The organism is Rhodococcus sp. IC4_135 (assembly GCF_011602025.1).
GTDB classification, from domain to species: domain Bacteria; phylum Actinomycetota; class Actinomycetes; order Mycobacteriales; family Mycobacteriaceae; genus Rhodococcus_F; species Rhodococcus_F baikonurensis.
Genome location: NZ_JAAOLG010000023.1, coordinates 1 through 57,671, shown reverse-complemented (window position 1 = coordinate 57,671; position 57,671 = coordinate 1). Strand labels below are relative to the sequence as shown.

Below are 57,671 nucleotides of genomic sequence, written 5' to 3'. Positions count from 1 at the left end.
GGCTCGACGTTCGGCATCCCCTTCAATGCGGTGTCAGGATCCTTGAGGCCGTTACCGGTCACCGTGCACACGACGGTCAGGCCAGGCTCGAGCCAGCCCTCTGCACGTGCGGCGAGCAGGCCCGCGACGCTGGCGGCCGATGCCGGTTCGACGAAGACGCCCTCGGTAGCGGCGATCAGTCGGTACGCCTCGAGGATCTTCTCGTCGGTGGCGGCACGGAATGCACCGTTGGACTCTTCCTTCGCCGCGACTGCGCCGTTCCAGGAAGCGGGGGAACCGATTCGGATTGCGGTGGCGATGGTTTCGGGATCCTTGACGGGTGCGCCATTGACCAACGGCGCCGCTCCGGCAGCCTGGACTCCGAGCATGCGGGGCTTGACCGTGGTCAGGCCGTCTGCGTAGTACTCGGAGTACCCGCGCCAGTACGCGGTGATGTTTCCGGCATTTCCGACCGGGAGAGCGTGTACGTCGGGAGCCTTGCCGAGGACGTCCATGATCTCGAATGCCGCGGTCTTCTGACCTTCGATGCGCACCGGGTTGACCGAGTTGACCAGACCGATGGTGGGGAATTCGGCCGTGGTCTTACGTGCCAGCTCCAGGCAGTCGTCGAAGTTGCCCTGCACCTGAATGATCTTGGCGCCGTGCATGACTGCCTGCGCGAGCTTGCCCATGGCGATCTTGCCCTGCGGGATGAGCACGGCGCAGGTCATGCCGGCCTTGGCTGCATACGCAGCGGCCGAGGCGGAGGTGTTGCCGGTGGACGCGCACAGAACTGCGCGCTGGCCGCGAGCCAAGGCGTCGGTGACGGCCATCGTCATGCCGCGGTCCTTGAAGGAACCAGTGGGGTTGAGGCCCTCGACCTTGAGGTAGACGTCGCAACCGGTGATCTCGGAGAGGTGGCCGGCCGGCAGGAGCGGGGTGCCGCCCTCGCGCAGGGTGACGGTCTTCCAGTTGTCACCGATCGCGAGACGGTCCCGGTATGCCTCGATGAGACCCGGCCATGCCTTGTGGACGGGGTTGACGATGCCGGTCATTGTTCAGTGCCTTCCAGTCGCAGCACGCTGGTCACAGCGGTGACGAATTCGAGTTCGTTGAGGGCCGCCACGGTCTCGGACAGAGCCGCGTCGGTTGCTACATGAGTGACGACCACCAGACGCGCGCCGGCGCCGGCGCCCTCCTGGCGGACGACGGAGATGCTCACGCCGTGCTTGGCGAACTCGGCGGCGACTGCGGACAGCACGCCTTCCTTGTCCGCGACCTCCATGTTCACGTAGTAGCGCGTGAGGATGTCGCCCATCGGAGCGACCTTGAGCTTGGCGTACTTGGACTCGCGGGGGCCGCGACCGCCGTGAACCTTGTTACGCGCCGCCATCACCAGGTCACCCATGACCGCGGACGCGGTGGGGGCGCCGCCTGCGCCCTGGCCGTAGAACATGAGCCGGCCGGCGTTCTCTGCTTCCACGACAACGGCGTTGAATGCGCCGTTGACCGAAGCGAGCGGGTGGCTGAGCGGAACCAGCGCCGGGTACACGCGAGCGGAAATCCGCTCCTTGCCCTTGGGCGTGACGATGCGCTCGCAGATCGAGAGCAACTTGATGGTGCAGTCGAGTGCCTTCGCCGACGCCAGGTCGGCGGAGGTGATCGTGGAGATTCCTTCGCGGTACACGTCCGCGGCAGTGACGCGGGTGTGGAACGCGATCGACGCGAGGATCGCAGCCTTTGCCGCGGCGTCGTAGCCTTCGACGTCGGCGGTCGGATCTGCTTCCGCGTATCCGAGGCGTCCGGCCTCGGCGAGGGTCTCCTCGTAGTCGGCCCCGGTCTCGTCCATCGCGGAGAGGATGAAGTTGGTGGTGCCGTTCACGATTCCGGCGACCTTGTTGACGCGGTCTCCGGCCAGGGACTGCGTGAGCGGGCGGATCACGGGGATCGCACCGGCAACAGCGGCCTCGAAGTACAGGTCGACAGAATTGGCCTCTGCAGCCTCCGCCAACTCACCGGTGTGGTCCGCGAGCAGCGCCTTGTTGGCGGTCACGACCGACTTGCCGGAGTTGAGGGAGGAGAGAATCAGCTTGCGAGGGAGTTCGATTCCGCCGATCACCTCGACCACGATGTCGACGTCGTCACGACCGACCAGGGACTCGGCGTCCGTCGTCTGCAGTTCCTCGGGAATTCCGCGGTCCGAGCCGATACGGCGAACGGCAACTCCCCGCAGTTCCAACGGGGCACCGACGCGAGCTTCGAGTTCCTCGGCCTGCTCACGAATGATCCGGACGACCTCGCTCCCGACGTTGCCGAGGCCGAGAACGGCCACACCGATAGCGCGATGCGCCGATTCGCTCGTCACTGCGATACCTCCAAGCTGAGCAGATCTTCCACTGTTTCCCTCCGCAGAATCACGCGTGAGACTCCGTCACGCACCGCCACCACGGCTGGGCGGGTGAGCAGGTTGTACCTGCTCGACATCGAATAGCAGTATGCACCGGTCGCTGCTACCGCTAGTAAATCACCGGGCCCGACGTCCTCGGGCATCCAGGTGTCCCGAATGACCACGTCACCGGACTCGCAGTGCTTACCGACGATACGTGCAACGACGGGATCAGCCTCGGAAGTTCGCGAAACCAACTTGGCTTCGTACTCCGCACCGTAGAGGGACGTGCGGATGTTGTCGCTCATCCCGCCGTCGACGCTGATGTAGCGGCGTGTCAGCGCGCTACCCACCGTGACGTCCTTGATGGTGCCGACCTCGTAGAGCGTCACCGTGCCAGGTCCGGCGATGGCGCGGCCGGGTTCGACGGCAAGCGTCGGCTCCGGCAATCCGGCCAGGGCGGACTCGTTGCGCACGATGTGACCGAGCTTTGCTGCCAGTTCGTCGACGGGCGGCGGGTCGTCGGACGGGATGTACGAGATCCCCATGCCGCCGCCGAGGTCGATGATCGAAATCTGCTTGGTCTTCTCGACTCCGAACTCGGTGACGACGTCGCGGAGCAAACCGATCACGCGGTGCGCTGCCACCTCGAAACCGTCGACGTCGAAGATCTGCGAACCGATGTGGCTGTGCAGGCCGACCAGTCGCAAGTTGTCGGCAGCGAAGACGCGGCGGACCGCGTCGATTGCCGCTCCGCCGGCCAGCGAGAAACCGAACTTCTGGTCCTCGTGTGCGGTGGAGATGAATTCGTGGGTATGCGCTTCGACGCCGACGGTCAGGCGGATCAACACGTCCTGAACGACACCGGCCTCACCGGCGACACGATCGAGTCGGTCGATCTCGATCGCCGAGTCGAGCACGACGTGCCCGACACCCGCGGCGACACCGGCGGCCAGTTCGGCGACCGACTTGTTGTTGCCGTGCATCGCAATTCGCTCAGCCGGGAAATCGGCATGCAACGCAATCGCAAGTTCGCCGCCGGAGCAGACGTCGAGCGAAAGACCTTCGTCGGCGACCCAACGTGCGATCTCGCCGCAGAGGAACGCCTTGGATGCGTAGTGCACCTTGGCATCCGGACCGAAGGCACGGGCCATGTCACGGCAGCGCGAGCGGAAGTCGTCCTCGTCGATGACGAACAGCGGGGTGCCGTACTTCTCGGCAAGTTCACTGACCTTGACACCGGCAAGGGTCACTTCACCGTCGTCGCCGCGAGAAGCGTTGCGCGGCCACACCTGCGGCGAGAGTTCACCGAAGGCTTCGGGGCTGGTCGGACGGTCGGGCAAGCCGGGGGCCTGCAACTGCTCGGCATGCTTGGGGCCGGCGGGGTGCGCGTTCACATTTGCTCCGGTGCGGTGACGCCGAGCAGTTCGAGGCCGTTGGCCAGGACCTGTCGGGTGGCGGCGCAGAGAGCCAGACGCGCGCGGTGCACGTCGGTGGCGTCTTCGTCGCCTTGCGGAAGGATGCGGCACGCGCCGTAGAAGCGGTGGTACGCACCCGCGAGCTCTTCGAGATAGCGGGCAATACGGTGCGGCTCACGCAGATTCGCTGCGCTCGACACGACGCGTGGGTACTCGCCGATCGTGCGGATGAGGTCACCCTCCTGCTCGACAGTGAGCAGGGCGAGGTTGCTCGCGTCGGCGGACAGGCCGAGGTCTGCGGCGTTGCGAGCGATCGCCGAGAGACGTGCGTGCGCGTACTGGACGTAGTAGACGGGGTTCTCGCTGCTGGTCTTGGTCCACAGGTCGAGGTCGATGTCGATGCTCGAGTCGACCGACGAGCGGATCATCACGTAGCGCGAGGCGTCGACGCCGATTGCCTCGACCAGGTCGTCGAGGGTGATGACGGTGCCTGCGCGCTTGCTCATCTTGACGGCAGTGCCGTCCTTGACGAGGTTGACCATCTGGCCGATCAGCACCTCGACGGTGTCCGGATCGTCGCCGAACGCGGCAGCGGCAGCCTTGAGACGGCCGATGTATCCGTGATGGTCGGCGCCGAGCATGTAGATACAGAGGTCGAACCCGCGGGCACGCTTGTTCTGGAAGTAGGCGATGTCACCGGCGATGTAGGCGGCGTTGCCGTCGCTCTTGATGACGACGCGGTCCTTGTCGTCGCCGTAGTCGGTGCTCTTGAGCCACCACGCACCGTCTTCGTGGAAGAGGTTGCCCGAACCCTTGAGGGATTCGACGGCCTTCTCGACCGCACCGGATTCGAAGAGCGAGTTCTCGTGGAAGTAGACGTCGAAGTCGACGCCGAAGTCGTGGAGTGTCTGCTTGATGTGCGTGAACATCAATTCGACGCCGATGGCGCGGAAGGTTTCCTGCTGCTCGTCGGCGGGCAGGTCCATGACGTCGGGACGCTGCTTCAGAACCGAGGCGGCGATGTCGGCGATGTACGCACCGGCGTAGCCGTCTTCGGGAGCGGGTTCACCCTTCGCCGCAGCGATCAGCGAACGCGAGAAGCGGTCGATCTGGGCACCGTGGTCGTTGAAGTAGTACTCACGGGTGACCAGTCCGCCCTGCGCGGACAGAATGCGTCCGAGCGCGTCTCCGACTGCGGCCCAACGGGTTCCACCGAGGTGAATGGGGCCGGTCGGGTTGGCCGAGACGAATTCGAGGTTGATCTTCTTGCCGGCGAGGGAATCACCCGAGCCGTACGACGCACCGGCTTCGAGTACCGACACGACGATCGCGCCCTGGGCGTCCTTGTCCAAGCGGATGTTGAGGAAGCCGGGTCCGGCGATCTCGGCGGATTCGATTCCGTCGGCAGCGGTGAGGGCTTCGGCGATCCAGCCCGCCAGCTCGCGGGGATTCGTGCCGACCTTCTTGGCTACCTGCATGGCAATGTTGGTGGCGTAATCGCCGTGCTCGGGGTTGCGTGGTCGCTCGACGGTGAGGGTTTCGGGTAGCACGGATACGTCGAGGCCACGATCGGCAAGGACGCTCGCTGCGGTTCCGCGGAGCAGTTCGGCAAGGTCAGCTGGAGTCACAGGTATTCATCCTATTGCCTGCACACCGGAAGTGGAGACTCGCCTCACGCCTCACTCTCCGTGAACCTGTCCGAGGCCGCTGTGGCGTGTCGCACGCCACTCTCAAAGTTTGCCCTCAGACTCGGAAAGTACAGTGGTAATGCCCGAGCTACCACCGCGTACCTTCATGCGCGGGCGCGCTACACCTCAAGCCCACACACCGAAAGAGCCCAATCGATGCCAAGCGGTTCCGATAGTCGCGGTCCCAACAAGAACTCCGGGGCCAAATCAGCCAAGGCCATCAAGGCCGCCAACAAGAACAGTCGGCCGGCCAAGAAGGGCAAGGGTGGCGTCCCCGCTCCCCGCCAGATCCCCTGGCTGTCGATCGGTGCCGGTGTGGCTGTGCTCGCACTCATCGCCGTGCTCGGTATCAATCTGTGGCCCAAGGTCGAGGAGCGGCAGGCGCTCGAGCCGTACAAGTACAGCTCGGAGAACAAGGATCCGTCGGACAAGATCGACGGCGTCCTCAAGATCGAGTACCCGGCCGGCCAGCACGTCGATTCCACTCAGCGCGTGGCGTACGACCAGACTCCGCCGTTCGGTGGCCCGCACGACGCCACCTGGGCTAACTGCACCGGAACGGTGTACGCCGACCCGATCCGCACCGAGAACGCCGTTCACTCGCTCGAGCACGGCGCCATCTGGATCACGTACAACCCCGATCTCGTCGACCAGGACCAGATCGACAGCCTCGCCGGACGCGTCAACGGCAAGTCCTACATGCTGATGTCGCCGTTCCCCGGCCAGAGCAGCCCCATTTCTCTGCAGTCGTGGGGCCATCGCCTCGAGATCGACAAGGCCGACGACGATCGCATCGATCAGTTCATCACCGCGCTGAACCAGAATCCGAACGTCTACCCCGAGGTCGGCGCGAGCTGCACCAACCCGCTGTTCACTCCGTCGACCTCGCCGTTCGACCCGACTCCTCCGGGTCCCGACGCCATCCAGATGGACGGCACGGGCGCTACCCCGGCCACCGACGAACAGATTCCCGCCGGTGGATAGTCCGGTGAACAGTTCAGAGACCACCGATCAGTCTTCGAAGCCGAGTCAGCGCACCGCACTGCTGATCATCGGTCTGATCGGCGCGATCGCCGTCGGTTTTGCGCTCGGCGCACTGACCAATCTTCTGGGACCCGACGCGAAGTCGTCCCTGACGGTTCCGGCATCGGATTCGGTGGACGTCGGCTTCGCGCAGGACATGAGCGTGCATCACAGCCAGGCTGTGGACATGGCGTCCATCGCCCTGACGAAGTCCACCGACAACGACGTACGCACGCTGGCGTTCGACATCTTGACCACGCAGCAGAACCAGCTCGGTCAGATGCAGGCGTGGCTGACCATGTGGGATCAGCCGCTGTCCAAGGTGGGTCCGTACATGGAGTGGATGTCGTCCGATTCGGGTTCCGGTCACGGATCGCACGGGACTTCGGCCACGATGGACATGGCTCATTCCGGTCCGGTCGACACCATGCCCGGCATGGCATCCCCCGAGGACCTTGCGGCTCTCCGCGCGGCGGAAGGCCTGCAACTCGACACCTTGTTCCTGCAGCTGATGCTTCGTCACCACGAAGGTGGGCTTCCGATGATGGAGTACGCAGCAGCCGACGCCACCGAGGGTCCGGTGCGCAGCCTGGCACAGACCATGGTCAACACGCAGCAGAGCGAGTCCAAGCTGATGACCGACATGTTGGCAGCTCGCGGCGCAGCGCCGCTGCCCATGAATTGAACTGAGAACTCGGACCCGACTGGGCCTGGTCCTGATTTCAGGACCAGGTCCAGTTTTCTACCTCCGGCATGTCTTCGAGGTGCTCGACGATGTAACGCGAGTGCTTTTCGAGCTGTGTGCGGCAGAACTCCGCCAACTCGGACGCCCCGGCCGGCCGGCGCTTGGAGCGTCGTAGCGCCTCGATCACGAGGTGGTAGCGGCTCATCTTGTTGAGGACAACCATGTCGAACGGTGTTGTGGTTGTTCCCTGTTCACTGAATCCGCGGACGTGGAAGCGCTCGGGACTCGGACGCCCGTGAATCAGTTCGTGCACCGCACGCGAGTATCCGTGGAATGCGAACACGACGTCGGTCTGCGCGGTGAACAAATCGAGGAAGACCCGCTCCCCGAATCCGTGGGGATGCTCGGTGGGGGTCAGCAGGGCCATCAGGTCGACGACGTTGACGACACGGGTGATCAACTCCGGCGTGTGATCGCGCAGCAACTGTGCAGCAGCCAGGATCTCCTGTGTCGGTACGTCTCCGGCCGCGGCCAGGACCACGTCCGGTTCCTGTCCGCGAGCTTCGGTTCCGGCCCATTCCCAGACCGAAGCGCCCGCCGCACAGTGCTCGTGCGCTTGCTCGAGCGTGAGGTATTGCAGGTGCGGTTGCTTGTCCACGACTATCAGATTGACGTGGTCGGTACTACGCAGGCAGTGATCCGAGATCGAGAGCAAGGTGTTGGAGTCCGGCGGTAGCCACACGCGGATCACACTGGGGGCCAAGGGAATAACGGCGTCGATCATGCCGGGTCCCTGATGACTGAATCCGTTGTGATCGTTGCGCCAGCATGTACTGGTCAACAGCACGTTGAGCGAAGCAACGGATGCCCGCCACGGCAGGTCGACAGAATGTTGGAGCCACTTGGCGTGCTGGATGAGCATCGAGACACTCACCATGGCAAACGCTTCGTAACTCGCGAACATCCCGTGTCTGCCGGACAACAGATAACCCTCGAGCCAACCCTCGCAGAGGTGCTCACTGAGGACCTCCATGACACGACCGTCCGCGGACAGTCCGTCGTCGTAGTCGGTGATCGGCAATTGCCAGCAGCGATCGGTTGTCTCGAACACGGCCCCGAGTCGATTGCTCGACGTCTCGTCCGGACAGAAGAGTCGGAAGATCCCGCCGCTGTCCTCGGTTTCGGTGGCGGCGTAGATGTCGCGCAGAAGCTCGCCGAGCACTCGCGTCGTCTCGTTGAAGGTCGAGCCCGGGGATTGAATGGGAAGCGCGTACTTTTCGAGCGGCGGCATCGGGAGATCGACGCGAAGTCGTCCACCGTTCGCGTAGGGAGTGCTCCCCATGCGCTTGTCCCCCGCCGGCGAGAGCGCCGCGAGTTCCGCGACCAGTGATCCGTTTGCGTCGAACAACTCGTCCGGACGGTACGACCGCATCCACTCCTCGAGTTGCCGCAGATGTGATTCGTTGGTTCGCACGCCGGACAACGGCACCTGGTGCGCACGATGTGTGCCCTCGACCAGGATTCCGTCGACGGTGTGTGGACCGGTCCATCCCTTCGGCGTTCGCAAGACGATTGCCGGCCACGAACCCGACCACTCCTCGCCACGGCGTGCGGCACCCTGTCTCTCGCGGATCTTCTCGTGCGCCTGCGAGATCGCTTGATACAACTGAGGAAACACCGCGTCGGGATCATCACCGGAGACGACGATCGGCGCCCACCCCTGGCCGCCGAGGTAGGCCTGGATGTCTTCGTCGCTGCTGCGTCCGTACACGGTCGGGCCAGCGATCTTGGCGCCGTTCACGTGCAGGATCGGCAGCACCGCGCCGTCGCGTCGTGGATTCAAGAATGCCGGTAGCTTCCACGAGCCGGACAACGGCCCGGTCTCCGCTTCGCCGTCGCCGATCACACAGGCCACCACGAGATTCGGATGATCGAAGGCAGCACCGGCCGCATGGGCAAGGGCGTAGCCGAGTTCGCCGCCTTCGTGGATGCTTCCGGGTGTCTGCACGCTCACGTGGCTGGGCACCCCGCCGGGAGCCGAGAATCGCCGACACATCCGATGGATGCCCTCGGCGTCGTCCGACACTTCCGGATAGATCTCCGAATACGTTCCCTCGAGATACGTCGACGCGACCAGCGCCGGTCCCCCGTGACCCGGACCCGTGACGTACAGCCAATCAGCATCAGTGGCGACGATGTGCCGATTGAGGAGCGTGTAGATCATCGACAGGCCAGGGCTGGTCCCCCAGTGCCCGAGCAGTCGAGGCTTGATGTGCTCGGCTCGCAACGGTTCCCGCAGAAGCGTGTTGTCTTTCAGATAGATCTGCGCAACGGTCAGGTAGTTGGCCGCTGCCCACCACTTCAGGTCGAGCGCGAGCTGGTCTTCGGAATAGTGGTGATCGGTCATCAACGACTCCCGTACCTCACGAGGGTGCCCGAGCAGTCCGCCCGAGCCTGTGCTCAGAGCCGAGCCTAGGCGTAAAAAGCATCCGAGTCAGTCGGTACAGATGATTCGACGACCATGGTCCCCGGTCGCATCCTCGACTGCCTCCCGCGACGACGCCATGCCGAGACGGGGACCGGTTTGGTCTTGTCCCCCCGTGATGCGCTACGCTAACGCAGCCCAATCGGCACACCGAGTATTCGGTGCGCCCCCGTAGCTCAGGGGATAGAGCGTTCGCCTCCGGAGCGAAAGGTCGCAGGTTCGAATCCTGCCGGGGGCACCACGAAAACGCAGGTCGGCGACAGATTTTCGACCTCGTTACGGTGCCATGCCAACAGATCCAGAGTCTTTTCCCCGACTACTGTCGATCTCATGCCTCGCGTCGATCCCGCTCCCACGTACACGATGCGTCAGCTGGCTGCGTTTGTCGCGGTGGCCGAGACCGGAACGATCAGTGCCGCAGCCGAGCGCCTGCACCTCTCTCCTTCCGCCCTGTCCTCGGCGCTCACCGAACTCGAACGCGCGCTCAAAGTTCAACTGTGCGTTCGCCGTCGCTCATTCGGCATTCAACTGACCCGCACCGGCGAATCCGTTCTGGTGCGCGCCCGCGCGCTACTTCAGCAAGCCGGGGAACTCGAGTCCGACGCACTCGGAACCGGCGGAAGCGTGTCAGGGCCCATTGCGATCGGCTGTTATCCCGCTCTGGGGCCGACGGTATTGCCGTCGATGATCGCCGGTTTCACCCGTGAGAATCCCGACGCGCAGGTGGAGTTCCGCGAGGACACTCAGAATCGACTCCAGACACATCTCGAGAACGGCGAGTTGGACCTCGCGATCGCGTACGACCTGGATCTCTCGCCACAATTGCGCACGGTTCCGTTGGCCGTCCGCGAACCCTTGATCGTCCTGGGTGCCGAACATCCGCTCGCGCGGTCCGAGCGACCGATCCATCTTCCGGACCTCGCGGAACACCCGATGGTTCTCCTCGACGCTCCGCCGAGCACCAAACACGCGCTCGATGTCTGTCGCGCAGGCGGATTCATCCCGAAGGTTGCATACAGAACCGCGAACTTCGAGACGGCGCGGGCATTTGTCGGGCGCGGACTCGGCTGGACGCTGTTACTCCAGCGCCCCAAGATGGACGTCACGTACGAGGGGCTCGAGGTGGTCGTCAAGACCATCGCTTCCCCTGTCGTGCCGTCGGTGCACGTAGTTCTCGCGTGGCACCAGAACACTCGTCTCAGCCGCGTCGCACGCGCTTTCATAGAATTCGTTTCACCCTCGGAACCTGCCTAATAGTCCCACTACCAGGCAGCGGAGCTGGTTCCACGCATTTTCCGTGCAAGAACCTCCAATTCTTTCGCTTTTCAATTGTTGTGGCGCACGTCATTGTTTCTTCAAGCCACATTCATCTCGAAAGGCACTTCATGACCTCCATCGCCTCACCGACCGCTACGCGCACCGCCGCGACGGTCAAGGCGCGCAAAGCCGCCCTCGGCAGCTTTGTCGGCACCGCCATCGAGTGGTACGACTTCTTCATCTACGGCACCGCCGCCGCGCTCGTGCTCGGCAAGCAGTTCTTCCCCGGCACGTCCGATCTGGCCGGCACCCTGGCCGCCTTTGCCACCCTCGCCGTCGGATTCGTCGCGCGACCCATCGGCGGAATCGTGATGGGCCACTTCGGCGACCGCATCGGACGCAAATCCATGTTGGTCACCTCGTTGATGCTGATGGGCTGCGCCACCGTTGCCATCGGCCTGCTACCCAACCACGCCGCGATCGGCGTCTTTGCCCCCATACTCCTGGTGGCTTTGCGATTCGTTCAGGGACTCGGCGTCGGCGGCGAGTGGGGCGGCGCAGTTCTGGTCGCCACCGAAAACGCACCGGAAGGCAAGAAGGGGCTGTACGGCAGCGCACCACAAATCGGTGTTCCCGCAGGCGTACTGGTGGCCAATCTCGTCTATCTCCCCCTCGCTGCCTTCATGGACGACGATGCATTCAACTCCTGGGGATGGCGAATCCCGTTCCTGCTCAGCGCAGTTCTTGTGGGCGTCGCGATGTGGATCCGTCTCGGCCTCGAGGAAAGTGACGAGTTCACCGCTTCGAAGTCCGAAGCACCGGCGGAGTCCATGCCGATTCTCGAGGTTCTCACCAGACACTGGAAGACAGTGCTCCTCGCCGGCGGAACCTTCATCGCCACCAACGGAATTGCGTACGCGTACATGGTGTACGTCCTCAAGTACGGCGAGACCGAACTCGGCTTCGGCAAAACCACGATGCTCTTCCTCCTCATCGCATCCTGCCCGTTCTGGATGGCGGGAATGGCTTTCAGCGCTCACAAGTCGGACACTCTCGGACGCCGAACCGTCTACATCCGCAGTTCGATCGCGCTGGTAGTGGCGGCAGCGGTGTTCTTTCCGCTGATCGACACGGCGATCGTCCCGGCGATGCTCGTATCGATGATCGCCCTCGGCTTCACGCTCGGCTGCTGCGCCGGGCCACAAGCGGCACTGTTCGCCGAGTTGTTCCCCGCACATATCCGCTACAGCGGAGCGTCACTCGGATACCAGATCGGCGCAATCCTCGGCGGCGGTCTGGCCCCGATGATCGCCACTGCGCTCTACGCCGCCTTCGACACCTCGTTCGCCATCACCGTCTACTTCGTGATCATTGCCGTGATCAGCCTGGTTTCCATCCTGCTACTCCCGGAACCTCAACTGATCCCGAAAACCACTGCCGCACAGAAAGCCTCGTGACCATGTCGACCTACTTTCATCCGAAGAAGTACGCACCCGAGGATTTCGCTTCCACAGCGCCTTCGGCCGACGCACTTCCCGTCGTGATCGTCGGAGCCGGCCCCGTCGGCATGGGCGTAGCCATGGGCTTGGCACAGCGCGGCATTGCCGTCACGATTCTCGAAGCGGCCGATCAGGTCTCGTTCGGCAGTCGCGCGATCTGCGTGTCACGGCACAGCCTCGAAGTTGCCGAGCGTCTCGGCTTCGGCGCCGAACTCGAAGACATCGTTCTGCCGTGGGTGGGTGGCCGGAGCTACTACCGTGATCAGGAAGTGCTGCACTTCCGCATGGCGTCCGCCGATCACGACGCACGCGGTCCGATGGTCAACGTGTCGCAGTCCGAGTTCGAGCAGATCATGACGGACAAGTTGCTCGCTCACCCTCTGGTGAACTTCCACTGGTCGTCGTCGATCGCGGGCATCGTGGCCGGCGATGACGAGGTGACGCTGACCGTCGACACCGCGTTCGGAACTCGCGAACTGCGTGCGGCCTGGGTCGTTGCCGCCGACGGTGGCCGTAGCAAGATGCGCGAACTCAGCGGAATCCGCTTGCAGGGCAACAGCTACGAGGGCAACTACGTCATCGCGGACATTCATTGGGAATCGGAACTACCGGCCGAGCGTCTGGTGTGGTTCGACGCGCCCAGCAACCCGGGGTCCACGATCATCATGCACCGCCAACCGCGGGACATCTGGCGCATCGACTACCAGCTCGACGCGTCGGACGATCCCGAGGCAGAGACGCAAGAAGATCGCATCCGCGACCGCATCACCCGCCACCTCGAATGGCTGCAGAGCGATATCCCCTGGACCCTGGAATGGTTCGGTTTCTACCGCGCCCATGCACTCGCCCTGGAAGATTTCACTCACGGCCGTGTGCTCTTTGCCGGCGACGCCGCGCATCTTGTTCCGATCTTCGGTGTTCGCGGCCTCAACTCGGGTATGGAAGACGCCGAGACCTTGGTGTGGCAACTGGCCGCCGTCATCAACGGAGCTGCCGATACCGCCATCCTCGACGCGTATTCGAAGGAACGTCGCAGCGCGTGGCAGCAGAACGTCGACAACGCAGGCAAATCGACGCTCATCATGTCGCCCGGCAGTCACGGCTACCGAACCGCCCGCGACGCCGTACTCGAACTCGCCACCAAGCGAAGCGAATTCGCGCACCTCATCAACCCGCGCCAGTCGAGTGCAACGCATGCCCGTCTCTCGCCGCTGACGTGGCCCACAGCTGCGGGCACCGAGGGCGTCCTACCCGGGGATCCGTTGGAAGACAGAGTCGTCCAGGTCTCGGTCGACGGTTCGAAAACCTCCTTGAACAGTCTGCGCGGTACTGGATTCGGCCTGCTGGCTTTCGGCCTGTCAGCTGAGCTGGTATCCGAACTCGACACGCAAGCCGAAATCCTTGGTCAGGCGATTGCTCCGGAACCCGTACGGGTGATCACCGCGGGAACTACCGACTCCACGATTCCCGATGCCGAAGGCAATCTCGCATCTGCCCTCGGTGCTCGTGTCGGCGAGATCTTCGTGATTCGGCCCGACGGATTGGCGCTCTGCCGCATCAGCGATCCCACGCAATTGAACGACGTGGCCAAGCACCTGACGGCCGGTACTGCGCCCACGCACTTCGATGCAGCACCGTCGGCGACTACTGCGGTGATCGACGACGAGGGCCGCCGCGAACACGTCTGGTTGGCACTGTCGAACGCACTCGATCAGGTTGATCCGGCCGACCGCGAAGCCATGTTGGTGCGGCTGGCGCTGATTCTCTGTTCGCAAGCTACGTCGACAAGCTTCGATGCGGCCTTGAAAGACGCAGCCCCGAAAGACGCAGCCCCGAAATCTGCTGCTCGCTAGTTCAGACACAGCAACTCGGCCGCGCAGGATTGTCTCCTACGCGGCCGAGCGCATTCGCGGATGAAGCGAGTATTCAGTTGACCTCGGCCAATTCCTTTTCTTCCTCAGCGCGCCTGTCACTCGCCGAGTTTCCCCTCAGCGACCTTCCACGTACCAGCGGCGAGACGGTGATCGCCAAGCCCACCAGCGCGACTCCGGTAACCAGGATCAGTCCGGGATGGAACTGTTCGAATCCGGCGGTACCGGCACCGGATGCGGTGTGCGATCCGGCGGTCACGAGGGCGGTAGTCAGAGCGAGTACGAGCGCCGCACCGACCTGAGCGGACGTGTTCACCAGCCCGGACGCCAAACCCTGCTCCGAGTCGTCGACGCCGGAGGTGGCCTGGGCCATGATCGAGGTGTACCCCAAGGCGAATCCGAGTCCGAGCAGGATGACGCTCGGCAGAATCGCCACGACGTACGACGGTGAATCGCTGCCCGCGAAGAGGAACCAGAGGTACCCGACGCTGAGCGACGTCAGTGCCGCGATGATGAGCTTGGCACTGCCGTACAGGTCGACCAGCCGTCCGACGAACGGCGATCCGAATGCGACGATGATGCCCGCGGGGAGCAATGCCATCGCCATCTTCAGGGGCGACCAGCCGAGGGCCGACTGCAGGAAGATCGTCATCATGAACTGGAAGCTCAGGTAGGAACCGAAGAGAGCGATGATGGCCAGATTCGCACGAACGATGGTGCCGACGCGCAGAAGCCCAAGTCGCACAAGTGGATGAGCCACCTTCTTCTCCACGAAGAAGAACGTCGCAAGAAGCACGGCTGCGACGGCGAACGAACCCAGCGTCATCGGGTGTGCCCACCCACGGGTCGGAGCCGAGACCATCGTGTAGACCGTGAGAAGCATTCCCGTCACCAGGGTTACGGCGCCGACGAGGTCGTGTCCCCCGGTATCTGCGGGACGGTCCCGCGGAATGAGGAAGTACCCACCGATCAGTGCGATGACGGCGAACGGAACCGGCATCAGGAACGTGAATCGCCAACCGGCACTGGTCAACAGCCCGCCAAGGATCAGGCCCGACGAGTAACCACTGGCACCGAACACGGAGAACACCGACAGCGCACGGTTACGGGCCGGGCCCTCTTTGAACGTCGTGGTGAGAATGGACATTGCGGTCGGAGCGGTGAAGGCCGCAGCCAACCCCTTCACGAATCGTGATGCGATCAGCAGTGTTCCGTTGTCGACAAGGCCACCTACCAGCGAGGCGATGGCGAACACGGTCAGTGCGATCAGGAAGACCTTCCTGCGTCCGAGAAGATCGGCGGTACGTCCACCGAGTAGCAACAAGCCGCCGAACCCGAGGACGTAGCCGTTGATGATCCACTGCAGCGAAGTAGTGGACAGGCCCAGTTCATTGCCGATGGACGGTAGAGCGACGCCCACCATCGACACATCGAGACCGTCGAGGAACAACACGAGGCAGAGCACCGCGAGGATGCCCCACAGCTTGAGGGACCAGCCCTCCCCTGTGGCCGGGTCCGTGGATTCCGTAGAACCCGGGGTTTCCGGCGAATCGAATGGTTTGAGTGTCGAGTCTGTGCAAGTCACGTCAGCGAGAATAGATGCACATGCACATAATGCACAAGCATTTAATGCAATTGCACGTAATCGAGTCTTCAACTAGAATGCGGTCGTGACGTCGGAATCCGAATTGCGCAACACCTGGCGCTCGCTGTCGACCAGCTACAACGACATCGCGTGCGAACTCGATCGCCAGATGCAGTCGGCGCATGGGCTGAGCATGAGCGACTTCGAGGCTCTCGACCGGCTCATGGACGCCACGTGCGAACGTCCACGCATGCAGGAGCTTGCCTCGGAGATGTACCTGAGTCCCAGCGCGCTCTCCCGTAGCGTGGCCCGTCTCGAGAAGGCCGGACTGGTTCAGCGAGCACTGTGCGAAGCCGACCGGCGCGGGGTGTTCGTCGACGTCACCGACAAAGGACGTCAGGTACACGCGGACGCCAGCAAAATCCAACTGGCCGTATTGGATTCACGCCTGCGCGAGCAATAGCCGTACGGCGGAGGAGCACCGCACCGCGCCCGGCCACCGGGCCCGGACCGTTCCGGACTAGACTGAGCACATACCGACGCGCCTTTCTGTTGCCGTCGGCGATCGACAGCAGCGCAGCCGGCACGCTTTCACGCGATCCTGGCCGAGGCAATCTGCCAGCGTTCCTGCGGCTTCTGCTAGTCCCTCAGGCGCCTGCCTGACATCTCTACCTGCTCCTATCGAGAGATACACAATTGAACAACGCACGCACCCTTGGAGTCATCGGACAGTCGAGCAAACCGGCAGAACGCCGGTTGCCGATCCATCCTGCGCATTTCGATCGCATCGATGCCGAACTACGTTCTCGGATCTACCTCGAAGAAGGCTACGGCCACCCCTTCGGTTACTCCGACGACTACCTCTCGCGCCTGGTGGCCGGAATCCGCACGCGCAAGCAGATTTTGGCGGAAACCGATGTGGTTCTGCTACCGAAGCCGTTGGTGCGTGACCTCGCCGAACTCCGATCGGGTCAAGTGCTCTGGGGCTGGCCCCACTGTGTCCAGGACACCGAGCTGACACAGATCGCGATCGACAAGAAACTGACCCTTATCGCCTTCGAAGCCATGAACTTCTGGCACAGCGACGGATCGTTCAATCTGCATGTGTTCCACAAGAACAACGAGTTGGCCGGCTATTGCTCGGTACTGCACGCCCTGCAGTTGATCGGTTCCACCGGAGACTACGGCCGCCGTCTCACTGCTGCCGTGATCGGTTTCGGTGCCACTGCACGCGGCGCCGTCACTGCACTCAAGGCGCACGGTATCCATGAAGTCGACGTACTGACTCAGCGCGGCGTCACCGCCGTCAGCTCCCCTATCCACTCGGCGCGAATGGTTTCTTTCGACAACGACAACGGTGACGTCCGCGGCAGCCACGTCATGCTCGACAATCACAGCGTGCCGGTGCCGGGTTTCCTGGCCGAGCACGACATCGTCGTCAACTGCGTCCTGCAGAACACGGATGCCCCGCTGACGTTCCTGACCGAGGAAGACCTCATGGACTTCCAACCGGGAAGCCTCATCGTGGACGTCTCGTGCGACGAAGGCATGGGGTTCAGCTGGGCTCGTCCCACCTCGTTCGCGGATCCGACCTTCATCGTCGGCGACAACATCACTTACTACGGCGTCGACCACAGCCCGTCGTACCTGTGGAACTCGGCGTCATGGGAGATCAGCGAATCACTTCTTCCCTACTTGCCCACTGTGATGGCAGGAGAGACGGCTTGGAAGGCAGACGAGACCGTCGACCGCGCCATCGAAATCCGTGACGGCGTCATCGTGAATCCCGCCATTACGCGTTTCCAGCACCGCTCGGCGGACTACCCGCACGCTGTCATCGCGGAATAGGCGCCTCGATCAGGCCTGGCCGGCTGCCGCGTTGATCGGCGCCATGTCGAAATAGTCGCGCCAGGCACTGATCTTTCCGTCCTCGACTTCGAATACCCCCATGACCGGGAGTGCTACCTCGGCACCGTTGATGGTGAAGACGTCGACGCGCTCGTTCATGACGGTGTTGCCGTCCGCAACCTGACGCTTGATCTGAAAGTCGATGTTGCCGAAGGCACCGACAAATTGCTCGATGAACGCCCGGACGGCCTCGCGACCGACCACTGGCTCCATCGGGATGTTGTGATAAACGACGTCATCGGTGAAGTGCTCGACGATCTTCGCGACGTCGGCGTTCGCCCAGAGTGCACAGAATTCGGTGATCAGCTTGTCCGGTGTCATTGTGTGCCAGCCTCTTTCGAATCGTTTTCGTGGGGTTCGATGATTGCCAGGATGCTTTCGATCTCGCCTGCCGGTATCCCGAAGTACTCGGTGACGAAAACTGTACTGGCCGGGGCTTGGCCAGGTTTTCCGAGGTCGAGCAGGTACCGCGCCACGACGCTCTCGCCCCACTCACGCAGCGCGAGCTCACGTATCGCCACGATTCCGCGATATTGCTGCCCCTGTTCGAGTTCGTTGCTGATGAAAGCGCCGGTATCACCCGTTCGCTGACCGTTCTCGACCCGCCAGGCGTCGGCGGCGAATCGGACCTTCGTTGCGTCGTGAGTGAGCAATGCGTTCACGTATTCACGCGCCATGGCGACGCGTCCGCTGACCGCAGACTCCGTGGAGTGCTTGGCAATTGCGCCCAGGATCGACTCTGACAACTCCGGTCGGCAGATCACGAGATCCGGTAGGTAGGGATGTGATTCGTTGTAGAGCAGCGGCGAACCGTCGATGCGGCTGCAATGCAGTCCCGCCGCCTGCGCAACTCCGACCGGTGCCGCCGAATCCCATTCCCACTGCCCACCGGCGTGCAGGTACGCGTCGACCTCTCCGCGCACCACCGCCATCGCCTTGGCGCCGGCCGATCCCATGTGCACGACCTCTGCGCCGAGTTCGGCCGCCACGGCTTCGGTGAATGCGGGCGGTCGCGAGCCACTGACGACTACTCGGAGCGGCGAGTTGGCAGCAACCGAGACTGCCTCGTCGCCACTGGAGTACACCGCTCCGAGCGCCGGCTGCGACACCGCCGCTGCGGTAATTCCACGACCGCGTTCCCAAAGCGCCACGTGCACTGCCCAATCCGCATGATCCGGCAAGCCGTATTCCTTGGAGCCGTCCAGCGGATCGATGATCCAGACCCGGGATGCCTCCAGACGATTGCGATCATCGGCCGACTCTTCCGAGAGCACGGAATCTTCCGGCCGCTCGGCGGCCAACCTGTCGAGGATGTAGGAATCGGCTGCCTTGTCGCCTCGTCGGCCCAGCTCACGACCGTCGTCGACACCCAGGCCCTCGGCTCGGATCCCCAGGAGGATCGCACCAGCGGCCTGCGCCAATTCCGCCGCGAGTGCCTCGTCGGCGATTCTGCTGTGTGTGGATTCGCTCACCGGTCCAACACTTCCATAATTCGCAGCGCAAGTTCGGTAGGCGTTCCGTCTTCGGGTCTGATCACGAGCTCGGGGCTGGCTGGAGCCTCGTAAGGATCGTCGACCCCGGTGAAACCCTTGATTTCCCCGGCCCTGGCCTTGGCGTACATACCCTTGGGGTCTCGGGCTTCACATTGCTCGATCGGGGTGTCGACATAGACCTCGACGAACTTCAGTCCAGCAGCCTCGTGGGCCGCCCGAACTCGATCGCGGTCCTCGCGGTACGGACTGATCAGGCAAGCCACTGCCACTGCACCTGAATCAGCGAACAACTGCGCCACGGCGCCGACTCTGCGAACGTTTTCCGCTCGGTCCTCCGCACTGAACCCGAGATCCGCATTCAGGCCGTGCCGGAGGTTGTCGCCGTCGAGGCGGTACGCCGGGATACCCGCGGCCACCAACCGGCGCTCGAGTTCCACCGCGATCGTCGACTTACCCGAGGCCGAGAGTCCGGTGAGCCACACAGTCCCACCGGTGGTCGCACGCTCCTCGCGAGAGACCTCCGAACTGTGCCAGACGACGCGCGACTCCTTGAGCGTCGGACCGTTGATCATTCCAGCAGCAACGGTATTGCCCGTGGTCTCGTCCACGAGAATGAAGCTGCCCGTCACCCGGTTGCGGCGGTAAGGATCGAACATCAACGGTTGTTGCGTCTTGATCGAGATGCGTCCGATCTCGTTGAGGGACAGAAATTCTGCCTTCTCGTCGCGGTGCAGAGAATTGACGTCCAGGCGATAGTCGAGCTTGACGATCTGCGCTTTCGTGGAGCGCGTGGTGTGCAGCAACGAGTAGCGGTTGTTCTCCGACAGGGTGGTCTGCTCGGTCAACCAACAGACCATCGCATCGATTTCCTGCCCGACCTGCGGCCGGTTGTTGAGCCGACACAATTGGTCCCCGCGGCTGACGTCGAGATCGTCGGTCAGCTCGATGCATACGGCCGACGGCGCAAACGCCTCGTCGATCACGTCACCGCCCGGCCCGTGGACTGCCTTCACCGTCGAGGTGAATCCTGAAGGTAACGCCACGATTTCGTCACCAGGCTTGAAGACACCACTGGCAACCGTTCCGGCGTATCCACGGAAATCGTGGAGGTCGGCATCCGTTTGCTTCTGCGGACGGATCACGTACTGCACCGGAAACCGAGCGTCGATCAAGTTGCGATCCGAAGCGATGTGCACCTGCTCGAGATGGTGCAGCAGAGAAGGCCCGTCGTACCAGGACATGTTCTCGGTCCGGGCAACGATGTTGTCTCCCAACAGCGCCGACACCGGAATGAACGTCAGATCGTGGACGTCCAACTTGATCGCGAACTGTCGAAACTCTTCCTTGATCTCCTCGAACCGTTCCTGAGACCAGCCCACCAGATCCATCTTGTTCACACACAGCACGAGGTGCGGAATCCCCAGGAGCGTGGAGAGGAATGCGTGCCGCCGCGTCTGTTCGAGCACGCCCTTCCGTGCGTCCACCAGGATCAGGGCAAGATCGGCCGTCGACGCGCCGGTCACCATGTTGCGGGTGTACTGCTCGTGCCCGGGAGTGTCGGCGATGATGAACTTCCGGTGAGGGGTCGCGAAATACCGGTGGGCCACGTCGATCGTGATGCCCTGTTCACGCTCAGCGCGCAATCCGTCGGTCAGTAGCGCGAGGTTGGCGTACTCGTCTCCGCGCTCTCGACTGCTCCGCTCCACGGCTTCGAGTTGGTCCTCGAAGATCGACTTGGAGTCGTAGAGCAACCGGCCGATGAGTGTCGATTTTCCGTCGTCGACGCTGCCCGCCGTGGCGACTCTCAGCAGTTGCGGCATCAGAAGTACCCCTCTTTCTTACGATCTTCCATGCCGGCTTCGGAAATTCGGTCATCAGCTCTGGTTGCGCCACGCTCCGTAATACGGCTCGCTGCAACTTCTTCCACGACAGCAGCCGGCGTTTCGGCCGACGATTCGACGCATCCGGTACACGTTGCGTCGCCGACCGTACGGAAGCGCACCAACGCCTCGTAGGACTCTTCGCCGTCGCGAAGTTCGAGGAAGCGGGTGCGTGCCAACAACATTCCGTCGCGCGGAACCACGTCGCGACGATGGGCGTAGTAGATGCCGGGAAGGTCGATCTGTTCGCTCTCGATGTACTGCCAGATGTCGAGCTCTGTCCAGTTGGAGAGCGGGAAGATCCGAATATGTTCGCCCTTACGGTGTTTGCCGTTGTACAGGTTCCACAGTTCGGGTCGCTGCACCTTGGGATCCCACTGCCCGAACTCGTCCCGGAAGCTGAACACCCGCTCCTTGGCGCGTGCCTTCTCCTCGTCTCGGCGAGCACCACCGAACACGGCGTCGAACTTGTTGTCGCGAATTCCGCGCAGCAACGCGTGTGTCTGCAGGCGATTGCGACTGGAACCGACTCCGGTGTCCTCGATGACGCGACCGGCGTCGATGTCGTCCTGCACGGTGGAGACGACAAGACGCAGGTTGAAGCGATCGACCGTGCGGTCGCGAAATTCGATCACCTCGTCGAAATTGTGACCGGTGTCGACGTGCATCACGGCGAACGGCAATGGGGCAGGCCAGAATGCCTTGGCCGCTACGTGCAGCATCACGACGGAATCCTTACCTCCGGAGAACAGGAGGACCGGCTTTTCGAAAGTCGCTGCGACTTCGCGGAATATATGGACCGCCTCCGCTTCGAGTGCTCGCAGATGCGACAACTCGTAGGCGGGCGGGGTCTGGAGTGTTGCCATGTCTTTCGCTCCTGAGCATCACGTACTCCGTGCGGAACACCATTTCCGCATCGGTACATTTATGTACCGGACTGGTTCTAATTTGAACGCAATCACAGAATAGAACTCGTTCTACCCAAAGGTCAATGACCGGCAATCAGACGTCACAGACCGCGAACCGGACTCCGGCCACCAACTTCCGCCGTCACCGCATCCGCTGCCGCAACCAGCGCCGCGGCCCTTCGCTCGATCTCGGCGCCCGTAATCGCCCCACCCACATACAGCGTCAACACAAGCGCCTGATGCCCCTCGGCGTCGTAGGTCGGGGCAGCGATGAGACTGACGGGATGCTCGTCGTCGGAACTGATGTCGCGTCCGAGGTACACCCTCTCGCCCAGGCTCGACACCATCTCACCGAGCAGTTCACGCACCTCGGGCGGGAGATCATGCGTCGCAACACCCGCCATCAGCGTGTGAAGTCGCTGCCCGACGGGGTCCAGACTCTCGACCAGGTACCCCGCGGCGCGGCACTCGCGGACCACGTTCCACAGACGCTCGCGATCCAAGCGCACCGGCAGACTCGGCTCCTTGCTCAGCCAACTGTCCATGTCGTGATCCGAACCCCAGAGGACGTACATCAGTCCGACCGGCGGAGCGAACGGATACACCTGCCCGACCTTGGCAGCGCGACGTGCTCCGACCGGTCCGGTCACCTCGAGAACACTGATCTGGTCACCGATCACGCCGGACGCCGTGCACGTCGTCCCGAACTCCGCACTCACCTTCGCCAGATGGGTGCGGGCAATAGGGCCGACGGCAAATCCGCGCTGAGCTGCACGTCCGGCCGCAATCAAGGCCGGACCGAGCCCGTAGGTCTTCGACACCTCGTCCCGAGTCAGGTATCCACGATCAGCCAGTGCCGTGAGGATTCCCAGGCAGGTGGGCTTGCTGATCTCGAGCGCGCGGGCCAGTTCCGACAGCCCGAACCGCTGATCAGGGCGGCCGACGAGGTAATCGAGTACCTGAACCACCCGCTCGGTGGGAGGCGATTGCCTCCCCCTCGGGCGACCATCTTCAGGCGCCTTCTCCGGTCCACCCATTGACCACTCCCTAGAACGCGTTCTATTGTCGGAATACCCAACATCTACCAAATAGGTACATATTTGTACCACGACGCTCTGGACCGGCGACATAGTCGGAACTGTGAGGAGCCAGCGTGCTGACGGACCCGTTTGCCGAGGCGATCGCCGAAGCCGAGAAATTGATCGAGACTGCGCCGCACATCAGATCCGAACAGGATCTACTGGAGGGATACCAATATCTGGCCGGCGGAATCATCGCGACGACGCATGCCGCCTGGGCCAGCGAAAAGACTCATCCGAGTTTCATCCAGGGCACCGGGCCGTTCACCAAGATGGGTCTCGACAACCCGGACACCCTCTACTTCGGCGCCCGTATCAACGACGACAAAGAATACAAGGTCACCGGAAAGCGCGGCACCACAGCCGATCTCAGCTTCCAGGTGTTGAGCGGGAACTACACCAACTCGAATGTCCCCGGAAGCGAGATCGCCTTCGACGACCGCGAACTGGAGATAGACGACGACGGCAACTTCGTCGCTTGGTTCGGCCCCGGCCCTGCCGACGGCCGAGCCAACTACTACACCCTGGCGCCCGGTTCCTCGCAGTTGGTCGTTCGCGAGGTCTACAGCGACTGGAGTCAGCAGCGCGGCGTGATCCGAATCGAGCGCACCGATTCGATCGGGATCGCACCGCCACCGCTGACCGCCGAAGAGACCGAGAAGCGGTACGCACGGGCCGGAAAGGCACTGGTCACGCGGGTCAAGACGTGGCTGCAGTTTCCGGAGTGGTTCTACCTCAAGCTCACGGTCAACACCATGACCGAACCACGTCTGACGCCGGGCGGACTGGCGACACAGTACTCGTCGGTGGGACATTACGAACTGACCGACGAGCAGGCGATGATCATCACGGTTCCGGCGTCGGACGCACCGTATCTCGGCTTCCAACTCGGTAGCCTCTGGTACATCTCACTCGACTACGTCAATCATCAGACCTCCCTCAACAACGGCCAGGCACAGGTGGATCCGGACGGGATGGTCCGGATGGTGGTCAGCGAGAAGAACCCCGGTGTCACCAACTGGATCGAAACCGTCGGGCACCCGCGCGGCATTCTTCAGTTCCGGTGGCAGCGGGTCTCGCGCGAGCTGACGCCCGAGGACGGCCCCACCGTCGAGATCGTTCCAGTGGAAGACATTGCGAAGCACCTGCCGCATTTCGACACCAACGCCATCAGCGCCGAGGACTGGGCAGCGCGAATTGCCCAGCGCCAGGCCGCCATCGACAACCGAATGCTGGGGTAAACATGACCGCCTTGCTCGAAGACCGTGTAGTAGTCATCTCCGGGGTCGGCCCCGCTCTCGGCCGCGCTCTGGCGCTTCGCTGTGCGTCAGCCGGCGCGAGTCTTGTTCTCGCAGCGCGCACGCAATCGCGGCTCGACGACGTCGCGAAGGAAATAGTCGATGCCGGTGGGCGCGCCGTCACCGTTGCCACCGACATCACCGACCAGGCTTCCGCCGAGAATCTGGTGGCCGAGTCCATTGCCGCCTACGGCAAAGTCGACACTCTGATCAACAATGCCTTCTCGATTCCGTCGATGAAGCCATTGGCTCGCACCGATTACCAGCACATCCGCGACAGCATCGAACTGACCGTACTGGGTGCGCTGCGCCTGACTCAGCTGTTCACGCCGGCACTTGCCGAGTCGGACGGCTCCGTGGTGAACATCAATTCGATGGTGTTGCGGCATTCGCAAGAGCGTTACGGCAGCTACAAGATGGCGAAGTCGGCCCTGCTCGCCATGTCGCAGTCCCTGGCCACCGAACTCGGCCCGCAGGGAATTCGTGTCAATTCGATTGCACCCGGCTATATCTGGGGCGACACCCTCAAGGGTTACTTCGCGCACCAGGCGGAGAAGTTCGGCATGACCGTCGAGCAGATCTACGAGCACACCGCGTCGAACACCGACCTCAAGCGCCTGCCGACGACGGATGAAGTATCCGATGCGGCGATCTTCCTGGCGTCCCCGATGGCCAGCGCGATCACCGGCCAATGTATCGACGTCAACTGCGGCGAATTCCATCACTAGGAGCACCATGACTGAACGCACTCACGTCGGCACCGTCGAGGATCTCCATGCCTCGGCGACGCGGATGACCGGCCTGACGGACTTCGGCGTCGACGATTACACCGAAGCTCTGTCGGTCCTGCTCGAGTCGTACGACCGCGACGAGGATCTGACACCCTTCGGCAGCAAGATCTCTCGGGTATTCCTACGCGGCGCCCTGGTGGCACGTCTGCTCAGCGAATCCGCATGGAAGGAACATCCGGAACACGCCGACGTCAAGATCGAGCGGCCGATCTTCGTCACCGGATTGCCACGCACCGGCACCACAGCGCTACACCGCCTCCTCACGGTCGACCCGGCTCACCAGGGTCTCGAGATGTGGCTGACCGAGTTCCCCCAGCCGCGTCCACCTCGCGATACCTGGGAATCGAACCCGGTCTTCGCCAAGATCGAGGAGACGTTCGGCCAACACCACGTCGAGCATCCCGAATTCATGGGCGTGCACTACATGTCCGCCAGTGAAGTCGAAGAATGTTGGCAACTCTTGCGTCAGACGTTCAAGTCCGTGTCGTACGAGTGCCTGGCAAATCTACCCACGTACTCCGCATGGCTGAAGGACCAGGAGTGGTCGAACGCCTATGCACGACACAAGAAGAACCTGCAGCTGATCGGTCTGCCCGATCAGGATCGACGGTGGGTCCTCAAGAACCCGAGCCACCTGTTTGCGCTCGACGAATTGATGGAGGCGTACCCCGACGCTCTCGTCATCCAGACTCACCGCTCCCCCACGACAATCATTCCGTCGGTATGCAGCCTGGCCGCCCAGGCGACAGAGGGTTGGTCGAACACGTTCACCGACAAGGTGATCGGCGAAAGTCAGCTCGAATTGTGGGCCAGGGGACTCGAGCAGTTCGACAGTGCACGCGCACACCACAATCCGGCTCAGTTCATCGACGTCGACTATCAGGACTTCGTCACCGATCCGCTGGGAACCGTCGAGAACATCTACGCGCACTTCGACATCCCGTTGACCTCTACAGCGCAGCAGTCGATGGAGGCCATGCACGAGGAAAGCCGCTCGGGTGCTCGCAAACCTTCGCACAAGTACACGCTCGAGGAGTTCGGTCTGACGAAGGAGCAGGTGGAAGAGCGATTCGGAACTCGTTGAGAACCGCTGGCCGACGACCTTGCTGACAACTGAAGCCCCGCCGATCGGCGGGGCTTCAGTGATCGAAACGCGGTCAGCTGCCGAGATGCTCGCCCAGCAGTCGGTCCAACTCGTCCGGCGCCTCGTCCGGAATCCAGTGGCTCACGCCGCTGAGAACCTCGAACCGGTACGGACCGTCGACAAACGCGGGGGTGAGCGCAGAACCCTTGGGCCCGATGGCAGCATCGCCATCACTCCAGACGTGCATGGTCGGCACGGTGACCCGGGCAGTTGCGGGGTTCGGCTTGGTCATCCACATCGCGCGATACCAGTTCAGACCACCCCGCAGGCGGCCGGGAGCCAGCATGGCATTCAGATCGCGTCGTGCGTTCTCCGGCGTCTGCCCGCTCGAGATCAGGAACTTCTCACCCGCCGACGTGGAGGACAGAACCTTCTCGGGAACGAAGGGCAATTGGAACGCCCCCATGTACCACGATTTCAGTCCCTGCGTGCTGGTCACCATCGCCTTGACGAACGCCAGTGGATGCGGAACCGACACCGCGGTAACGGTGTTGAGCAAATCCGGCCGCTCGGCAGCGACCTGCCATGCGACTGCGGCACCCCAGTCGTGGCCGACCAGGTGCACCTTGCCCACCGCGAGCGCGTCGATCAGTGCGACAGTGTCAGCGGCGAGTTCGGACCCGCGGTACGCCCAGCGCGCTTTCGGCCTGGCGCCGGGTGAGTACCCTCGCTGATCCGGCGCCACCGTGCGGAAGCCGCGGGTGTGCAGCAGCGGTGCGAGCTGATCCCACGAGCTCGAATCCTGCGGAAAACCATGCAGGAGGATCACCACCGGACCGTCTGCCGGACCTTCGTCGCGTACGTCGAAGGTCAGCCCGGACCGGGAGTACGAGGTGAGGCGATCCGCCGGTGTAGTCATAGCGCCACGCTAGCCTTCGTGACCCCTGTGATCGGAGCCTTTTCACCAGCGCGCAGGAACTGGCCTGTCTTTTCGATTCCGAATCCCGGGGCGAATTCGCCGTCCCGGTAGACGAGTCGGCCGTTGATCACCGTCGCGACGGCTGCGTCGTCGCTGCGGTTGACCATTCGGCTGATCCCGCCGTACTCGGGGACCTTTGCCTCGAACAGGCCGTCCACCGACTCGTCGAGCCCGGCTGGATCGATGACAACGAAGTCCGCGCGGTCACCCTGGCGTAGATGCCCGGCATCGATGCCGTACCAATCCGCCAGTTCGCCGGTCAGGCGATGAATTGCCCTTTCGACGGTGAGGAACGGTTTGCGGTCACTCTGGGCGTCCTTGACACGCTTGAGGAGTCGCACCGGATAGTTGTAGAACGCCATGTTGCGCAGATGCGCACCCGCATCGCCGAAGCCCATCTGCACGCCGGAACTCGCGGCGAGTTTCTTGGCGAACTTGGGACGATGATTGGCAATAGTGGTGCGCCAGCGAAGTTCTCGTCCGTACTTCACCACCAGATCGAGGTATGCGTCCACGGGGTGCACTCCCCGGACGTCGCCGACCTGACCGAAGTTCTTGCCGATCAACGTCTCGTCCGGGCAACCGACGATGACGGCGTCGTAGAAATTACGATGCCAGATGCGAGGGGAGAACTTGTTGTCGTAGTCCTTGCGGAATGCGCGGCGGTACGACTCGTCCTGGAGCAGTTCGTTGCGCTCCACCTGGTCCTTGAGGTGCAACGCGGCGGCGCCGGCACCGAACTCCTCGAATACGACGAGGTCGATTCCGTCTGCATAGACGGTGAACGGAACCGGAAGGTGCTGCCACTTGAAATCGGTCTTGGCGAAGCGGTTGAGCAGCGGGGCCGCAGCGAGCATGAAGTACACGATCACCGGGTAGGCCTTCGAATCCGCACCGGAGAGCAGCGATGTCTTGAGCGGCTTCTTGCGTCCGATGGCGGAGCTTTCGGCGAAGAACGCCGCGACGTTCGGATGCAGGTTGATGGTCGGAGCACTCTGCAAGATCTTGCCGCGATCACGCAGGATACGGTTGAGGAATCGGAACTCCTTCCACCGTGCATACGTCGACGGCAAAGAGCGAGAACGGTATTCGTCGCCGTCGATCTTGTCTAGGGCGTTGGTCATCGACGACAGGCCCAACATCCCCGCATCGATGGCGTCCTCGAGCATCGAGCCCATCCGGCCGAGTTCCGAGCGGGTCGGCTTGACTTTCTTGTCGGTGCCGCGCCCCAATCCGAGTACGTGCGTGCGAATGTCGGAATGGCCGATGAAGGCCGCGACGTTCGGTCCGAGCGGAAGGGTTTCGAGTGCAGCGGTGTACGCCGCGGGACCGGTCCAGGTCTTGTTCGCTTCGAGGATGCGCAGCACCGCGTCGTGGGGCACTGCTTCGACCCGGCTGAACAGGTCCGCAATTTCGCGCGGGGTCGAATACACCGTCGACAACGAGCAATTACCGAGCACGACCGTCGTGACGCCGTGGCGAACCGATTCCGGAAGCCCTGGACTGACCAAGGCTTCGGCGTCGTAGTGCGTGTGGACGTCGACAAAACCCGGGAGCACCCACTTGCCGGCCGCATCGATCACCTCGGTGTCCGGCCCGATCTCGAGGCCCGTCGTGGACACCTCCGCGACCACGCCGTCTCGAATTCCGAGATTACGACGCAGACCTGGAGCCCCCGTCCCGTCGAACCACAACCCGTCGTTGACCACGATGTCGAAAGCAGACACTGTCGGACTCCTCGCCTCACGTATGTGTTACCTCACGTTATAGACAGCGTTGAGTAAAAGTCAATGAACCTTCGGGGCCAATACATAAGATGTCGGAATGGCTGCAGTCCCTCGCTCCCCCGAAGACCGTCAGAGGCAAATCCTCGAGGTGGCAGTACACATGTTGCGGACCGAGCCTTTCGACCAACTGTCGATGGACCGAGTTGCCGCCGAGGCCGGCGTCTCACCGCCACTGCTGTTCCACTACTTCAAGAACAAAAAGGGCTTCCAGAACGCCATCCTCGAGGCTGCCTCGGCCGATCTCGAAGATCGAATGCGACCAGATCCCGAGCTACCCATCACGTCCCAGCTGCGTTCAGGTATCGAAACTTTCGTCGACGCCGTTATCGAGCACCCCACCATTTACCTCGCCGTGATGCGGATGGCCGGCAGTGGCGACGTCCGGATGCGCACGATCTACCGTGGGATGCGCCGCACTTTCACCACGTGGATCGTCGCTGCGCTCACTAATCTGGGCATCGAATCGAACGCGACCGTGGAGGCGACAATCGCCGGGTGGCAGGCGTTCATGGAGGAAATCGTCGTCAACTGGATCGACGAGCCGACGCTCGAGCGAGGCGAGATGGTCGACCTCTGTGAGCGAATTTTCTACCACTGCCTACCGGCAGCGGGCATCAGCGTGGAGCAAATAGTGGCAGCCACCGCCGTCGCGACGGCCAGTGAGTCCGGCGCAACACAACTGTGATCTTCGCGCCGGGGTTTCACAGGTGGTCACGATTGGGTATCTTGCTTGCAGTGGCACTGGACCACGACCCCAACACATGAAGGATCCAACATGGAGTCTGTCGAAAACGTATTGCCCGAGGGTGTCAAGCTCGAAGACGTCTTGAGTGTCCTCAAGGTCGCAGTTGCGGGCATCGGCCTCATCAGCGCACTTTCGGCATTCAGCTGATCGCAAAGCGTCATCGACAGGCCGGACTTCGGGGAGTCCGGCCTGTTTTTTGTTTCCATTCCTGAACAAACCGTGAACTTTTCAGCAACTTCAGCGCAAAGCGGTCATTTCGACCCAAACAAGCGTCCAGTTTGCTAACTTGTGTCTGCGACACAAGGTCGTACAGAAACACCACGCAGACACAACCTTGTACATACAAACCTGTACATACGACACGGAGGACCGAAACATGGGTTCCATCAACACCCTCAGCGCCGTCATCGACATCATCAAGGTCGTCCAGCCGTTGATCGCCAAGCTCAACCTCAGCTGATTCGCTTGCACCACACCCCTGCCAGGGCGTAACTCGAAATGGGGCCGACATTGTCGGCCCCATTTTCCATAGGTGCACTATCTCAGCCGAGGGCCTTCTTGATCTCTCCTGCCAGTACCGACGCCAACTGCGGCGGCACCGCATTGCCGATCATCGTGCGCACCGCTCCCCACTTGCCTTCGAATACGTAGTCGTCGGGAAATGTCTGGAGGCGAGCAGCTTCTCGGACGGTCAACGATCGCGTGTGTTTCGGGTGCACGTTGCGGGAAGCCGAGATCATCCCGAAGGTGGTTCCGACCGTCGACGCCGGCTCGTCCCACCGCAGTCGCTTGTACGTCGTGTTGTATCCGGACGACGGTCGCATGGCCGGATCTTCGTTGTCGTGAGCCGACATTCCTTCCGGCACATCACGCAGCCACCGCAGGACGTGCTCGGGATGCTCGACGGCCCAGTGCAGCGGGTCCGTTTCGCAGGCCTGTCCGGATTCCAGCGGAGCCAGGTCGACGGTGGCATCGCGGAAAGTCCTCAGCGGCGCAACACCATTCACGCCGTGAGTCTTCGGCGGAAAACGCAGCGGACCGATACCACTGTCGCGGCGGGTCGCCACGATGAACACTCGTTCCCGGAACTGCGGGACGCCGTAATCCTGCGCATTGACCGTGTTGACCGACGCGTCGTAACCGCGTGCAGCCATCTCGCCGAGTATCCGGTCGACGACCATCCCACCGTCCTCGTCCTTCATGCTGAGCAGCAATCGCACGTTTTCCATCACCACGACCTTCGGCTTCACCAGGTCGGCGAGCTCGAGCAGGTTCCGGAAGAGACGGTTGCGCGGATCGTCGCGGTCGCGTCGGCCGGCGAGGCTGAAACCCTGACACGGCGGCCCCCCGGCCAACACATCGATGTCCACTTGTGCCAGAAGGTCTTTCACACGGGCTTCATCGATTGCCCGGATGTCCTCGCCGAGGCACCTCGCGCCGGGGAAGTTCCGATCGAAGGTCGCGCGCGCCTCAGGAACGACTTCGATGTATCCCTCCACCGAAAACCCCGCCATCCGAAAGCCTTCGGCCATACCCCCACAACCGGAGAACGCCGTCAGTACGGTGGGGGCTCCTCTTCCTGCCGCCGCGACCGCACGCCTGGCCACCGAGGCGGGGACATTGACCGGTCTCGCTCGACGCGCACGGCTACTTCCACTCGATCGCTTCCGCGGGGCCGCGTACGTGCCCTCACGCTTTGCCGCTTCCAACGCGGAGAGGACTGCGAGAACTGCGCGCGCCACCGGTGGCTTCGGATACGCCTTGTCGAGTTCCCACGCGGAGACGACGGCTGACGAGACTCCCGCTCGGCGGGCGAACTGGAACTGACTGATCCCCACGTCCAAGCGCCGCGATCGCAGGTCCTGTCCCGAAATCAATTCAGTGCCTCACTCAAGTGGTCCGCTCGCTCCGGCAGCCCAGACTATCGCAGCCGACACCGCGAACCAGGACCGCACAAGAGAGACCGGCAGGCGGTATGCCTGCCGGTCTCCGATACGAGCGGATGACGGGATTCGAACCCGTGTGAACGGCTTTGCAGGCCGGTGCCTAGCCACTCAGCCACACCCGCGTCAGTGAGTAACTCTGCCCCGAGTGACGGCGTCGAACCACAGTTCCGCTCAGCATGATTCGGATGCAATCCCACAAGGCGTTCCAGTCTCTGGGAAAACTGCGAGCCCTTCGGGAACAAATCGGTCAGTCTCGATGCTGACTCCCCCGGTGGGCGCAGGTCATACGAAGTGCGGCCCGAATTTCGCCCGAACGACCGAGCAGTTCGCCAGACCCAGACAACCCAGAAGGTTTCATGAGTGCCGAGAACACCGCCATCGCCCCGCCTGTGAAGGCAGCTCCGCCCTTGGAGGCGGCCCCGCTGGAAACGAGCAGTGTCGACCGCAAGCCGAGTGTCGGAAAGATCCTGGCCCTCGGTTCCATGACGGCACTCGGACCCTTCACCATCGACATGTACCTGCCTGCGCTACCGGATATCGGCGCCGATCTCGGAGTCTCGTCGTCAACGGTTCAGCTGACGATCACCGGAACCCTCGTGGGCCTCGCGCTCGGCCAACTGTTGGTCGGGCCGCTCTCGGACACGCTCGGCCGCAAGAAGCCGCTGCTGGCCGGGATCGGCGTCCACATCCTGGCTTCGCTGCTGGCGGTCTTCGCACCGAGCATTGCGGTCCTCGGAATCCTGCGGGTCTTCCAGGGCATGGGCGCGGCGGCCGCGGCAGTGGTCACCATGGCGATCGTCCGCGACCTCTACAGCGGCAACACCGTTGCCGTCGTGATGAGCCGGCTGATGCTCGTGCTCGGCGTTGCGCCGATCCTGGCGCCCAGCATCGGTGGCGCCCTCCTCGTCGCCCTCGACTGGCGCGGGATCTTCGTCGTCCTGGCACTGATCGGCGTCGGCACGGCCATGATCGGTGCGTTCGGACTGTCCGAAACACTGCCGAAGGAAAAGCGTCGCCCGAGCGGATTGACGTCGGTTCTCCGCACCTACGGTTCGCTGCTCGGCGACCGCACGTTCATGGTCCTGACGCTCGTCTCCAGCGTCGGCATGGCGTCGTTGTTCGCGTATGTCTCCGGGGCGTCGTTTGTCTATCAGGACCAGTACGGCCTCAATCAACAGGAGTTCGCGCTGCTCTTCAGTGCGGGCGCGATCGCGTTGATCGGTGCTTCGCAGGTCAACGTCCGACTGCTCGACCGGTGGACTCCTCAGCAGATCACCAAGTGGGCCCTCGTGGCTGCGGTTGTCTCCGGCGCTGTAGTCATTACTGTCGCGGTCCTGGAACTGGGCGGGCTCGCCGGATTCGTGATCGCACTCTGGGTCATGGCCGGCGCAATCGGGTTCGTTCTCCCCAACGCCCCGGCACTGGCTCTCGCTCGTCACGGCGAGGCGGCCGGTACTGCGGCGGCGATGCTCGGTGCATTCCAGTTCGGCGTCGGTGCGGCCATCGCGCCGGCCGTCGGTCTACTGGGAAACACGAGCACAGCCCTGGCCGTCACGATGACGGCGTGTGTGTCGCTCGGTCTGATCGCTCTTCTGGCTACGACCCGAAAAAGCGATCGGACCCGAAAGAGCGATCCGACCCGAACGAGCGAATCGGTCTAACCGGCAGCGGAGAACCACTCGCTGTAGAAGGTGGCAAGTCCCAGGACGCACGAGATCGCGACGAAGATCCAGAATCTTGCGATCACGACGGTTTCCGGCCAGCCGAGTAACTCGAAGTGGTGGTGGATCGGGGCCATCTTGAATACGCGTCGACCGGACGATCGGAAGACCAGAACCTGGATGATCACCGACAGGATCTCAGCCACGAACAGGGCTCCGATGATGACCATCAGCAGCTCGGTGTGCGTCGTGACGGACAGGCCGACCACCAGGCCGCCGAGCGCCAAGGAGCCGGTGTCGCCCATGAAAATCTGAGCCGGAGCGGCATTCCACCAGAGGAAGCCCAGGCACGCCCCACCTGCCGCGGCAGCGACGATCGCGAGATCGAGAGGGTCACGAACGTCGTAGCAACCGGCGGCAGGCTCGAGGACACACGAGTTCCGGTACTGCCAACCGGCGATGACGACGTAAGTCCCCAGGATCATGCCCATCGAGCCGGCCGCGAGACCGTCGAGGCCGTCGGTGAAATTGACGGCGTTGGACCAGGCGAATACCAGAATGCAGAAGAAAACCACAAAGCCGATGGCACCCATGGAGAACACGGAGATGTCACGAACATGGGACAGGTACTGGCTTCCGGGAGTGACTCCGTTGTTGTTGGAGAACTGCAGGAACAGAATGCCGAAGATGATGGCGCTCGCCAGCTGACCGACAGTCTTTGCCGTCTTGTTCAGCCCGAGATTGCGCTTCTTGCGGATCTTGATGAAGTCGTCGAGAAAGCCGACGATTCCCAGTGACGTCGCCAGCGCGAGAACCAGCCAACCGGATGCAGACAACCGCGGTAGCCGCGAGCCGAAACCGATGATGTGTGCCGCCAGGTAGCCCGCCCACATGCCTGCGATGATCGCGATGCCGCCCATCGACGGGGTGCCACGCTTGCCCTGATGGCTCTGCGGACCCTCGATCCGAATCTCGTGCCCGAGCCCCTGCCGCGAAAGCACACGAATGAGAAACGGAGTCAGGAAGAGCGCGACGAACAACGAGACGCCACCCGCTACGAGGATTGAAATCACCCGTGGGACTCTACAGACGTAAGCGGCTGCGACACACAATCAGACAAGGCACCCGACCGCTTCGCAGCATGGGATGATCGAACCTATGTCTCCCCCCGCGCCGCTCCCCCTCGACCCCATCGAAGAGGCGCATCGTCAGTGGACGGAGCACGGTTGGAGCGATGTCGCCGACGGCATGGCTGCGGTCACGTCGGTGATGCGTGCGCAGCAGATCATGATGGCGCGGGTCGAAGAGGTACTCAAGCCTCTCGGGCTGACCTTCGCCCGCTACGAATTGCTGACGCTTCTCACCTTCACCAGGTCGGGCGCACTCCCGATGGCCAAGGCCAGTGCCCGCCTCCAGGTTCACCCCACCAGCGTCACCAATGCCGTCGACCGCTTGGAGAAAGCCGAGCTGGTTCGGCGGGTCCCCCATCCCAGCGATCGACGTGCGACGCTCATCGAGATCTCCGACGCGGGTCGCGCGCTCGCCCTCGAAGCCACCGAAATGCTCAACAGCAAGGTGTTCGCACACCCCGGACTCCAGCAGGACAAGCTCGAGCAATTGGTGACGATCCTCACTGAACTTCGCAAGACTGCGGGTGACTTCGACACCGGCGGCGCACCCACCAAGTGGTGAACCGACCACCCGTACACACAAAAAAACTGCCCTCACACTCTCGACGAGTGTGAGGGCAGTTTCAGCTGTTTCGGAACTCAGCGGTACCCGAATTCAGCGGTGCTTGAATTCTGCCGACCGCTTCTCCACGAACGCGGTCATGCCTTCCTTCTGATCCTCCGTCGCGAAGGTCGAGTGGAACACCCGACGCTCGAAGCGGACGCCCTCGGCGAGGGTGGTCTCGAAGGAGCGGTTGACTGCTTCCTTGGCCATCATTGCAATCGGCAGCGACATCTCGGCGATGGTGGTTGCGGTCTTCAATGCGTCGTCGAGCAGATCGGCAGCCGGAACGATCCGAGCCACCAAGCCGGCGCGCTCGGCTTCTTCTGCATCCATGTTGCGGCCGGTGAGGCACAGTTCCATGGCCTTGGCCTTGCCCACCGCGCGCGTAAGCCGCTGCGAGCCACCGATACCCGGAATGACACCGAGCTTGATCTCGGGCTGGCCGAACTTCGCGGTATCCGAAGCGATGATGAAATCGCAGAGCATCGCCAGCTCGCAACCACCACCGAGCGCGTACCCGGAGACGGCGGCGATCAGCGGCTTACGAGCTGCTGCGACGCGGTCCCACGGGGTGAAGAAATCTTCGACGTATGCGTCCATGTACGTCTTGGACTGCATTTCCTTGATGTCGGCGCCGGCGGCGAAGGCGCGCTCGGAGCCGGTGATCAGGATGGCTCCGATGCCGTTGTCCGCTTCGAGGTCGGCGACCGCGGCGACGACCTCGTTCATCAGCTCGGAGTTCAGCGCGTTGAGAGCCTTCGGGCGGTTGAGCGTGATGACGCCGACACGACCCTTACGCTCGAGGATGATGGTGTTGAAGTCGGTCACTGCTGTCCTTCGGTCGAACGGTCACGGATGTCGTTGATGATGGCAGAGAAGTCCTGACCGCCACCGCCCGCGGCATGGAAGCGACTGTAGAGTTCGGCAGCCTTGAGCCCGATCTCTGCATCGACGCCGTTGGTGCGCAGCGCATTTGCAGCCAGACCGAGGTCCTTGTCCATCAGTGCGACGGCAAAGCCTGGCTGGTAGTCGTTGTTGGCCGGGCTGGTGGGCACCGGTCCAGGCACCGGGCAGTTGGTGGTCAGTGCCCAGCACTGTCCCGAAGCGTTGGACGCCACGTCGAAGAGCGCCTGATTGCTCAGGCCGAGCTTCTCGCCCAGCACGAACGCCTCGCTGATCGCGATCATCGAAATGCCGAGGATCATGTTGTTGCAGATCTTCGCAGCCTGGCCGACACCGGCGTCGCCGCAGTGAACGACCTTGCGGCCCATCACGTCCAGCAACGGTGATGCTGCCTGGAAGTCCGCTTCCGAGCCGCCGACCATGAAAGCCAGCGTGCCGGCTGTTGCTCCGACGACTCCACCGGAGACCGGTGCGTCGACACTGCGGTGACCGGCTGCTTCGGCTTTGTCGTGTGCCTCGCGGGCATCGGCGACGTCGATGGTGGAACAGTCGATGAACAGCGTGCCCGGTGTCGCCACCGGCAGCAGTTCCTCGTACAGACCGAGAACGTGCTTACCGCTCGGCAGCATCGTGATCACGACGTCGGCACCGCGAACGGCGTCGACCGCCGAATCCGCTACCGATGCACCGTCTTTGACTGCCTGCTCCAGCGCCGCAGGTGCCAGGTCGAAACCGACGACCTTGTGTCCGGCCTTGACGAGGTTGGCCGCCATCGGGCCACCCATGTGACCGAGTCCGATAAATCCAATGGTGCTCATTAGTGATGCTCCTTCGGCGGTGATCAGTTGCCTTGCGGTTGGGGGGTGAGTCCGAGCTCGTTGTCGCCCAGCGGGGCGAAGTAGGCATCGACGGATTCTGCCGTGACCTCGTCGAGAGTTGCCGGCGACCACTTCGGGTTTCGGTCCTTCTCGACGACCTGAGCGCGAATGCCCTCGACCAGATCGTGTGAGGCGAGCGCAGCCGTCGAGACCCGGAACTCCTCGTTGAGGACCTCCTCCAGGCCTGCCGCTTCTTTGGCGTGTCGCAGGGATCGCAGGGTCACCGACAGCGCGATCGGGGACTTGCCGAGAATCTGCTCCGCCGCCTTCTCCGCCTCGGGGATTCCACTCGAGCGAAGACGCTCGACGATGGTGGAGACGTCGTCGGCCGAGTACGCGGCGTCGATCCAGCTCTGCTGGGCCAACAGCTCCGACACCGGAGCCGGCTCCGCGTACTGCGCCACCACGTCGGCAACCGAGGACGACGCGAGAGCGGCGATGAATGTCTCGATGTTCTCCGACGGGATGAAGTGATCCGCGAAGCCCGCTGCGATGGCATCCCCGGCGCTCAGTCGCGCCGTGGTGAGCGCGATGTGCGTTCCGAGTTCACCGGGAGCACGCGAGAGCAGGTACGTTCCGCCCACGTCAGGGATGAAACCGATTCCGGTCTCGGGCATTCCGATCATCGAACGCTCGGTCACGATGCGAATGTCGCCGTGTGCGGACACTCCGACGCCACCACCCATGACGATCCCGTCCATGATCGCGACGTACGGCTTCGGGTAGTTCGCGATCTCGGAGTTGAGGATGTACTCCTCACGCCAGAAGTCGAGCGAACCGGTTTTGCCGTCCTTGGCGTCGTGGTAGATCGAGACGATGTCGCCGCCCGCGCACAGACCGCGTTCGCCGGCGCCCGTGAGTACGACCGCCTTGACGTCGTCGTCGGACTTCCATTCCTCGAGTGCCTTGGCCATCGCCTTGACCATCGAATGGTTGAGTGCGTTGATCGCCTTGGGCCGGTTGAGGGTGATGAGACCCAGTCCGTCACGCTTTTCGATCAATACCTCGAGCTCGTCGCTCATGCTGCTCCCTGCTTTCCCTGACCTGATGCGACCACGCTGCGCGCGATGACCACCCTCATGATCTCGTTGCTGCCTTCGAGGATCTGATGAACCCGAAGATCGCGAACGATCTTCTCGATCCCGTACTCAGCAAGATAGCCGTAACCGCCGTGAAGCTGGAGAGCCTTGTTGGCAACGTCGAATCCGGTGTCGGTCGCGAAGCGCTTGGCCATCGCACACAGCTCCACGACGTCGGACGCTCCGTCTTCGAGTGCTGCGGCGGCGCGCCACAGTAGTGTCCTGGCCGCTTCGAGTTCTGTGCGCATGTCGGCGAGCTGGAACTGCAGGGCCTGCGACTCGATCAGCGCCGAACCGAAAGCCTTGCGGTCCACCAGATATGCGACGGCTTTCTCCAGCGCAGCTTGAGCTCCACCCACCGAGCAGGCGGCGATGTTCAGTCGGCCGCCGTTGAGACCCTTCATGGCGATGCGGAATCCACTGCCCTCTTCACCGAGCATGTTGGCAGCGGGAACGCGCACGTCTTCGAAGATCACCTGACGAGTCGGCTGTGCGTTCCAGCCCATCTTGACCTCGTTGGCGCCGAACGACAGTCCGGGTGAATCCTTGGGCACGATGAACGCCGAAATGCCCTTGGCACCTGCAGATCCGGTGCGCGCCATCACGACGTACACGTCGGAAGTGCCTGCGCCGGAAATGAACTGCTTGACGCCGTTCAGGATGTAGTCGTCACCGTCGCGAACGGCCTTGGTGCTCAGGCCCGCAGCATCGGAGCCCGCACCGGGTTCGGTGAGGCAGTAGCTGCCCAGTTGATCCATCGAACAGAGTCCGGGCACCCACTTGTGGCGCTGTTCGTCGTTGCCGAACTGGTCGATCATCCACGTGACCATGTTGTGGATGGAGATGTATGCGGCGATCGACGGATCGCCCTTGGCCAGTTCTTCGAAGATCCGGGCAGCGTCGACGCGGCTCAGTTCACTGCCACCCACGTCTTCACGAATGTAGATACCGCCCATCCCCAGGGACGCCGCCTTACGGAGGACGTCCACCGGGAAATGCTTGGTCTGATCCCACTCCACTGCGTTGGGCGCCAGATGCTCGGCCGCGAAGTCGCGGGCAGTGTCACGAATCGCCCGCTCGTCATCGGTCAGAGTAAACATGGAAAGTGTTCCGATCAGTTCATCGTGGGGATGACGAAGTGGTTGGTCTCTTCCTTCTTGCCGGAAGGCCAGCGCTGCGTCACGGTCTTGGTCTTGGTGTAGAAGCGGAAGGAGTCGGGACCGTGCTGGTTCAGGTCACCGAATCCGGAGCGCTTCCAGCCACCGAAGGTGTGGTAGGCGATCGGGACCGGGATCGGCACGTTGACGCCGACCATGCCGACGTTGACGCGAGCGGTGAAGTCACGTGCGGTGTCGCCGTCGCGGGTGAAGATGGAGACACCGTTACCGTACTCGTGTTCGGTCGGAAGACGCAGCGCCTCTTCGTAATCGGCAGCGCGGACCACCTGAAGGACGGGTCCGAAGATCTCTTCCTTGTAGATGCGCATGTCCGAGGTGACGTTGTCGAACAGGGTTGCGCCGGCGAAGAATCCGCCTTCATGGCCTTCGAGAGTGAAGCCGCGGCCGTCGACGACTGCCGTTGCGCCCTCGTCGATGCCGATCTGCACGTAGTTGTTGACGCGGTCGAGGGCATCCTGGCAAACGAGCGGGCCGAAATCGACACCTTCGTCGTCACTGCGACCGATCTTGAGCTTCGCTACGCGCTCCTTCAGCTTCGCGACAAGAGCGTCCGCGGTCTCCTCGCCGACGGGAACGGCAACCGAGATGGCCATGCAACGCTCACCGGCGCTGCCGTAGCCTGCACCGATCAGGGCGTCGGCAACCTCGTCGAGGTCGGCGTCCGGCATGACGATCGCGTGGTTCTTGGCGCCGCCGAAGCACTGTGCGCGCTTGCCATGAGCTGCGGCCGTCTCGTAGATGTACTGAGCGATCGGCGTGGAGCCGACGAAGCCGACAGCCTTGATGCGATCGTCGGTGAGCAGGACGTCGACAACTTCCTTGTCACCGTTGACGACGTTGAACACGCCCGCGGGCAGGCCGGCTTCGAGGAACAGTTCAGCCAGACGCAGCGGGACGGAGGGGTCACGCTCGGAGGGCTTGAGGATGAAGGCGTTACCGGCGGCGAGGGCGGGGCCGGCCTTCCACAGCGGGATCATCGCCGGGAAGTTGAAGGGCGTGATGCCGGCGACGACGCCGAGCGGCTGACGCATGGAGTACACGTCGATGCCGGTGCCGGCACTCTCGGTGAATTCGCCCTTGAGCAGGTGCGGAGCGCCGACGGCGAATTCGATGACCTCGAGGCCACGCTGAATGTCCCCCTTGGCGTCGGCGACGGTCTTGCCGTGCTCGGACGAAAGGAGGCGCGCCAGAGAATCCATCTCGGCCTGAGCGAGCTGGAGGAACTTCATCAGCACACGGGCGCGCTTCTGCGGGTTGAACGCCGCCCACACCAGCTGCGCCTCTTCGGCATTGGCGATGATGGCTTCGGTCTCGGCCTTGCTCGCGAGGGGGACGCGGGCCTGCACCTTGCCGGTGTTGGGATCGAACACGTCCGCAAATCGATCAGATGTCCCGGGAACACGCTTGCCACCGACGAAGTGCGTCAACTCGTGAACCGTCGCATTTTCAACCATTGTGCTAACCCGTTCCTTGCTCGTATGGACCGCCCAGGAGGCAGCAGTGAATATGTCTACCATCCTATAGTTGGATGTCCATGTATGTCTAGAGCCGAACGGCCGTGAGTGGTTAAGGAGTCCCAGGGCTCTCTAAGCACTCACAGCGCGGAGCGCTGACGCCGCATCCTGCGCGACGTCGGCATCGGTGACGTCGTAGCCATCCGATCCCCCGCCAGGGCCGCCGGACACCGCGACGACCTTGCGTGCCGAGAGATGCACCGCATCGACGCCGACGGCAGCGATTGCCGGGATGTCGTCGACGGTGATTCCGCCACCGGCCATGATCTGGATCCGGCCCGCGGCATGTTCGACCATTCGACCGATCTCGTCGAGACCCTCACTGCAGGTATCCGCACCCCCGGACGTCAGCACGCGGGTCACGCCCAACTCGATCAGTTCGTCCAGCGCGGTCAGACGGTCGGCCACCACGTCCATCGCACGATGTACCGTCACCTCGACCCGCGCACGGTCCATGCATCCGATGATGCGACGCAGCACGACGGTGTCGATCGTATTGTCTTCTGTCAGCGCACCGATCACGATGCCGGAAGCTCCTCCGGCCACGGCAGCACGTACGTCGTGCTCCATCACCCACACTTCGTCGGGTGAGAACACGAAACCTCCGGCGCGCGGACGAATCAGCGGGTGAACCGCGATCCCCACTTCCGACGCAGCCTCGATCACTCCGATGCTGGGCGTCAATCCCCCCGTCGGGCCGAGTGCCGCACACAACTCGACTCGAGTCGCTCCTACCGAACGCGCGATCCTCGCCCCCCGCACGTCCTGCACAGCCAGCTCCAGAACCGTCATGTCAGAAGGACTGCCACGACGGCTTGTGTTCGAGCGCATACCGGTAGTAGTCGGCAAGTTTGAGCGAGCTGGCCGCAGCTTCGTCGATGACGACGGTGACATGGCGATGCAATTGCATGACCGAGGCCGGGCAGAACGCAGACAACGGACCTTCGACGGCGGCGGCGATCGCATCGGCCTTGCCTTCGCCGGTCGCGATCATCACCAGATGCCGTGCATCGCTGATGGTTCCGAGCCCCTGGGTGAGTACGTGGTGTGGGACGTCGTCCACACCGTCGAAGAAGCGTGCGTTGTCGATCCGGGTCTGCTCGGTCAGCGTCTTCACGCGGGTTCTCGAGGTCAACGACGATCCGGGCTCGTTGAAGCCGATGTGGCCGTCGGTACCGATGCCGAGCAGCTGCACGTCCACTCCCCCGGCCGCCGCGATGCTCTGGTCGTACCGGGCGATCTCCTGCTCCGGGCACGGCGCTTCACCGTTGGGGCTGGACACCATCGCCGGATCCAGGTTGACGTGATCGACGAACTCCGACCGAATCACCGAGTAGTACGACTGCGGATGACGTTTCGGCAATCCGAGGTACTCGTCGAGCAGGAATGCCCGGGCCAGCGAGAAGTCGAGTTCGGCGTCGCGATGCCGCGCTGCCAATTCACGATAGGTTCCGATCGGCGACGACCCCGTTGCAAGCCCAAGCGTCGTCGCCCCGGCTCTGACATATCCTTCGACGATGTCCGCGACGGTCGAGTCGACCTCCGCGGGTGTCGGCTGAATTACGATTTCCATAATTGTTCCTTTCCGGCGGCTTTTCCGCCGAGTAGTACACGCCCCAGGCGCAATTGACGATCGGTGACCAGGATGTCGGCTCGGCAGCCCACGGCCAGCGTTCCGATCAGGTCGCCAAGCCCCAGCAACCGCGCTGGGCTCCGAGTTGCCGCTGCGACAGCGTCTTCCATCGCAACCCCGCCGTCGAAGACGGTGCTGCGCAGTACGTCGAGCAGCCTCGCGGTTCCTCCTGCGATCGCGCCGGCCGAGCCGTCGATTGTCGCGAGCCGTGCGACTCCCCCGTGAACCGTGACGTCGAGGGCACCGAGTTGGTAGTCGCCGTCGTCCATTCCGGCAGCGGCCATGGAATCACTGACCAAGGCGATCTGGTCCGGGCCGACAGCATCGAAGACCATCGACACGGTCTCGGGTGCAAGATGCACACCGTCAGCGATCAGTTCCACCACCATCTCGCCTCTCGCGGCAGCCGCCAGGCACGCTGCGACGGGCCCCGGTGATCGATGATGCAGCGGCGGCATCCCGTTGAAAAGGTGGGTCGCGCTGATCTGACCGGCCCAATCCCCGTGCACTGCAGCACCGATGCGCGCCGACGTCGTTGCCGCATCCGCATCCGTGTGACCGAAACTCGGCACGATGTTGCGATGACGCATGATCGCGAGCAACTCTTCGAAGTTCTCGGTCTCGGGCGCCAGAGTCATGGACCGTACGGTCCCCCGTGCGGCGTCACACACGGCTTCGAGCAGAACCGGATCGCCGGGAATGATCGCCGCCGGATCCTGGGCACCGCAGCGGACGCCGTTGATGAACGGCCCCTCGAGGTGAATACCCAGAAGTTCTCCGCGTTCGACCAGATCGGCGAGCATCGTTGCTTGTCGCACCAGATCTGCGCGCGGCGCGGAAACAAGGCTGGCCAACATCCCGGTCGTGCCGTGCTCGCAATGGTGCGCCGCCGCGCGACTCGCTCCCTCGGCGTCGGTGTTCGGGAAACCGGCACCCGCTGCGCCGTGACTGTGTACATCGATCAGCCCAGGCATGATCACAGCGTCGGTCCGATCCGGAATAGCCACGACCGGTGCGGACGCCACGTAGTCCGCAGCCGAGCCGACCCAGCTGATCTTCTCGCCGTCCACGACGACAACCCCGTCGTGAATCTTCCCGATCGGAGAGCCGATCACCGTTCCCCGCAACACGATCGGATCGCCTACAGCGGCCGAGCCTGGCGTACTCATACGGACTCGCGAATCCGGGCGACGGCCGCTCTACCCTCGATCGGGTTTCGCGCGCCCCGTGCCGCCGCGGCCATGTCCTTGCACACCGCCAGGTCGAGAGAGGCCAGTTGCGCGCGAACGGCACCCAACGCGGGGACCGACATCGACAGGCTCGTGACGCCCAAACCGACCAGAACAGGCGACAACAGCGGATCCGACGCGGATTCACCGCACACACCGACCGGTTTCCCGGCGTCGGCGCCCGCCTGACCGACCATCGCGATCAGATCGAGGACCGCCGGTTGCCACGGATCGAGTAATTGCGCCAAGCTCCCGGCCATACGATCCACCGCGCAGGTGTACTGGCTCAGATCATTGGTGCCGATACTGACGAAATCGAGATGATCCAGGAGGTCCCTCGCCCGCAAAGCTGCGGCCGGAATCTCGATCATCGCTCCCACCTTGCCGATCCCCCGCGAACGCGCAAGTTCTGCAAAGTCTTTCGCTTCGTCGGCCGTGGCCACCATCGGCGCCATGACCCACAACTCGGCGCCAGACGCGTTTCCTGCGGCAGCAAGAGCGTCGAGCTGACTGATGAGCGTGTCGGGATAGACCGTGCCGACACGGAGCCCGCGGATACCAAGGGCCGGGTTCTCCTCGACCCCGAGATCGAGAAACGGCAACGGCTTGTCCGAACCCGAATCGAGAGTGCGGACCACTACCTTCTCGCCGGCGAAGTGCCCGAGCACCGACGCGTATGTCTGTGCTTGCTCCTCCACCGAGGGTGCGTCGTGGCGCCCGAGGTACGAGAATTCCGTACGGAACAATCCGACGCCCTCACAATCGGCCGCCCCGGCCCGCGCAGCGTCCTCGAGGGTTCCGATGTTGGCCGACAACCTCACCGCGAACCCGTCACGCGTGCGTCCTGGGCCATGTGCCGAAGCCGACTGCTCTGCCACGAACGATGCTTCGAGGACAGCGCGCTCGCGCATTTCTGCCGAGGGATCGATGGTGACCGTCCCGGTGGTGCCGTCGAGGATGAGGAGTTTCCCCTCCGTCAGCTGATCGGTTCCCGAGCAGTTGACCACGGCCGGGATTCCGAGCGACTTCGCCAAGATCGCCGTATGGCTGGTCGGACCTCCTTCCGAAGTCAACAGTCCGACCACGTCACTGTTGCCCAGCGTCGCTGTATCCGCCGGCGCGAGGTCGCGCGCCACCAGGATGTACGGGTAACCGGGGGTGGGGATTCCGGGCATCGGCTCCCCTCGAAGAACGGCTACGGCTCGCTGCCCGAGATCGCGCAGATCGGTTGACCGTTCGGCCATGTACCCGCCGAGCGCCGTGAGCTTTTCGCAGAATGCGTCGAAGGCAACTGCGACGGCGTGGGCGGTCGGCAGCCCGGATTCCAGGTTCGCCTTGGCCGCCTTCACGATGCCCGCATCGCGCGCCATCGCAGCCGACGTCGTCAGAATCTCCGCGGAGACGCCCTCGACTGTCTTTGCACGCGAGAGCAGTTCCTCCGCGACGGCGTCCAGTGCCTCACGGATCCTGATCAGCTCCGCCTCGGGGCTGCCCGTGATCGGGTCCGACGCCGAGGTCGGCTCAGGCGTGGAGAATCGCAACCACGGCGCACAGACCGAACCCGCGCTCACTCCGATACCCGCGATGCGGTTGTCCACACTCGCCGTCATCAGGCTTCGTCCAGTTCGGATGCGAGAAGCTCTGCGAGCGAACCGAGCGCAGCATCGGCGCCGTCACCGTCGGCACGCAAGGTCACCGAATCCCCGAATGCGGCACCGAGAGTCATGACAGACAACATGCTGGAGGCATCGACGGGTTCGCCGTCGCCGAGCGCAATGGTGACGTCTACCGGTAGATCGGCTGCGGCGCGCGCGAAGAGCGCTGCGGGTCGTGCGTGGAGTCCGACGCGGGATCCGATTGTCGTGGTTGCGATCGCCATGTTCAGCGTCCTTCCAGTTCCTTGTCGAGCTTGTTTTCCAGTTCGGCGACGAGCGGGGCGTCGGTGCGGCTGTCACCTTCGGCAGCCAGCGCCAGTTCGGCCTCGAGCAGCGCGGGGTCTGGCTCACCTGCGGCCACCTCGACCTCTTCTTCTCGTCCCGGCGTGCGCAGATTCCACTTCTTGATGACGAAGCTGAAAAGGAAGTAGTAGATCACGGCGTAGCCGAGTCCGATCGGGATCAACATCCAGGCGTTGGTTGCCTTGCCGAAGTTCAACACGTAGTCGAAGAAGCCTGCGGAGAACGTAAATCCGTCGTGAATCCCCAGCGCATTGACCAAGGCCATCGACGTTCCGGTCAGGAGCGAGTGGATGACGTACAGGGGCCACGCGACGAACATGAAGGAGAATTCGAGCGGCTCGGTGATACCGGTGAGGAAGGCGGTCAGGCCGGTGGAGAGCATGATGCCGCCGACGAGCTTCTTCTGAGAAGGCTTGGCGTTGCGCCAGATTGCGAAGGCCGCGGCGGGGAGGGCGAACATCATGATCGGGAAGAAGCCGGTCATGAACGTACCGGCGGAGGGGTCACCGGCGAAGAACCGGTTGAGGTCACCGCGAACGATCTGACCGCTCGCGTCCTGGTAGTCGCCGATCAGGAACCACACGGCGGAGTTCAAGATGTGGTGCAAGCCGGTGGGGATCAGGAGGCGGTTCGCTGCGCCGTAAATGCCGCCGCCCACAACGGTATTGGAAGCAACTGCTTCACCGACCCAGTTGAGGCCGGAGTTGAACAAGGGGTACACGAATGCCATCAGGACACCGACGACAAGACCGGTGATCGCTGTCAGAATGGGAACGAGCCTGCGCCCGTTGAAGAATCCGAGATAATCGGGAAGTTTTGTTCGATAGAATCGCTGCCACAAGATCGCCGACAGCAAGCCCATCACGATACCGGCGAGCACACCGTAGTTGATCAGTGATTGATCCCCGTTCGGGTCGGTCTTCCCTTCGAGGACGATGGGCGACATCGCCTTGAACACTCCGTCGATCACCATGTAGCCGACGACGGCGGCCAAGGCAGTCGAGCCGTCGGCCTTCTTGGCCCAGCCGATCGCGATACCGACCGCGAAGATCAGCGGCAGCCACGTGAAGACTGCTTGTCCTGCCGCAGAGATCACTGCCGCAGCGCTGTGCATCGAACTGAATCGCCCGAGCAGATCGTCCTGGCCGAGGCGGAGCAAGATTCCCGCAGCCGGCAGAACGGCGATCGGAAGCATCAAGCTTCGGCCGAGGCGTTGAACCCCGGCGAACACTTTCGATTCCTTCTTCGGGGTGTCTTCGAGAGTCATCAAGGACCTTCTTCGTTCGCCGGGCCGCGTCGCGATCGGCCGCTGGTTCTGGAAATTCGGGTGTCGTACACGTGCAGGTTTCGTGAAAATGCAGGTCACGGTTCTTGCTCGCAAGTGAGGGCAAAACCGTTTTGTCGAAACTGTTGTGGAGCCGGACTTCCAACGGGTACTGTCCGGTCATAACCAGTTGTAGTTTTACCTGGTGGAGGCGAGTTGTCAACACCCAAATGTGACATACGTAACCGGGATAGCCTTGACCAGCAACTAGTCAGCCCACCTGTACGACCGTTCAACGATCACGATTAACCCGACAATCAGGAGCAGCAAATGTCGAAAGCGGAAGCAATCATCAAGGGCCTCGGCGGCGCAGAGAACATCGTCGAGATCGAGGCTTGCATCACCCGCCTGCGTACCGAGGTCAAGGACGGAGCGAAGGTGAACGAGTCCGCTCTCAAGGCTGCCGGCGCACACGGCGTACTCAAGGCCGGAACGGTTGTCCAGGTCATCGTCGGGCCCGAGGCCGACACCCTTGCCGAGGACATCGAGGACATCCTGTGACGGTCGTCCTCGCCCCGCTGCCCGGCCGGGTCGTCGCACTTGCCGACGTACCGGACCCGGTGTTCGCTCAGCAGATGGTCGGCTCGGGCGTCGCGATCGAACCCGCTCGCGGTCAGGGCCCGCTCACGGTCGTGGCGCCGATCAGCGGGAAGATCCTGAAACTTCACCCTCACGCATTTGTGATCTTCGGCGAGAAGGCCACGGGCGTGCTGGTCCACATCGGCATCGACACGGTCAAACTCGAAGGCGACGGATTCACCCTCATCGCCGCCGAGGGTGACACCGTCAATGCCGGTGATCCCGTCGTCAGCTTCGATCCAGCGCACATCGACACGACCGGTTACTCGGCGATCTGCCCGGTAGTCGTGATGGATTCCAAACCGGACACCGTCGAATCCCCTTCCGTCGGTGGGGACGTCGCCACAGGCGACACTCTGTTCGACTGGTCGGCGTAACACAAAGGGCGGGCACACCGGAAGGTGTGCCCGCCCTTTCGTTTCGAACGATGGCTACTGGTCGCCGCGTGTCTTGGGCCGCGCTTGGCCCTGGACTTCCATCTGCAACTGGTAGCGGTCGGATCGGTACCAACTACGAGTGTGCTCGACCGGTGCGATCTCGCTGAACGACACGCGATCGAAGTACAGAACCGGGGCGCCTTTACGAGTACCGAGGAGAGTCGCGATCTCCGTACTCGCACCGTCTGCACTGACCGTCTGTTCGGCCCGATCGATCGGCTTGTCGTACTTGTCGGCGGTCGCTCGGTAGATCGAACCCGTCAAGTCCATGTCGAGTAGACCCGGCAACAGTTCGGGATTGAACCAGCCGTCGTCCACGCTCACGGGCTCGCCGTCGGCGAGGCGCAAGCGCTTGACGTGGTAACCATCGGAACCCGGTCGCATATTCAGTGCGGCAGCAGTGCTTTCGGGGACCGGCCCCTGCTCGCTGACCAGGACCACTGTCGTGGGGTGATGCCCCTGGGCGCGCATTTCCTCGGTGAAGGATGCAAGGTGCAGCTTGGACTGGACGGCACGGTGCGCAACGAAGGTGCCCTTGCCACGCACGCGAACGAGGTGTCCGTCATTTACCAGTTGTCCGATGGCCTCGCGAACGGTGATCCGACTGACGCCGTAGTCCTGCATCAGGTTTCGCTCACTGGTCATCAAGTCGCCAGGCTGGAGTTCTTGGGTGCACTTGCGCAAGAGAATGGTGCGCAACTGTTCGTGTTTGGGTATTGCGCTGTCGCGCAAATGAACGGGCATCACAGCGACTGTCCCTCCGAGAAATGAATAGTCGTCTATTCGCCAACGATATGAAATCGCAGGCAGGTCCCGACCGGACCGGTCCAATAAACGATACTGGAATTCACGACAGGAAACTAGCACCAGTCCGGAGTTGTCCGATTTCAACCGTCCAACCGTCGGTAGATGGACCGTATTTCATCCAAGGCGACGTTCTGCTGAGCCATGTCCAATCCCAGTGCCGCAACCACCTCGCGCAACCGCCGGATATCCAGATCGTCGATCGCCGCACGAAAAGGCACCTTCGGTAGCGCCGGCAGGGCAGCCGCGATTCCGAACCAATTCTCGACGTCCACCGCAACGGTCGACTCGTCTTCCACTCCCCCGATCAACTGCTCAAGGTCGACCCCGCGAAGTCTCAGCAACCTCAGCGGATCGGTGTCGATCCGCTCGGCGGTCAAGAACGCCACGGCCGCAGCGTGTTTGCACGGCCACCCGTCATCGGGGCAGGTGCAGTCGAAGCGGAAAGCCGACGGGCCGTCCGGTATCAGTTGGGCGGCAAGCATGTCCGGGACAGTGCCGGACACCAGTGCGGCAAGGCTTCCCGGCACTCGGCGGATCTTGGTGATGATGTCGTCGATATCCGATTGATCGAGGGTGTCGATCGACAGCGTGGAAACGAACGGCTGAAGTTGGCTGCCCTGAACCTCGGCCGTCACCACTCCTGGTTCGATGTCGAGCGCCAAGACCTGACCCGAACGCGCATACGTACGCCCACGCGTGACGCGAGGTTTGTCGCCGATCTCTTCGACGACGCGGACAAAAGCCTTGCCCCAGAACGTCCTCCCGAACGCTGGACGAGGCTTGACCGGCGCGGGTGCCCGCCGCCGAGGCCCGGTGTACTCGCTGAAATCGGGACCCTTACCGCGCGGACTCATTCGCCCACCGCGTCGTCGCCGAGTCGCAACAACTCGTCCAATTGCTCGACGCTCATCTCCGTCACCCAGTTCTCACCGGTCCCGACTGCAAGTTCGGCGAGTTCACTTTTACTCGCGATCATCGTGTCGATTCGCTCTTCCAAGGTTCCGACGCACACCATCTTGCGGACCTGCACGTTCTTTCTCTGACCGATGCGGAAGACACGGTCCGTCGCCTGGTTCTCCACCGCGGGGTTCCACCATCTGTCGAGGTGAACCACATGGTTGGCCGCTGTGAGATTCAGGCCCGTGCCGCCGGCCTTGAGCGAGAGCACCATGATGGGCGGGCCGTCTTCACCTTGGAACGCCTCGACCATGGCGTCGCGCCCGGCTTTCGACACTCCGCCGTGGAGGAACGGAACTTCGGTGGTGAACCGGTCTGCCAGGTACGGCACCACCAACTCGCCGAACTCACGAAACTGTGTGAACAACAGAACCTTCTCGTCGTCGCCGGTGACCGACTCGACGATGTCCTCGACCAGTCCGAGCTTTCCCGAACGGTGTTGCCCACGTCGCATCACCGGCGATCCGTCGCGCAGGAAGTGCGCCGGATGATTGCATACCTGTTTGAGTTTGGTCAGCGCAGACAGGACGGCGCCCTTGCGCTTCATACCTTCCGTCCCCTTGATCTGCGCCATCATCTCGTCCACCACCGCGCGGTACAACGCGGCCTGTTCCTCACTGAGATTCGCTCGAACCGTCATCTCCAACTTCTCCGGGAGATCCGCGATCACGGCGGGATCGGTCTTCACGCGCCGCAGCACAAAGGGGGACGTGACGGCGCGCAGTCGCGAGACGGCAAGTTGATCCTTTTCCCGCTCGATCGGTACGACGAACCGTTTGCGGAACATCTGCTCCGAGCCGAGTACACCGCGATTGGCAAAATCGAGGATGGACCGCAACTCGTCCAGTCGGTTCTCCACCGGCGTTCCGGTCAGAGCAACGCGATGATCCGCGGGGATGCTGCGAGCAGCTCTCGCCTGAGATGTCTTGGCGTTCTTGATGTGTTGTGCCTCGTCGAGCACCACGCGCCGCCAGTCGAGTTCCTTGAGGGCCGCGACGTCGCGGGTCATGAGCGCGTAGGTGGTGATCACCAGATCACTCTCACGAACAGCGTGTTCAAGCTCCGTCCCGGTAGCGCGGTCCGAACCGTGATGAACGTAGACGCGCAGGCTCGGCACAAATCGCGCCGCTTCACGCTGCCAGTTTCCCACGACCGACATCGGACACACCAAAAGTGTTGCCGTCTTGGACTTCTCGTGGGCAAGTAACGCCAACAATTGCAGCGTCTTCCCCAGCCCCATGTCGTCGGCCAAAACCGCGCCGAGACCGAGTGCACTCATGTAGGCCAACCAGTCGAGACCGCGTCGTTGATACGGACGCAAGGTCGCGTTGACCGTCGACGGCACCGCGACCTGCCGCGGTGCCACCGACTGGTCGAGTAGTGCGGAGGCCCATCCGGTCGCCTTCACTTCCTCGACCGGTAGGTCTTTGAGGTCGTCGGCGATCAAGTCCTTGATCAGATCGACAATCGCTCGATCCCCGCTCGAATGCCGCTGACTGACAAAACGAGCCGCGCGGGCCAGTACGTCTTTGTCTGCCTGCACCCACTCGCCGCGCAACTGGACCAGATCGGACTTCGCGTCGACGAGTCGGGTCATTTCCTCGGCGGTGAGCACCTTGTCTCCGAGCGCCAATTCCCAATCGTATTCCAGCAATTGATCCATACCGACCGTGCGATTCTCCGCAACGATCGGAGACGACGCCGAGGTCACCCGCACACGCAGCGAAGGAGACACCACGTTCCAGGCGCGGGGAAGCAGCAGCGTGATTCCCCGCTCTCGCAAGACAATCGCGCCGTGTCCGACCAGGTCCATCACGACCGGCGTGGGCAGCAACAGATCGAGACTGTCTTCGTCGCGCGGCACGTCGCGAAAACGTGGGTACGCCTTGATCGCCTCTTCGAGCTTCCGACTGCCGAGCTGGATGCGTTTAGGGTCGGCCCGGTGCAGTCGAACACGCTCGGGCGCTTCGCCTTCGGGACGCAGGCACACCTGCAGACGCCACAGCGCATCGTCGTCCGGATCGGAATTGTCGTCGAGTTCCGGCTCGATCAGCCGCAGAACCAGGTCCGGCTCTCCGGCGGTGAACGTGGATCCCCATTCGGCGAGTCCCTCGGCCGCTCGTACCGACACGTCGTCGAAAGGGTCCCCGGACAATACGGCCTGCCAGAGCGAGGTCTGCACCGCCGGCACCGAGCCACCGAGAACACGGCGGGCGATCGGGTCCGTGAGTTCGTTGGTGATGTCTTCGATCATCGCCCTCGGCGAGCCGACGGCCCGCTGTACCGGTGGCATGGCTACGACCAGTTCACCGATCCACGCGCGCTGACGTTCCCCCACCGACAACTGCCAGCGTGGCCACCAACTTCCTTCGGCCCGCGTCAGCGCCGGCACCACCCGCCCGGCACGAACCCAACGGTCGATCCCTCGCGCCACGTGCACGAGAAAATGCAGGTCGCCTGCGATTCGCTGGTCATCAGCCTTGAACCGCAACAGGAGATCGACCGCGTCCGGCGGTGCCAACGCAACGGCTGCGTACTCACTCTGCAAAGGCCCGCCAGGCACGGGCGGCATGGGGACGTTGACACGATGACGGAACTTGCGGTGCAGGACAGCACTGACCGGATCACGGGGATCGTCGGTCCCGGCACCGTCGTGCCCGTCGACCCACAGTTTGAGCCCCGATCCCGGTGACCAGAGTCCATGCAGCATCCGACCATCCAATCAGGTGCCACCGACACCGCTGTTCGTCACCACCCTTCCGGACCGCCCTTCCGGCATGCCGGGGCAATAGGCTGGCAGGCATGACGACGGCATACGGCTTCACCGAGTACGGCGGCCCCGACACACAGTCCTACTTCGACGTCACCCTCCCACCGCCCGGTGCTGGACAACTGCTGGTGTCGGTCCGAGCTGCGGGCGTCAATCCAGCCGATTGGAAGGTTCGCGCTGGTACGCGGAAAGACACCGTGCCAGTGACGCTGCCTGCGGTTCTGGGCCGCGAAGTGTCCGGTGTTGTCATCGGAGTGGGTCCGCGGGTCACCGAGTTCGAGGTCGGCGACGAAGTGTTCGGCGCTACCGCGACCGGCTTCGGCGGCTACGCCGAGTCGACCATGCTCAACGTCTCGTCGACAGCACACAAGCCGCCTGCCGTGTCGTGGGCGGATGCCGCGGTGTTGACGGTTGCGGCGGGGACGGCCTACGACGCGCTCCACGGCCTCGGACTGAAGCCCGGGGCAACACTCCTGCTCCTCGGCGCCGGTGGCGGCGTCGGCCGCAGCACCATCGCGCTTGCATTGGCACAGGGTGTCAACGTGATCGGTGTCGCGAGCGAATCCAAGAGAACCGCGATCGAGTACGCGGGAGCACGCTGGGTCGAGTCGGGAGACGGATTCGCAGACGAAGTGTCCGCGCTGTCCTCAGGTGGGGTGGACGCGGTTTTCGACCTTGTCGGCGGGGACACTCTCGCTCGCGGTGCTGCGCTCACCCGACCGGGTGCGCCAATCCTGAGCATCGCCGATCCTCTGGCGGCGAGCCGACTCGGCGGCGGTGGTGTCGAACGCCGAAGGACCACAGCAGTATTCACGGAGGTCGCGGCGCTCGTGAGCGACGGGACCCTCGACCCGTCCGTGTCCGGCCGCTACCCGTTCTCCCGCGCCGGGGAAGCGCTCGCTGCAGTCGAAGACGGCCATGCTGCCGGCAAGGTGGTGATCGAGTTCGGCTGATCTCTGTCGGACGCCGATGGTTCAATCACCGTCTACGACGGGCGGGGGGCACAGGTGGTTGCACGGTTGACTGCGATCCTTGCAACGCTCGTGCTCGTATGTCTCGTCGCGTCCTGCGGATGGTTCGGGAACGCGCGTCTCGATTCTGCCCCGGGCAGCCCGACTCGATCGGAACTGGAGGAGCTCCTGTCCCGGACCGCGGTCGTCGACAACCGACCACATCCGGGTGGATACGAGCGCGGCTGCGGTAACGGCGAGGCCCCGTTGACTGAACTAAATGCCGAATGGTGCAGGTCTGAAGGGGTGGGGTCGATGTGGGTCGGTAGCTTGCGGACATGAGCGAAGGGGAAAGTTCGAGAGATCTGTCGGGGCTTGTGGTGGCCCGAGTGGGTCGGTTGATAGCGACAGGTCAGGCGGCGGAGCCTTACGTCTTGCAGGGCAGCGACGGTGAACGAGTGGAGTCCGTCGAGGTGTTCTTCCGGGAGCTGATCGCTTCCGGGAGGTCGGTGGCGACGGTGCGTTCGTACGGTATGGATCTGCTCAGATGGTGGCGGTTCCTTCACGCTGTGGACGTGGCGTGGGATCGTGCCGATCGGGTCGATGCCCGCGATTTCAGTTGTTGGATCCAGTTGACGGCGAAGGCACGACAAGGATCAGTGGTGCCGGCCAGCGCCGAGGCGGCTGCTACTGCTGCGGCATCGCCGAATCCTGTCACCGGCAAACCGGCTCTGGGGGCCGGGTACTCGCCGGCGACAGTGGCGCACAGTGAGACGGTGCTGCGAAGTTTCTACGATTTTCATCGGGACGCGGGGACTGGCCCGCTTCTGAATCCGTTCCCTCTCGATCTCTCTCGCCGGTCGAGACGGGCTCATGCGCACCACAATCCGATGGATCATTGGGCACCTGAGCGTGTGGGGCGCTACCGGCCTCGGGTCTCGCAGCGGATTCCCCGAGCGATTCCCGAGGATCTGTTCGATAAGTTGTTCGCGGCGTTGTCGTCGGATCGGGACCGGGCGTTGGTGGCGTTCTGGATTTCATCGGGGGTGCGAGCGTCGGAGCTGTTGGGAGTCCGCGAGTGCGATGTCGACCCGGGGCAGCAGTTGATTACTGTGGTGCGCAAGGGAACACGTGCGGTGGAGCAGGTACCCGCGTCGGCGGACGCGTTCGTCTGGTTGCGGTTGTATCAGGAGCAGTTGCGGGGCGAGGTGCCACTCGGACGGATGCAACCGTTGTGGTGGACACTGCGAAGGCCTCGCCGCCCGTTGAATTACCATGCGGCGCATCGGATGTTCGAGCGTGCGAATGCTACCCTCGGTTCGGATTGGACTCTGCACGACTTACGTCACAGTGCAGCGAGGCGGATGGCCAACGACCCGCACTTGTCCTTGGTGGAGGTCAAAGAGGTGTTGGGGCACGCCCATTTGTCGACGACCGAAATTTATCTGACACCCGATAAGGACGAGGTGATCGCCAGCGTCCTGGCCCACCACGCTCGTACTGCTGATCAGCGGGAACATCCGCGGGCTCCGTCGCCGCCTCCTGCTCCTGGATACGATCCGGCAGCGTTGAGCGTGCTGTTCGGGAGGCCGTTGTGAGCACTGCCGTCAAGCACATGACCCGCCCGGAACGCTTCGAGGTCACACCGGTGCCGCATTCGAGGATTCGCCAACTGCACAAACAGTTTCCACCACGCGAAGGTGAACTCTGGTGGCCGCACACCGCTGCCTCTGCTGAGGAGGTCGAGGCCCGACTGAACTGCTCGGTGCTTGCTGAGGCTGCGGTCACCACCCGAGCCGGACGGCACCGGGGCGTGATCAAGATACTGACCTGGTTGGCTTCGGTGCCAGGCGATACCTGGCAAGCCCGGTGGCTCGCCAGCGGCGCCGAGAACATCCGCGGGTCTCGTTACGGCGCGACAACCTCCTGGGCCGATCTCCCGGTGGAATGGATTGCCGGACACGGGCGCCCTGTCAGACATGATCGCAACGACCTGGCTGCAGGACTGCTGATGTTGCTGTGCCTGGACGTGATCCGGCCGCAGTTGCCGTGGATGCTCTCCCGGGCGCACCCGTTTCTCGCGCCGATGATGGCAAAGCTGCGAGATCCGGACGGATTCGCGCGGTTGGACGAGCTTGCTGCCACTCAGCCGGATACCTCGCGAGACGATGCACGAATCGCAGCGACCAGAATCGCGACCCTGCTGGTATCCAAAGGCGGGACGGTCGCGGAGATCACTGTCGGCGATTGCGTGGAGCTGATCGAAACGATGGCGCAGGTGCACTCCCGCCGCGGTCAGAAGAAGATCGATTTCTACCTGCGACTACGTGCGATGGGCATCTTTCCCGAGGATGCACCACACAGCATCCGTGCGTTCGGCGCTCCGGTCGGACAGTTGACGATCGAACAACTCGTCGACCGCTACCCGATCGAGAACCAACCGATCCGAGCTCTGCTCATCGACTATCTGCGCGAGCGTCAACCCGCGCTGGACTACACCAGTCTCAACTCTCGTGCCCGAGGACTCGCCGGGCTGTTCTGGAGCCGCGTCGAGACACTCGCCCCCGGTATCGACACCCTGGCGCTGCCGCCTGACGTTGCCCGAGCATGGAAGGACGACCTGAGATCGATCACACGCACCGCCGTCGACGCGGCGGGACGAAAGCACGAAACAACTTCGCCCCGAAAGAATTACAAAGACAATCTGTTGCAAGTGCGTGCGTTCTATCTCGACCTCGCGCACTGGGCCGTCGAAGATCCGGCACGCTGGGCGCAGTGGGTGGCGCCCTGCCCGATCAGCGACGCCGAGGTCAAAAGAGGCAAGGAACTCAAACACCGTAAAGCGCGGATGGATCAGCGCACTCGCGAGCGATTGCCTGTCCTGTCGCAGTTGGTTCGGTCCGCAGCTGACCGCCGCGCGGCCGCAGCGGCTCTACTTGTTGCGGCGCAGAACACCGAACCAGGTGAGGTGATCGCGGGAACCGACGGAGAACTGCGACGATCCTTGATCCGTCGGGGAACTGGCCGCGTCGTATGGGCCGACAATACTGTTACCGGTGTTCGCCGCGATCTCACCTACGAGGACGAGGAAGCATTCTGGGCATTCGCCACTATCGAAGTGTTGCGGCTCAGCGGTATCCGTCATGAAGAGCTCCTCGAGCTCAGTCACCACAGCATCACCGAATATCGACTACCTAGTACCGGTGAACTGGTTCCGCTGCTGCAGATAGCTCCATCGAAGACCGATACCGAGCGGCTGATCTTGGTCAGTCCCGAGCTTGCGGAAGTCCTCAGTGCGGTAGTTCAGCGTTCGCGGCAACCCAACGGATCGATACCGCTCGTGGCTGCCTACGATACGCAGGAGAAGCTGTGGAATCCGCCGATGCCGCTGCTCTTTCAGCGGGGAATCGGAAACGAACGCCGAGCGATCCCACCGAGTTTCGTCCGCAAGCTCCTCATCAATGCGCTCACCGTGGCAGCTCTCACCGATGCCAGTGGCGATCCGTTGATGTTTCAGCCCCACGACTTCCGGCGAATATTCGTCACCGACGCGATCATGAACGGCCTGCCACCCCATATCGCACAGGTTATTTGCGGGCACAAGACAATTGACACGACGATGGGCTACAAGGCCGTCTACCCCTCGGAAACGATCGAAGCGCATCGAGCGTTCATCGCGCGTCGTCGTTCGATGAGACCCAGTGAGGAATACCGGACACCGACCGACGAGGAATGGGATGCGTTCTTGTCTCATTTCGAGAAGCGGAAAGTATCGGTCGGGACCTGCGCACGGTCGTTCGGCACACCCTGCATCCATGAGCATGCTTGCGTCAGATGCTCACTCCTGCGGCCGGATCCAACGCAGCGAGGCAGGCTCGAAGAAATCCGAGACAACCTCGAAGCCCGCATCATCGAAGCCAAACAGGAAGGCTGGCTGGGTGAAGTCGAAGGACTGCAGGTCAGCTACACCGGAGTCAGGGACAAGATCGCACAGGTCGATGCCACGATGAAACGAGGATCGGCAACAACTGACCTCGGAATGCCTGGATTCGGATCGATCTCGGGAAGGACTTCCACATGATTACCAAGCTTGAATTCTTGTTCAGAGAAGCCTGCGTATTCGGCCCCGCGTGGTCCGACGACCAGGACGCACCAGGTGGCCACGACGGGTGCGATACACGCATTATCTGCACGCAGTTTTGACATATCTCAAAACCTTGCTGGTAGGCCCCCATTGTTCGATGTCGACGGTGTGAGTTATGTGAGTGACGATGGTCAGTTCGTGTGACGGTCGACCGGTTCGACC

The 57,671-nt window shown here is 63.0% G+C and carries 48 protein-coding genes, 2 tRNA genes and 2 pseudogenes (1 of these 52 running past the window's edge); 22 read left to right on the top strand and 30 right to left on the bottom strand.

Features of this window, described 5'->3' with window-relative positions; translation table 11 throughout:
- The 4 genes in view from thrC to argS are tightly spaced (each overlapping or abutting the next) and all read right to left on the bottom strand, a layout consistent with a single transcriptional unit that may run on beyond the window.
- On the bottom strand, positions 1-1,034 hold the 5' portion of the coding sequence (gene thrC, locus G8767_RS27715; protein ID WP_003941280.1) for a threonine synthase. 49 nt of this gene lie to the left of the window's left edge; 1,034 of the gene's 1,083 nt are visible here — the first part of the coding sequence; it begins with the start codon at positions 1,032-1,034; its stop codon lies beyond the left edge, outside the window.
- The gene (locus G8767_RS27710; protein WP_007726192.1) at positions 1,031-2,344 is read right to left on the bottom strand and encodes a homoserine dehydrogenase; all 1,314 of its coding nucleotides are present in this window, start codon (positions 2,342-2,344) and stop codon (positions 1,031-1,033) included. The genes thrC and G8767_RS27710 overlap by 4 nt, the downstream gene beginning before the upstream one ends.
- Complete coding sequence (gene lysA / locus G8767_RS27705) at positions 2,341-3,762, bottom strand: diaminopimelate decarboxylase (protein WP_124569471.1); 1,422 nt, start codon at positions 3,760-3,762, stop codon at positions 2,341-2,343. The genes G8767_RS27710 and lysA overlap by 4 nt, the downstream gene beginning before the upstream one ends.
- Positions 3,759-5,411 (bottom strand): arginine--tRNA ligase, encoded by a 1,653-nt coding sequence (argS, locus tag G8767_RS27700; RefSeq protein WP_003941360.1) that lies wholly within the window; start codon positions 5,409-5,411, stop codon positions 3,759-3,761. The genes lysA and argS overlap by 4 nt, the downstream gene beginning before the upstream one ends.
- Positions 5,412-5,627: 216 nt before the next feature.
- Here argS and G8767_RS27695 point away from each other — a divergent pair, with 216 nt between their 5' ends.
- A complete protein-coding gene (locus G8767_RS27695; RefSeq protein WP_095971602.1) occupies positions 5,628-6,455 on the top strand; it encodes a DUF3105 domain-containing protein in 828 nt (275 codons plus the stop codon).
- A 4-nt stretch (positions 6,456-6,459) separates the two neighbouring features.
- Positions 6,460-7,179, top strand: a complete 720-nt coding sequence (locus G8767_RS27690; protein WP_095971601.1) for a DUF305 domain-containing protein — start codon at positions 6,460-6,462, stop codon at positions 7,177-7,179.
- Between the two features lie 37 nt (positions 7,180-7,216).
- Here G8767_RS27690 and G8767_RS27685 read toward each other — a convergent pair whose 3' ends face one another.
- Positions 7,217-9,586, bottom strand: coding sequence for a phosphoketolase family protein (locus G8767_RS27685; RefSeq protein WP_166812983.1), 2,370 nt, complete (start codon positions 9,584-9,586; stop codon positions 7,217-7,219).
- 243 nt (positions 9,587-9,829) lie between these two features.
- On the opposite strand from G8767_RS27685, the gene G8767_RS27680 reads away from it, so the two are divergent.
- From G8767_RS27680 to G8767_RS27665, 4 genes are all read left to right on the top strand, one after another.
- Positions 9,830-9,905 (top strand) — tRNA-Arg (locus G8767_RS27680).
- An 89-nt stretch (positions 9,906-9,994) separates the two neighbouring features.
- Positions 9,995-10,918, top strand: a complete 924-nt coding sequence (locus tag G8767_RS27675; protein ID WP_166812981.1) for a LysR substrate-binding domain-containing protein — start codon at positions 9,995-9,997, stop codon at positions 10,916-10,918.
- A gap of 131 nt (positions 10,919-11,049) precedes the next feature.
- Positions 11,050-12,378, top strand: a complete 1,329-nt coding sequence (locus G8767_RS27670) for an MFS transporter (protein WP_166812979.1) — start codon at positions 11,050-11,052, stop codon at positions 12,376-12,378.
- 2 nt (positions 12,379-12,380) lie between these two features.
- A complete protein-coding gene (locus G8767_RS27665; RefSeq protein ID WP_166813001.1) occupies positions 12,381-14,273 on the top strand; it encodes an FAD-dependent monooxygenase in 1,893 nt (630 codons plus the stop codon).
- Positions 14,274-14,346: 73 nt separating this feature from the next.
- Here G8767_RS27665 and G8767_RS27660 read toward each other — a convergent pair whose 3' ends face one another.
- Positions 14,347-15,876 (bottom strand): MFS transporter, encoded by a 1,530-nt coding sequence (locus tag G8767_RS27660; RefSeq protein WP_124569476.1) that lies wholly within the window; start codon positions 15,874-15,876, stop codon positions 14,347-14,349.
- An 85-nt stretch (positions 15,877-15,961) separates the two neighbouring features.
- Here G8767_RS27660 and G8767_RS27655 point away from each other — a divergent pair, with 85 nt between their 5' ends.
- Entirely contained in the window at positions 15,962-16,339 is a 378-nt protein-coding gene (locus G8767_RS27655; protein WP_003941367.1) for a MarR family transcriptional regulator, read from the top strand.
- Between the two features lie 233 nt (positions 16,340-16,572).
- Positions 16,573-17,724: a N(5)-(carboxyethyl)ornithine synthase gene (locus G8767_RS27650; protein WP_095971591.1), complete on the top strand. Its 1,152-nt coding sequence runs from the start codon at positions 16,573-16,575 to the stop codon at positions 17,722-17,724.
- A gap of 9 nt (positions 17,725-17,733) precedes the next feature.
- On the opposite strand, the gene G8767_RS27645 is transcribed toward G8767_RS27650, so the two are convergent.
- The 5 genes from G8767_RS27645 to G8767_RS27625 all read right to left on the bottom strand — a co-directional run bounded on the left by G8767_RS27645 (position 17,734) and on the right by G8767_RS27625 (position 23,102).
- Complete coding sequence (locus G8767_RS27645; RefSeq protein ID WP_095971590.1) at positions 17,734-18,105, bottom strand: limonene-1,2-epoxide hydrolase family protein; 372 nt, start codon at positions 18,103-18,105, stop codon at positions 17,734-17,736.
- Entirely contained in the window at positions 18,102-19,256 is a 1,155-nt protein-coding gene (locus G8767_RS27640) for a 3'(2'),5'-bisphosphate nucleotidase CysQ (RefSeq protein WP_166812977.1), read from the bottom strand. The genes G8767_RS27645 and G8767_RS27640 overlap by 4 nt, the downstream gene beginning before the upstream one ends.
- Positions 19,253-21,097, bottom strand: coding sequence for an adenylyl-sulfate kinase (gene cysC, locus G8767_RS27635; protein ID WP_095971588.1), 1,845 nt, complete (start codon positions 21,095-21,097; stop codon positions 19,253-19,255). Before cysC ends, G8767_RS27640 begins: the two co-directional genes overlap by 4 nt.
- Positions 21,097-22,023 carry a sulfate adenylyltransferase subunit CysD gene (gene cysD, locus G8767_RS27630; RefSeq protein ID WP_166812975.1) on the bottom strand — a complete coding sequence of 309 codons (927 nt, stop codon included), beginning with the start codon at positions 22,021-22,023 and terminating at the stop codon, positions 21,097-21,099. The genes cysC and cysD overlap by 1 nt, the downstream gene beginning before the upstream one ends.
- Before the next feature lie 143 nt (positions 22,024-22,166).
- The gene (locus G8767_RS27625) at positions 22,167-23,102 is read right to left on the bottom strand and encodes a helix-turn-helix domain-containing protein (RefSeq protein ID WP_095971586.1); all 936 of its coding nucleotides are present in this window, start codon (positions 23,100-23,102) and stop codon (positions 22,167-22,169) included.
- A gap of 116 nt (positions 23,103-23,218) precedes the next feature.
- On the opposite strand from G8767_RS27625, the gene G8767_RS27620 reads away from it, so the two are divergent.
- Genes G8767_RS27620 through G8767_RS27610 form a run of 3 tightly spaced genes read left to right on the top strand, consistent with a single transcriptional unit; the run spans position 23,219 to position 26,317 of the window.
- The gene (locus tag G8767_RS27620; RefSeq protein WP_095971585.1) at positions 23,219-24,385 is read left to right on the top strand and encodes a hypothetical protein; all 1,167 of its coding nucleotides are present in this window, start codon (positions 23,219-23,221) and stop codon (positions 24,383-24,385) included.
- Positions 24,386-24,387: 2 nt separating this feature from the next.
- On the top strand, positions 24,388-25,170 hold the full coding sequence (locus tag G8767_RS27615; protein WP_007726165.1) for an SDR family oxidoreductase: 783 nt from the start codon (positions 24,388-24,390) through the stop codon (positions 25,168-25,170).
- 7 nt (positions 25,171-25,177) lie between these two features.
- Complete coding sequence (locus G8767_RS27610) at positions 25,178-26,317, top strand: sulfotransferase (RefSeq protein WP_124569481.1); 1,140 nt, start codon at positions 25,178-25,180, stop codon at positions 26,315-26,317.
- A 73-nt stretch (positions 26,318-26,390) separates the two neighbouring features.
- Here the strand turns inward: G8767_RS27610 and G8767_RS27605 are convergent, their stop codons facing one another.
- Positions 26,391-27,236 carry an alpha/beta fold hydrolase gene (locus tag G8767_RS27605; protein ID WP_166812973.1) on the bottom strand — a complete coding sequence of 282 codons (846 nt, stop codon included), beginning with the start codon at positions 27,234-27,236 and terminating at the stop codon, positions 26,391-26,393.
- On the bottom strand, positions 27,233-29,023 hold the full coding sequence (locus G8767_RS27600) for an amidohydrolase family protein (RefSeq protein ID WP_166812971.1): 1,791 nt from the start codon (positions 29,021-29,023) through the stop codon (positions 27,233-27,235). The genes G8767_RS27605 and G8767_RS27600 overlap by 4 nt, the downstream gene beginning before the upstream one ends.
- A 97-nt stretch (positions 29,024-29,120) precedes the next feature.
- Between G8767_RS27600 and G8767_RS27595 the strand changes: the two genes are divergently transcribed.
- Both G8767_RS27595 and G8767_RS36405 read left to right on the top strand, forming a co-directional pair.
- On the top strand, positions 29,121-29,768 hold the full coding sequence (locus G8767_RS27595) for a TetR/AcrR family transcriptional regulator (protein WP_166812969.1): 648 nt from the start codon (positions 29,121-29,123) through the stop codon (positions 29,766-29,768).
- A gap of 394 nt (positions 29,769-30,162) precedes the next feature.
- Positions 30,163-30,288: a hypothetical protein gene (locus G8767_RS36405; RefSeq protein ID WP_255246884.1), complete on the top strand. Its 126-nt coding sequence runs from the start codon at positions 30,163-30,165 to the stop codon at positions 30,286-30,288.
- An 82-nt stretch (positions 30,289-30,370) separates the two neighbouring features.
- Here G8767_RS36405 and dcm read toward each other — a convergent pair whose 3' ends face one another.
- Together dcm and G8767_RS27585 are read right to left on the bottom strand one after the other, a co-directional pair.
- Entirely contained in the window at positions 30,371-31,705 is a 1,335-nt protein-coding gene (gene dcm, locus G8767_RS27590) for a DNA (cytosine-5-)-methyltransferase (RefSeq protein ID WP_277346920.1), read from the bottom strand.
- A 120-nt stretch (positions 31,706-31,825) separates the two neighbouring features.
- Positions 31,826-31,896 (bottom strand) — tRNA-Cys (locus G8767_RS27585).
- A gap of 234 nt (positions 31,897-32,130) precedes the next feature.
- Here G8767_RS27585 and G8767_RS27580 point away from each other — a divergent pair.
- On the top strand, positions 32,131-33,435 hold the full coding sequence (locus tag G8767_RS27580; RefSeq protein ID WP_166812967.1) for a multidrug effflux MFS transporter: 1,305 nt from the start codon (positions 32,131-32,133) through the stop codon (positions 33,433-33,435).
- Here G8767_RS27580 and mraY read toward each other — a convergent pair.
- Positions 33,432-34,508 (bottom strand): phospho-N-acetylmuramoyl-pentapeptide-transferase, encoded by a 1,077-nt coding sequence (mraY, locus tag G8767_RS27575; protein ID WP_003941316.1) that lies wholly within the window; start codon positions 34,506-34,508, stop codon positions 33,432-33,434. The genes G8767_RS27580 and mraY overlap by 4 nt on opposite strands.
- A gap of 85 nt (positions 34,509-34,593) precedes the next feature.
- Between mraY and G8767_RS27570 the strand changes: the two genes are divergently transcribed.
- Positions 34,594-35,127: a MarR family transcriptional regulator gene (locus tag G8767_RS27570; protein ID WP_054825961.1), complete on the top strand. Its 534-nt coding sequence runs from the start codon at positions 34,594-34,596 to the stop codon at positions 35,125-35,127.
- A gap of 93 nt (positions 35,128-35,220) precedes the next feature.
- On the opposite strand, the gene G8767_RS27565 is transcribed toward G8767_RS27570, so the two are convergent.
- The 11 genes from G8767_RS27565 to G8767_RS27515 all read right to left on the bottom strand — a co-directional run bounded on the left by G8767_RS27565 (position 35,221) and on the right by G8767_RS27515 (position 46,808).
- Positions 35,221-35,997, bottom strand: a complete 777-nt coding sequence (locus G8767_RS27565) for an enoyl-CoA hydratase (protein WP_003941374.1) — start codon at positions 35,995-35,997, stop codon at positions 35,221-35,223.
- Positions 35,994-36,890, bottom strand: a complete 897-nt coding sequence (mmsB, locus tag G8767_RS27560; protein WP_095971578.1) for a 3-hydroxyisobutyrate dehydrogenase — start codon at positions 36,888-36,890, stop codon at positions 35,994-35,996. The genes G8767_RS27565 and mmsB overlap by 4 nt, the downstream gene beginning before the upstream one ends.
- Before the next feature lie 23 nt (positions 36,891-36,913).
- Positions 36,914-37,972, bottom strand: coding sequence for an enoyl-CoA hydratase/isomerase family protein (locus G8767_RS27555; protein ID WP_166812965.1), 1,059 nt, complete (start codon positions 37,970-37,972; stop codon positions 36,914-36,916).
- Positions 37,969-39,129, bottom strand: a complete 1,161-nt coding sequence (locus G8767_RS27550) for an isobutyryl-CoA dehydrogenase (RefSeq protein ID WP_007726145.1) — start codon at positions 39,127-39,129, stop codon at positions 37,969-37,971. Before G8767_RS27550 ends, G8767_RS27555 begins: the two co-directional genes overlap by 4 nt.
- Positions 39,130-39,143: 14 nt before the next feature.
- Positions 39,144-40,661: a CoA-acylating methylmalonate-semialdehyde dehydrogenase gene (locus G8767_RS27545; RefSeq protein ID WP_095971576.1), complete on the bottom strand. Its 1,518-nt coding sequence runs from the start codon at positions 40,659-40,661 to the stop codon at positions 39,144-39,146.
- A 132-nt stretch (positions 40,662-40,793) separates the two neighbouring features.
- Positions 40,794-41,513: a copper homeostasis protein CutC gene (locus tag G8767_RS27540; protein WP_166812963.1), complete on the bottom strand. Its 720-nt coding sequence runs from the start codon at positions 41,511-41,513 to the stop codon at positions 40,794-40,796.
- Between the two features lies 1 nt (position 41,514).
- Complete coding sequence (nagB, locus tag G8767_RS27535) at positions 41,515-42,294, bottom strand: glucosamine-6-phosphate deaminase (RefSeq protein WP_007726140.1); 780 nt, start codon at positions 42,292-42,294, stop codon at positions 41,515-41,517.
- Positions 42,282-43,523, bottom strand: coding sequence for an amidohydrolase family protein (locus G8767_RS27530; RefSeq protein WP_166812961.1), 1,242 nt, complete (start codon positions 43,521-43,523; stop codon positions 42,282-42,284). The genes nagB and G8767_RS27530 overlap by 13 nt, the downstream gene beginning before the upstream one ends.
- Positions 43,520-45,193, bottom strand: coding sequence for a phosphoenolpyruvate--protein phosphotransferase (gene ptsP, locus G8767_RS27525; protein ID WP_166812959.1), 1,674 nt, complete (start codon positions 45,191-45,193; stop codon positions 43,520-43,522). Before ptsP ends, G8767_RS27530 begins: the two co-directional genes overlap by 4 nt.
- Positions 45,193-45,462 (bottom strand): HPr family phosphocarrier protein, encoded by a 270-nt coding sequence (locus tag G8767_RS27520; RefSeq protein WP_095971572.1) that lies wholly within the window; start codon positions 45,460-45,462, stop codon positions 45,193-45,195. Before G8767_RS27520 ends, ptsP begins: the two co-directional genes overlap by 1 nt.
- A 2-nt stretch (positions 45,463-45,464) precedes the next feature.
- Positions 45,465-46,808: a PTS transporter subunit EIIC gene (locus G8767_RS27515; protein WP_003941307.1), complete on the bottom strand. Its 1,344-nt coding sequence runs from the start codon at positions 46,806-46,808 to the stop codon at positions 45,465-45,467.
- A gap of 327 nt (positions 46,809-47,135) precedes the next feature.
- Between G8767_RS27515 and G8767_RS27510 the strand changes: the two genes are divergently transcribed.
- On the top strand, positions 47,136-47,366 hold the full coding sequence (locus G8767_RS27510; protein WP_003941324.1) for a PTS glucose/sucrose transporter subunit IIB: 231 nt from the start codon (positions 47,136-47,138) through the stop codon (positions 47,364-47,366).
- The gene (locus G8767_RS27505; protein WP_003941386.1) at positions 47,363-47,821 is read left to right on the top strand and encodes a glucose PTS transporter subunit IIA; all 459 of its coding nucleotides are present in this window, start codon (positions 47,363-47,365) and stop codon (positions 47,819-47,821) included. Before G8767_RS27510 ends, G8767_RS27505 begins: the two co-directional genes overlap by 4 nt.
- Positions 47,822-47,875: 54 nt before the next feature.
- On the opposite strand, the gene G8767_RS27500 is transcribed toward G8767_RS27505, so the two are convergent.
- The 3 genes from G8767_RS27500 to G8767_RS27490 all read right to left on the bottom strand — a co-directional run bounded on the left by G8767_RS27500 (position 47,876) and on the right by G8767_RS27490 (position 52,355).
- On the bottom strand, positions 47,876-48,625 hold the full coding sequence (locus G8767_RS27500) for a GntR family transcriptional regulator (RefSeq protein ID WP_095971570.1): 750 nt from the start codon (positions 48,623-48,625) through the stop codon (positions 47,876-47,878).
- Positions 48,626-48,768: 143 nt separating this feature from the next.
- Complete coding sequence (locus G8767_RS27495; protein WP_166812955.1) at positions 48,769-49,542, bottom strand: SWIM zinc finger family protein; 774 nt, start codon at positions 49,540-49,542, stop codon at positions 48,769-48,771.
- A complete protein-coding gene (locus tag G8767_RS27490; protein WP_166812953.1) occupies positions 49,539-52,355 on the bottom strand; it encodes a DEAD/DEAH box helicase in 2,817 nt (938 codons plus the stop codon). The genes G8767_RS27495 and G8767_RS27490 overlap by 4 nt, the downstream gene beginning before the upstream one ends.
- 92 nt (positions 52,356-52,447) lie before the next feature.
- Here G8767_RS27490 and G8767_RS27485 point away from each other — a divergent pair, with 92 nt between their 5' ends.
- The 5 genes and pseudogenes from G8767_RS27485 to G8767_RS35990 form a co-directional block, all read left to right on the top strand.
- Entirely contained in the window at positions 52,448-53,368 is a 921-nt protein-coding gene (locus G8767_RS27485; protein ID WP_166812951.1) for an NADP-dependent oxidoreductase, read from the top strand.
- Positions 53,369-53,458: 90 nt separating this feature from the next.
- Positions 53,459-53,626, top strand: a pseudogene (locus G8767_RS35995) (deoxyribonuclease); the annotation flags it as partial.
- A gap of 77 nt (positions 53,627-53,703) precedes the next feature.
- Positions 53,704-54,963: a site-specific integrase gene (locus tag G8767_RS27475; RefSeq protein ID WP_011133407.1), complete on the top strand. Its 1,260-nt coding sequence runs from the start codon at positions 53,704-53,706 to the stop codon at positions 54,961-54,963.
- Positions 54,960-57,446: a site-specific integrase gene (locus G8767_RS27470; RefSeq protein WP_011133408.1), complete on the top strand. Its 2,487-nt coding sequence runs from the start codon at positions 54,960-54,962 to the stop codon at positions 57,444-57,446. Before G8767_RS27475 ends, G8767_RS27470 begins: the two co-directional genes overlap by 4 nt.
- Before the next feature lie 26 nt (positions 57,447-57,472).
- Positions 57,473-57,547: pseudogene (locus tag G8767_RS35990) on the top strand (deoxyribonuclease); the annotation flags it as partial.
- Between the last annotated feature and the right edge of the window lie 124 nt (positions 57,548-57,671).

What these genes read in the sequence shown, in the direction of transcription:
- G8767_RS27615 (WP_007726165.1), top strand. Translation starts at nt 24,388, where the DNA reads ATGACCGCCTTGCTCGAAGACCGTGTAGTAGTCATCTCCGGGGTCGGC.
- G8767_RS27540 (WP_166812963.1), bottom strand. Translation starts at nt 41,513, where the DNA reads ATGACGGTTCTGGAGCTGGCTGTGCAGGACGTGCGGGGGGCGAGGATC.
- G8767_RS27670 (WP_166812979.1), top strand. Translation starts at nt 11,050, where the DNA reads ATGACCTCCATCGCCTCACCGACCGCTACGCGCACCGCCGCGACGGTC.
- G8767_RS27605 (WP_166812973.1), bottom strand. Translation starts at nt 27,236, where the DNA reads ATGACTACACCGGCGGATCGCCTCACCTCGTACTCCCGGTCCGGGCTG.
- G8767_RS27675 (WP_166812981.1), top strand. Translation starts at nt 9,995, where the DNA reads ATGCCTCGCGTCGATCCCGCTCCCACGTACACGATGCGTCAGCTGGCT.
- G8767_RS27580 (WP_166812967.1), top strand. Translation starts at nt 32,131, where the DNA reads ATGAGTGCCGAGAACACCGCCATCGCCCCGCCTGTGAAGGCAGCTCCG.
- G8767_RS27550 (WP_007726145.1), bottom strand. Translation starts at nt 39,129, where the DNA reads ATGTTTACTCTGACCGATGACGAGCGGGCGATTCGTGACACTGCCCGC.
- G8767_RS27685 (WP_166812983.1), bottom strand. Translation starts at nt 9,586, where the DNA reads ATGACCGATCACCACTATTCCGAAGACCAGCTCGCGCTCGACCTGAAG.
- G8767_RS27475 (WP_011133407.1), top strand. Translation starts at nt 53,704, where the DNA reads ATGAGCGAAGGGGAAAGTTCGAGAGATCTGTCGGGGCTTGTGGTGGCC.
- G8767_RS27500 (WP_095971570.1), bottom strand. Translation starts at nt 48,625, where the DNA reads ATGCCCGTTCATTTGCGCGACAGCGCAATACCCAAACACGAACAGTTG.
- G8767_RS27530 (WP_166812961.1), bottom strand. Translation starts at nt 43,523, where the DNA reads ATGAGTACGCCAGGCTCGGCCGCTGTAGGCGATCCGATCGTGTTGCGG.
- cysD (WP_166812975.1), bottom strand. Translation starts at nt 22,023, where the DNA reads ATGGCAACACTCCAGACCCCGCCCGCCTACGAGTTGTCGCATCTGCGA.
- G8767_RS27485 (WP_166812951.1), top strand. Translation starts at nt 52,448, where the DNA reads ATGACGACGGCATACGGCTTCACCGAGTACGGCGGCCCCGACACACAG.
- G8767_RS27490 (WP_166812953.1), bottom strand. Translation starts at nt 52,355, where the DNA reads ATGCTGCATGGACTCTGGTCACCGGGATCGGGGCTCAAACTGTGGGTC.
- G8767_RS27510 (WP_003941324.1), top strand. Translation starts at nt 47,136, where the DNA reads ATGTCGAAAGCGGAAGCAATCATCAAGGGCCTCGGCGGCGCAGAGAAC.
- G8767_RS27570 (WP_054825961.1), top strand. Translation starts at nt 34,594, where the DNA reads ATGTCTCCCCCCGCGCCGCTCCCCCTCGACCCCATCGAAGAGGCGCAT.
- G8767_RS27645 (WP_095971590.1), bottom strand. Translation starts at nt 18,105, where the DNA reads ATGACACCGGACAAGCTGATCACCGAATTCTGTGCACTCTGGGCGAAC.
- cysC (WP_095971588.1), bottom strand. Translation starts at nt 21,097, where the DNA reads ATGCCGCAACTGCTGAGAGTCGCCACGGCGGGCAGCGTCGACGACGGA.
- G8767_RS27610 (WP_124569481.1), top strand. Translation starts at nt 25,178, where the DNA reads ATGACTGAACGCACTCACGTCGGCACCGTCGAGGATCTCCATGCCTCG.
- G8767_RS27555 (WP_166812965.1), bottom strand. Translation starts at nt 37,972, where the DNA reads ATGAGCGACGAGCTCGAGGTATTGATCGAAAAGCGTGACGGACTGGGT.
- G8767_RS27625 (WP_095971586.1), bottom strand. Translation starts at nt 23,102, where the DNA reads ATGGGTGGACCGGAGAAGGCGCCTGAAGATGGTCGCCCGAGGGGGAGG.
- G8767_RS27515 (WP_003941307.1), bottom strand. Translation starts at nt 46,808, where the DNA reads ATGACTCTCGAAGACACCCCGAAGAAGGAATCGAAAGTGTTCGCCGGG.
- nagB (WP_007726140.1), bottom strand. Translation starts at nt 42,294, where the DNA reads ATGGAAATCGTAATTCAGCCGACACCCGCGGAGGTCGACTCGACCGTC.
- ptsP (WP_166812959.1), bottom strand. Translation starts at nt 45,193, where the DNA reads ATGACGGCGAGTGTGGACAACCGCATCGCGGGTATCGGAGTGAGCGCG.
- G8767_RS27595 (WP_166812969.1), top strand. Translation starts at nt 29,121, where the DNA reads ATGGCTGCAGTCCCTCGCTCCCCCGAAGACCGTCAGAGGCAAATCCTC.
- G8767_RS27545 (WP_095971576.1), bottom strand. Translation starts at nt 40,661, where the DNA reads ATGGTTGAAAATGCGACGGTTCACGAGTTGACGCACTTCGTCGGTGGC.
- G8767_RS27695 (WP_095971602.1), top strand. Translation starts at nt 5,628, where the DNA reads ATGCCAAGCGGTTCCGATAGTCGCGGTCCCAACAAGAACTCCGGGGCC.
- G8767_RS27495 (WP_166812955.1), bottom strand. Translation starts at nt 49,542, where the DNA reads ATGAGTCCGCGCGGTAAGGGTCCCGATTTCAGCGAGTACACCGGGCCT.
- G8767_RS27665 (WP_166813001.1), top strand. Translation starts at nt 12,381, where the DNA reads ATGTCGACCTACTTTCATCCGAAGAAGTACGCACCCGAGGATTTCGCT.
- G8767_RS27520 (WP_095971572.1), bottom strand. Translation starts at nt 45,462, where the DNA reads ATGGCGATCGCAACCACGACAATCGGATCCCGCGTCGGACTCCACGCA.
- mmsB (WP_095971578.1), bottom strand. Translation starts at nt 36,890, where the DNA reads ATGAGCACCATTGGATTTATCGGACTCGGTCACATGGGTGGCCCGATG.